The sequence below is a fragment of the Mycoplana rhizolycopersici genome, assembly GCF_013378445.1.
GTDB lineage: Bacteria > Pseudomonadota > Alphaproteobacteria > Rhizobiales > Rhizobiaceae > Mycoplana > Mycoplana rhizolycopersici.
The window spans coordinates 170104-223682 of the sequence record NZ_JABXYK010000010.1 but is presented as its reverse complement, the minus strand read 5'-3'; the positions used below and the strand labels follow the sequence as shown (position 1 = coordinate 223682).

Sequence of the window (53579 nt, the reverse complement as noted above, 5' to 3'; positions counted from 1 at the left end):
GAACGAACCGTCGAAACAACATGGAGGCGCGTCGGCGATCTCCTGCAGCTCTTTACGCCGCAGGAGTGCTCGAACTATCTGCGACATGCAGGCTATGGTGCAGCCTAGCCCTGACAGACTCTAGCGAATATTCGCCGCTCAGTTCCATCCGTTTCAGCGAGATGGTGCACGAGGCGGGATTCCCGCCGGTCGTCTACAACTATCTCAACGGTGAGGGCCGCATTGTCCGGGAGGCGATGTCCCGCCACCCGGACATCGACATGATGTCGATCACCAATTCGACCCGTGCGGGGGTTGCCGTCGCGAAGGCCGACAAGATCAAGCGCGTGCATCAGGCACTGGGCCGGCCAATCCGCCAACATCTTCGCCAACGACACGATCTATGGCCTCACCGTCTACATCGAGACGAAGGACAATGCCACGGCACGCCGGATCGCTCGCCAATTGCGCGGGCGGACTGGGACGCGGCATCGCCCTTCGGCCGGCTTCAAGCAGTCCGGCAACGGCCGCGAACACGGCGAATTTCGGCCTTCCTCGAAATCAAGGCCACCGGAGCGTATCAATCCGGCATCTACGCGGACGACCCCTACCGCAAGCACGGATTTCAGAACCTGCGTTTCATAGCCAAATACTTCGGCATGGCTCTCCCCGCGAGCTTTTCGCAAAAAGGGCAGGGGCCGCCGCCGAACGTTACGCCGTCACCCACCTGAAGGCGTGATGGGTCTTTCGCAGCAGCGGGCCTGCGAAATCATGTCCGCCAGACAATCTGTACCGGTTCTGGCGTCCACCGGACATCAAGCTTCACGCTAGACTGCGCAAGCTCGCCAACGAGCGATGAACGAACGCGGCATCGTCCTGCCTCTTCCTTTCCGCCGAGAGAAAAGCGGCTCCGATGAGCTGAAAACCCAGCAACCGAAAGTCATCCCACTGCTTTTCCTGCTCCCGTGCGAAGCAGCGCCATCACCATCGGGCCGAGGGAGAACTCCCCGCGCTTGGCCTTTCCGGTCAGGTCGCGCAAATAACCGCCCGCGGAATTGATATGGCCTGCGCGCTCGTAGATACAGGCCACCACCGTCGCCGCGGCCGCTTGCCCCATGATCTCGCACGCCTCCTCATAGGCCGAGGGACTTATGCCCAGCATCGAGCGAATGGTGACGGCGGCCAGCATGAAGTCACGCCAATTGCCGACAACGCCACTCGGACCGAACGGTTTGCTCTCGGGGCAGGCCCGCAACACCATTTCAAGCGGTAGCGGATTGATCGGTCCCGCTTGCCGCATGGGTCGCTTCGATTTTTCGCCCTGCTCTTTTCGAGAGCTAGGTTCAAGTTCATTGCTGGATTCGGTATTTGAATTCTGTATGTGGCAACTGAATACGTTGTCATTGCCATCGCTTTTTTTGAAAAATTCCTGTTTTTCCAGTCGGTTGACAACCTCGTCCCTCAACAGGGCCAGTTCGTCCGCAAGATTTTCCAGATTTTCGGCGGTCGGCCTTCGTGGAATCCGCCCCACGATATCGATGTAGCAGGCCTCGATCGCGTCCCAGTCTCCTGGCGCTCCCTCATCGATTGCAGCGCTGATGAGCTTACGGACGTCCCGGCGGCAGACCGTCAATCTGTCCTTCAGAAGACGGAAGCGGCGCTGTTCGGCGGCAACCTGCTGCGCCATCTCAGCGAGTTCCTCGGAACGGACCAAGAGCGGTGCCAGGCTGAAGCCGAAGGCTTCCTCGACAGCACCATCATCGTTCTTGCGGGCGTAGCGCTTGCCGTTGGGGCTATCCTTGCGGACAATCAGTCCGGCGTTCACAAGTGCGGCGAGATTCTTTCGCAGCGTGGTGCCGGCGATGCCGTTGGCGCGCGCAGTCAGCTGTGCGTTGGACGGGAAGACGACCAGGCCCGCATCGCTGCTCAATTCCTGCCCCGGATAGAACGATATCAGCGCATTGAGGACCGCCAGCGCACGGTCCTGGAGCCCGAGCAGGCTTCTGGCATCAGCCGCATCCCGCAACACGCGCCATTTGTCGACCGCCTTTCCTTCGGGGACTTCCATCGCCTGCTTTTGACGTTGCACCAGGGCAAGCGTCATCGACCGCCGCCCGAAGGGCGTCGTCACATATCCACTATCCATTTTCTTACCTTTCAAAAGGCAAAGAAAAGGCTTCGCCGAAAACGACGTGGACTCTTGACTGTGATTCCGGGAAATGCGATTCTCTTAGCGACCAAACTGAGAGAAGCCTTTCGGAACACCGTTTCGGAGGGCTTTTTCTTTGCGCTGCTGCTCCCTTTTGCGTTCTATCGGTTACTGCTTCGTCTTCTTGAACGCGGCGTACAGGTCCGGAAGCGAGGAAAGGATGAACTCGCCGAAATCGGGAGCCACCTTCTCGTCGAGGACCAGTGTGAAACTGCGCTCATCCTGCTTGTAGCGTGCCGGCTTGCTCCCATCGTCCGCCAACCAGACATGGGCTTTTGCCGTCTTCGGCTTCTTCGGCGCGATCAGATCGAACAGGCGTACGAACCGGTCGTCGGACGACAGACTGGTAAGCCTGCCGCTGACCAGTTCGCTGCGCACGAGTTCCAAAGCGCCGTTGCGCTCCAGCCTTGCGGCAAATTCGATCCAGCGATCACGCCCTGCCTTGGGGGCGGGGCCGATTGCGCGGATAAACTCCGCCGGTACGCTGACGGCCGAAGAGATCAGCCGGGAAAGCCCGGTCTTGTCGACGCCGAGCGCGGCCATAATGATCTGCCGGCTGTATCCATTGACTTCCAGCTCGGCGGCATAGAGGGCACGCTCGATGAATGAGAGATCGTGACGGGCGCTGTTTTCCTGCCCCTGCGCCAGGACCAGCTCTTCGTCACTCAGCGGCTTGACGGCCGCCTTGACAAGCATGCCAGCCGCCTTGACGGCGCGCAGACGCCTGCGACCGTAGGCGATCTGGTATCGGCCATCGATGTCCGGGTGCGGGCGCACCAGGATCGGAACCTGCTGGCCGTGCTCCTTGATCTGCCGGGCAAACTCTTCGAAATGCTCCGGCGCCTCCTCGAGACGATCGGTCACCTTCGGCGTATCGATCAGGTCGGGATCAAGCTCAACCAGCGACTGCGACTTGAGCATTTCGATCGAGCGCGAAACCGCCCCGATCGCGCCGCGCGGCGCATAGTGCGGGGCAGGGGGGGCCTCGCGCGCCTTTTCGCCCTCCACGGGCTCTCCGTCCGGCAGACGCACGCCGACAAGATCCGACAGCAGATGTTTTCTAGCCATTGGTGGCTCCTTTCACCAAAGCGATCGCGTGTTGCGTTACGCCATCACGCGCCAAGTTGCCGGCTGGCAACGCTGCGATCCGGAATCTTGCCCCAACGGTCATTTGCGTCCCCAGGCCGTTTCGATCAGTTGGGCAATCTCGCCGTTGACGGAGTCCAGCGCCTCCATGGCGCGGTCATAGGTGTTGCGGTGGAACTGGTCCCGGCTGACTTCGTAGAGCGTCTGCTTGGTGATCCCCGCATCGGATACGGCCGTGCTTTTCAGCATGGGATGGTTCAGAACGTGCTCGCCGAACATGGTCCGCATGAATGATACCATCTGGTTCTGCGGACCGTCACCCGGCTCGTAGCGGGTGATGAGATATCGCATCCAGTCGTAGTCCATGCTGCCGCCGGCATCGGCCACCACACTGAGCAGTTCCGACGTCATTAGCAGGAACTGGCACATCGACATCACGTCGAGCATCTGCGGATGGACGGTGACGAGAACCGCCGTTGCCGCGCAGAGCGCCGAAATCGTCAGGAAGCCGAGCTGTGGCGGGCAGTCGATCACGACGACATCGTAGTCGTCTGCAACGCCGGCGATCGCGTCGTCCATCCGCGTGAAGAAGATGTTCTTGCGGTCGTTCGACGCCAGAACCCGCGCCGTATCGTGCTCGAACTCCATCAGCTCGAGGTTACCGGGCACCAGGTCGAGGTTTGTGAAATACGTCTTCTTGATGATGTCGCGGAGGTCGCGCCGTTCGCTGTCGTAGCGAACGGCGCCGTAGAGCGTCTCATTCTCCCCGACGTCGAATTCCGGCTGGTATCCGTGCAGCGCAGACATACTGGCTTGCGGATCGAGATCGATCGCAAGCACGCGATAGCCATTGAGGGCGAGGTATTGCGCCAGGTGCGCGGCCGTCGTCGTCTTGCCGCTCCCGCCCTTGAAGTTCACAGCAGCGATGACCTGCAGATGTTCATTGCCGCTCCGGCGGGGCAGGTATCGGCGGTCGTTCTTGCCGTTTGCCTCAAGATATTCGCGAAGCGCCTGGATCGTCTCGACGGAATAGGAACGGCGCCCGTTAGACCCGACCTCCGGCTGCGGGCCCTTGCCCTCTATCGAAAGGTGGCGGAGATAACCGTCGTTGACGCCGATCAGCTTGGCGGCCTCGATCGAAGAGAACGCGCGCAATGATTTCCGGGCTTCCGGCGGATAGAGTTTCAAGCGATGTTCGTGCAGGCGCGCCGAAAGATCGCGCGCATGCGCGCCAATCAGCTTATGGATCGCCTTCTGAAGCTGGCGGGGATTCTCCACGACTTCCTCTCGTACACACGGAAATTTTCGTAAACACAGCATTTCGCCGTGCGGATGGTCAAACGATTCCACGCAGCTTGGCAAGTGATTTAAGGTTAACAGAGGGTTATCTCTCGCCCGCAATAGAACCAAAAGCTGTGAAACAACTCATTTTCAATAACAATTACCGACACTTAAATCATGGCGGTTGCATTCTGCAGGAATGAAAGTCCCTGGAATTTTATCGGTGCACAACCCGCAGGAGTATGCGTTCCGGCGTTACGATTCGCCTGTAAATGTCGGCCATACAAGCATCTGAAGAGAATCACCGCGGATGGCAGAGGCACCACGCCAGGCGCTCGGGACGCCAGCCAAGCGCAGGATTCAATAATGCAAGGCGGTGAGCACGATCCAGATCGGAACGCCCACGGAAACGAGCGTGGCGGCCACGATCGACACGGCTTTCCATATGAAGGTCCGCTTGGCTCGCACTCCATCCCACTCGTAAGTCATACCGGGATCCTCCGCGCGTCAACGAAACATTGCCCGGGGCGAGAGTCGAGTGCATTTAGGCAACAGCATCAGGATCAGTGCCCGACACGCCCATCAATCCGACAACCTTTCAGATATGACTGTCGGAACCATCTGCGGCAAATCCCGTTGGCGTCTCATGAACAAGCTTCAAGCACGCACCGGTCTGCAGGCAATCATGGCAGTTATAATCATTGCGGCCATGCTCATTGCGGTCGTCAACATCGCCAGTGTGCCGGTCAGACAACCTGACGGCACGCTGGACGCACAGGAAGACGTCATCGATCCGTCCTGACGCCTCTCAGCGGCTGGCCCTCCCTCTCCACTCGACAACAGCAGAGCCCACGCTGAACGGCGTTCTATTCAAAGAGCTTCCGTGCGGAGACCTTGATCTGGCCCAGTGCGCGCTCGATCTCCGCCGCAAGACTATCCGCCATCTGCACGAATTCCACGCGGCGCGCAGCGCGAATGATTTCTGGCAATTCATCGACAGACAGAAGCGCGCGCTCGACACAGGCCAAATCCTCGCACATCCCGCGAAAGCTCTCGTTGCGCTCGATCAGCGTGTGGATCTGGGCGGCGTGCGTGGGAAACCGTCGAAGTGCCGAAGCCAGCCCTTGGGCCTTGTCCGTATGGGGTCCCGATCCTGTCACCATCTCACTCCTCCGACCACTCGAGGCCGAGATGTCACTCTCTCACCTAGCATATCGTGCAGCGGTGGCGGGCGGGCGTAAGATACCTGAGAATACAGGTGTGTGCGGCGGCAGGCGGGGGAGGGATAGAAGCCGAATGCACGCAGTTCAACGGGCCTGCACGCTCATCAAACCGTTGCCGGTCACACACCGCTGTTCTTCCTCCTGCCGAAGTGCCGCCGTGTGAAAGACGGCAGCGGCACCGCATCAGGTTCCGCCGATAGAGCCTACGCGATGCTACGGGCATCGATGGAAAATGCGCGTTAGGGTGAACATGAGCTCCAGCTCCCTTCGTGCAGGATTTGGAGCGCCTTGCGGTGGTTCGTGGCGCAGCGGAGGGCTGGACGTGTTCCTTGATTATTTTGCTCTCGGTGTCCTGATCTTCGTTGTCCTCACGCTCTTCTACGGGGTCATTGCGATCCACGATATTCCTCATTTGATAGCCAAGGGGCGCAATCATCCCCACCAGGACGCGATCCACATCGCCGGCTGGGTCAGCCTCTTCACGCTCCATGCGATCTGGCCATTCCTTTTCATCTGGGCGTCCCTTTACCGGGAAGACCGAGGCTGGGGCATTCGGCCTGATGGCAAGTTGCAGACCGAAGCCGAGGCGAATGCGGAGGTCGCCGTGCTCCAGGCTCGTGTCCGGGAACTTGAGGAGCAGCTCAAACTGCAGACGAGGGAGCCCGCCTGATGGATCTGCTGCTCATCCTGACATATGCCGCCATCTGCATAGCCGTCTTCAAGATATTCCGAATTCCGGTGAACCAGTGGACCGTGTCCACGGCTGTGCTTGGCGGCATCTTCCTGATCGCCAGCCTCTTGCTGCTGATGAGCTACAACCACCCCTATTCCAGCGACGGACGCATCTACTTCACCTCCGCGCCGGTGATACCCGCCGTCGGCGGTATCGTGGTCGACGTGCCGGTACAATCGAACGTGCCACTGAAGAAGGGAGACGTGCTGTTCCGCATCGACCCGCGGCCGTACCAATTCACTGTCGACGAGAAGAAGGCGGCACTTGCCGAAGCCATGCAGGCGGTCCGGCAATTGAAGGCTGCCATGGATGCCGCAAACTCCGCCGTCCAAGGCACGCTAGCGGATCGGGACCGGGCGCAACAGAGCTTCGAGCGTTATCAGGAGATCTACCTGACATCGAAGGAGCGCACGGGTGAATCGGCGGTCTCGGAACTGGAAGTCGAGAACAGGCGCGGGCTCTATCTGGCACAGGTTGCCGCTGTCGGCATTGCGGAAGCCCAGGCCATGCAGGCCCGCCTTGCCTATGAATCGCAGATCAACGGCGTAAATCCGGCGGTTGCGCGTTTGACGGCCGAGCTCCGCAATGCGGAATTCGAACTCGACCAGACCACCGTCCGGGCTCCCAGCGACGGATATGTCACGCAGGTCTTCCTTCGTCCCGGCATGATGGCGAACCCGTTGCCGTTGCGCCCCGTACTGGTCTTCATTAACAGCGAGGATCGCATGCTCGCTGCCTCATTCATCCAGAACTCTCTGCAGCGCGTCACTGTCGGCGACGAAGCAGAGGTCTCCTTCAAGGCCGTGCCGGGCAGGATCTTCAAGGCAAAGGTCGGCGCCGTCATCGACGTTATGGCGCAGGGACAGTTGCAGCCAACCGGAGCCCTCCTCGATCCGCAATCGCCCGAACGCCTGCCGGCGGGTCAGACGCTCGCCCGGATCGATATTCTCGATGATACGAGCGCCTTCCAGTTGCCGGGAGGCGTGGTGGCCGAGGTGGCCGTCTACACGCATCACTGGCACCACGTTTCGATCTTGCGCAAGGTATTGCTGCGGATGAGCGCCTGGATGAACTACGTCTTCCTGGAGCACTGAGATGAGCGGGAGGGGGCGCAACACATCGAGCTGCAACGCCGCCACCGTCAAGTCAGGTTGTGATCGCCGGCCACGACTCCTCCAGTGGAAAAGGGGGGCCAGATGAGCGCCAACTTTTCCCTGCCGCTCTTCAGAGGGCTTTCGGGCTATCGGCTCGACTGGCTGCGCAACGACATTTCGGCCGGGCTTTCGGTTGCCGCGGTCGGCCTTCCAAGTGCGATAGCCTATCCTGCAATCGCGGGGCTTCCCCCGCAGACCGGAATCTATGCAAGCATCGTGGCACCGATCGCCTATGCGATCTTCGGCGTCTCGCGCAGACTCGTGGTCGGCCCCGATGCAGGCACGATGACGGTCCTTGCAGCGGCGATGGCGGCGATCATCGCCGAAATGCCAGCAAACACGCAGGTGGATCGCGTGACATTGGCGTCAATCCTCGCACTCGGGGTCGGGATCGCTTGCCTGGGAGCGAGCCTTTTGCGGCTGGGCGTGCTCGCCACATTTCTGTCGCGACCGATCCTGGTCGGCTTCTTCGCAGGCATCTCGATCTCGATCCTCATCGGCCAGCTCGGGCGTCTGACAGGGGTCAAGATAGAGGCGGACGGACTGATCGCACCTTTGGTCGAGCTCGCCGGAAAGGCGGCCCTTATCCATTGGCCGACCGTCTGGCTTGCGGCAGGCATGTTCCTCGTCCTGCAGGCGGCGCGGGCAATGAAGTCGCCGATCCCCGGCCCCGTCATCGTGGTTGTGCTGGCGGTCGTACTGTCGGCGCTGTTCGATCTCCGCTCGCACGGCATCGCCGTCGTCGGCGACATTCCCAGCAGCCTGCCATCGTTCTCGTTGCCCCTGGTCGAAGGGCTGCCGGTGGACCGCATCATCCTGGGCTCCGCCGCCATCTTTCTGGTCAGCTTCGGATCCGGCATCGTCGCCGCCCGCAGCTTCGGCGCGCGAACGGGAGAGACGGTCGACGCCAACAAGGAACTGCTCGGCCTCGGCAGCGCACAGGCGGCGGCTGGCTTCTTCGGTGCCTTTCCGATCAGCTTTTCCGATTCACGCACGGCGATCAACCTGTCGGTCGGCGGCCATACGCAGCTCGTGGGCCTGGTATCGGCCGGTGCACTGCTCACAACCTTGCTGTTCCTCAACGACGCTCTGCGGATCCTTCCGGTGGCGGCGCTGGCCGCCATCCTCGTTTCCGCCGCCCTCAGCCTGATCGATGTGCATGAACTGCGCCAGGTCTGGCGCATCAGCCGGATGGAGTTCGTCTTCGCACTGATTGCGATGTCGGGCGCCATCAGCTTCGGCGTTCTGAACGGCGTCATCATCGCAATCGCGGCAACGCTCGTCTATCTGCTGCGCAACATGATGTATCCGCGTGACGCATTCCTCGGGCGTATTCCGACCCATGACGGTTTCTACAAACTGCACCGTTTTCCGGAGGCGAAGGGTGTACCGGGCCTTGTCGTGTGGATGCTGCAGGGGAACCTGCTGTTCTTCAACACGGATTTCGTCCGCGCACGGCTCAAAGAAATCGCCGAGACGATGCCGGCGGATACGCGCTGGTTCGTTCTCGACGCCGGCGCGATCGCGCAGATGGACAGTACGGCTGCGGCAATGCTGGAGGACGTCCGCAACGACCTGCAGGGCCGCGGCGTTACCCTGTGTTTTGCCCAACTTCATGCCGATGCAAAAGCGCTGCTGGAGCGAGCCGGCCTGATCGGACAAGTGGGCCGATCCTTTGTGTTCGAGGACCTGGACGACGCCCTTCAGTCCTTCCGTGTAATGGAAATCGAGAATGGGGCGCCTCGCGACAAGTAGGCAATGGTTTCACCTTGAGGAGACTTGGAGATGAACAAGAAGCATGAAGAGGCCGCAGGTCCCCATTCGGATGCCAAGGCGGGAGGGAAAGTGCAGGACTACAACAAGCAGATGGAAAAGCTGCAGACCGAGCTCGCCCATCTGCAGGCCTGGGTGAAGAAATCCGGAGCCCGCATCGTGATAATCTTCGAGGGACGCGACGCCGCGGGGAAGGGAGGCGTCATCAAGCGTATCACCGAACGCGTCAGCCCACGCGTCTTTCGGGTCGCCGCGCTGCCGGCGCCGAGCGACCGCGAGAAGACACAGATGTACATGCAGCGCTACATCGCCCACTTGCCGGCCGGCGGAGAAATCGTGATCTTTGACCGCAGCTGGTACAATCGTGCCGGCGTCGACCGCGTAATGGGCTTCTGCAGTGAGAAGAAGGCAAGGCGCTTTCTCGAACTGGCGCCGCGCTTCGAGGCCGCGATTATCGAAAGCGGAACCATTCTTCTCAAGTACTTCATGACAGTCAGCGAGGACGAGCAGGAGCGGCGATTCCGGCGCCGCATCGATGACCCCGTGCGACAGTGGAAGTTGAGCCCCATGGACGTCGAATCCTATCGCAAGTGGTGGGAATACTCGCGCGCTTATGACGAAATGCTGCGGGCCACGGATACCGAGCATGCGCCATGGTGGATCGTGCCGTCCGACGACAAGAAGCGGGCGCGTATCAACTGCATTTCCCACATTCTCAAGTCGATCCCTTACGAGAAGGTAAAGTTCGATGTGCCTGATCTCGGCAAGCGCCAGAAACGGCCGGAAAATTACGAGCCAGACAAGCTTCCTTTGAAGTTCGTGCCGGATGTGGCCTGAGGCGGAGGAGCGGGATCCTGCACCGGTCCCTCCACGTATTCAGGCAGGTGGGCCATCGTCCCGGCGCGCAGGCGCCACCTTAACCCAGGCGATGAGCAGATCGTAGAAGACGCTGAGCACGATCGGCCCGAGGAAAAGCCCGATCAGGCCATAGGAAAGCGTGCCGCCGATGACGCCCATCAGGATGACCAGCATGGGGGTCGAAAGGCCGCGCGAGACAAGGATGGGCTTTATGACGTTGTCGAGCGCTGCCACTGGCACCAGAAGCAGCGTGAGCCCGAGCGCATAGGTGAAATCCTTGGTGATCCAGGCCCATATGACGATTGGCAGCAAAACCGGCGCCGGCCCGATCTGCACGATGCACAGGATCATGACGGCGAATGTCAATCCGCCGGAGGCGGGCACCTGGAAGAGATAGAGCACGACGCCGACAAGAAACGACTGCAGAAGGGCGACGCCGATCACACCCGTTGCGACGCTTCGAATGGTCGCACCCGCCAGGCCCATGAAACCGATGCCGCGGTCTCCACCGACGCGCTCGGCGACGCGACCTACGGACGCAGCCAGTTGCTCCCCGTGTCCGAACATGAAGCCGGCGACAATCACCGACGCCATAAACCCGATAAGGTCGAGCCCGAACCCGGCCGCCTTGCCGATGACGTAGCCTCCTGCCTGCATGAACGTCGGTTCAAATCGCTGGATCATGCCAGCCAGATTGCTCGACGCCAGGTTCCAGGCCTCATACAGCTTTTCACCCATCACCGGCCAGGCGCGGACGCTCTCCGATGGGGCCGGGATCTTGAGCGACCCGCTTTCGATCTTCGCAAGCACCCAGTGCGTCGCTTCGATGAAGTTCAGGGCGATGGCCGCGAGCGGCCCGATGATGATGCCGAGGCTGATGAAGGTGAGCATGATCGCGGCAAGGCGCCTGCTCCCGCCAAGTGCGACGCGCAGAGCGCGATAGCACGGATAGAGCGCGACCGTCAGTATCGCCGCCCAGATCACGATCACGAGGAAGGGCGCCACCAGGGTATAGGACCAATAGGCAAACAGCGCCAGAACGCCGAGCCGCACGAAATCGGTGATGCGCGGTTCGATCGCCGCAGGGCCGCCGCTCTCGGCTTGCGGGGCGGGGTAGGGAGCGTCGTTCATGGCCTTCCCCATGGCAACCGGATCACATGCTATGACGCTTGCGACGAGCCTGAACCTCGACTCCCCCGGCGTCAAATCCGATACCGGGAGATGGCGCGCGCACCGCCCCGGAGCACGCCGGGCCTAGCCGCGGAGCGTGATGCGATCTACGCGGCGGGCGGCTCCCAGTTCAAATAGAAGCCGATATCACCAGGCACGCCGCCGGGAAAGTTGATCACCATGGCCTTCAGCCGGTATCCTTGAGGTTGAGCCACTTCCTTGAAGCGATCGTAGAGTTCCTTGGCCTTGCCTTGAAGGGTCTGCGGCCAATCGGGGTCTGCACTGTTGATGGCGCGGCCGCTGTCGCTGCAGAAGTCGGAGGGAAACGTGTAGACGAGCGCTTCCATCTTTCCATCCTTCACCGCACGCGCCACCACGTTGCGGATCAGGCTCTGTTCCTGAGGGCCGACATGCTTGTTGAAGAAATCATCGGTGAACTTCGCCAGTTCCTCCCGTTTGCGCTCTCTCAGCTTGTCCTCTTTCTCCATGTCGGCAAGTTGTGTTTCGAGCATCTGCCTGCGCAGATCCTCGGCACTGACGACGGCACTGCTCGGATTCGGCTTGTCGGTCATTGGGGTTCTCCACAGCCAGACACCGGGAAAAGCTACGCCTCCTCCTGCATCGATCGCAGTATCATACGGGAGACTATGGGTAATATACCGATCCGCACGGTATTGCGCCAGCGAGCGGCGGCGCAAACGAACGAGTTCTGTATGCGGAAGGGGAATGCACGCGCCGTGCCGTGCAGTTCACACGCCGCGCAGCGATCAACCAAATACAGGAGCGCAAACGTCAAAATCACGTCCAAGCGGTGGACGAAGTTTCGCCGTCGACAGTGCGGCGGGCATACGGTAGACGCGGCTCGGTCCACGGTACGGCGGACCACGGAAAGCCTCCCAAGGCGACCGCGACAGCCGGCCATGCAAGGGCTGCGCGGCCCATCGGGCCGGCTCTCTTGGCGGGAATGTGGTTGGCATCGATGCGCGGGCGGCGGCGTGAAGCACGCAAGCTTTAGTTCGCACCCTCGGCACGCCAATCCGGGGCTTCACGAGCCTCAATCGGCGACGATCAGTTCGACACCTGCCGATGTCAGCGCGTCCACCATGGCCGCAGGCGGCCGAACATCCGTGACGAGCGTATCGACTTCGGAAAGCGATGCCACTTCGAAGACGGCGCGCCGATCGAACTTGCTGTGATCTGCCAGCACCGTGATCCGCTCGGCCCGCTCGATCATGGCCTTGGCGATTTCCGCTTCCTGCACGTCGAAATCCATGATCGACGTCTCATCAATTGCACCGATCGTCAGAACGACGTGGCGAGCGCGAAACTTGGCGATCTGCTCCAGCGCCAGCGCACCAAGGCTTTCCCCCGCATCGGCTCCGTAGGCGCCACCGATGAGAAAGACCTTATGGCTGCCGTTGTCCGCGACCGTCGCGGCAATACGCGGCGAATTCGTGATCACGACCAGTCCCTGCAGCTTGGCCAACGCCTGCGCCATCGCAATCGTCGTGCTGCCGGTATCGATGAAAAGGGAATCGTCGCGCGCGAACAGGCGGCTCGCGGCTTTTCCTATCCTGATCTTCGCCTCGGCGTTTTCGGCCATTCGGTGCGCGAACGGACCTTCCTTTTCGATGGCCGCCCCCGACCGCGCCACCGACCGGGCGCCGCCGTGAAACTTGCGTAGCTTGCCCATCGCGTCGAGCCGTGAAAGATCGCGGCGGATGGTTTCGCGCGATACGCCGAGCCGCTCGGCAAACTCCTCGACCGCCATCTCGCCTGAATGGTCAAGAAGGCGTCCTATTTCCTCGTAGCGCTGTGATGGTTGCAAGTTATCCCCCAGCCGAAGCCCGCCTTCGGTCATTGCACCCTCTGGCACCGTGTTTGCGGCGGGCTTATGGCAAGAAGCTGCCCGACATACAAGCGCTGCATCGACGGAGGCTCGCCGCAGCAGTTACCCGGCATGCGCCCTCCAGGCTCACCTGCCTTGTACGCCACAACACCCGTTCGGTCAATTTCGAGAATGAGAAATGACTGAAACAACAAAACCTGGCGCCTAAAATTACCCGAATGGGCAATTATTATGAAAATTGGACTTTTCTTCTCCGCCGAACCGGCTAGAGTGCGGGGGTGCAGTGAAAAAAACAGACACGCATAGCTGACCAAATGCAGCCGTTGGGGAACGCAATGTTTCAGATCCAGATATCACCCTTTTCGCCTTAGCGCCGCAGGCGTACCAGGTACGAAGAAGGGGGCGGACGCACTCCTTCCCGGGCACCGCTCGCGGCGTACCGAACCTATTTGTTGGAATGACCATTCGGTCCACCGAAGTTCGATCGTATGGCGAAGTCGCGGCTTTGCGCCCGCTTGTACCCTCCTGAAAAATTCCGGCTGCCGCGAAGGCATATCGCGGTCCCGTTGCCAGAAATCGACCGGCAAATGGAGTGAATGCGTGAATTCGAAAGACGCAGCATTGAGGGCGGGGGGCTACCGATGCGTGGTCTGATCGCCAGTTACGTGCGGATGATGGACAGGATTTCCGACTATGTCGGCTACCTGGCCGCTTCGCTGATTTTCCTAATGGGCGGGGCACTTATCTTCGACGCCATCACACGAAACCTGATCAAGATGCCCGTGCACTGGGCCGTGGAACTCACCCAGTTCATACTCGCGGCCTATTACTTCATGGGCGGCCCGATCACGATCAAGAACAATTCGCATGTCCGAATGGACCTCTGGTACTCGACGCTTTCGACACGCGGCAAGGCCCGCATCGATCTCGCGACGATCGGCTGCATGATCTTCTACCTCGCCGTGCTGCTTATCGGCAGCATCTCCAGCCTGATCTATGCGATCGAGACGAATGAGAAGCGTTTCTCCATTTGGAATCCGTCGGTCATTCCGATCAAGTCGCTGCTGGTGGCCTGTCTCATCCTGATGCTGATGCAGTCGATTGCGGAAGTCTTCAAGCATATCGATACGCTGCGCGAAAAGGAGCTCGCATGAGCTATGAAATGATCGCGCTCTTGATGTTCGCGTCGATGATGTTGCTGCTGGCAACCGGCCAACGCGTCTTTGCAGCCATTGGCTTCGTCGCCTCGGCGGCTGCCCTTCTGCTTTATGGGCCTGGCGCTATCGAACTGCCGTTCAACCAGGTCTTCAAGCTCTTCAACTGGTACGCCATGCTGACGCTGCCCATGTTCATCTACATGGGCTACATCCTGGCCGAGGCAGGCATCGCCGAAGATCTCTACAAGATGCTGCATGTGTGGTTCGGCCGGTTCACCGGAGGTCTCGCCGTCGGCACGATCTTCCTCATGGTCATTATATCGGCAATGAACGGGCTTTCGGTTGCCGGCATGGCGATCGGCGCCACCATCGCACTGCCGGAAATGATCCGCCGTGGCTACGACAAGGTGCTTATCTCGGGCGTGGTACAGGGCGGTTCGTCGCTCGGCATCCTCATTCCGCCGTCGGTCGTACTTGTGCTCTACGGCATGATCGCTCGTCAGCCCGTCTCCAAGCTCTGGTTCGCCGGTGTCGTTCCCGGGCTTCTGATGGCGACGCTGTTCATCATCTATATCGTCATCCGCGCGCGGATGAACCCGAAGCTCGCCCCGACCGTGAGCGATGAGGAACTCAATATGCCCCTGCGCGAAAAGCTCGCACTGGCGCGCGCGGGCATCATTCCCTTCGCCATCTTCTTCTTCATGACCGGACTGTTCGTCTTCGGCTACACCAGCCTCGTCGAAAGTTCGGCCGTCGGCGCGACCGCCGCGACAATCGCCGCGATCGCAAAGGGGCGCTTCGACTGGAAGCTCATCCGCAACACGTCCATGCAAACGCTCGGTGTCTCCTGCATGTTCATGTGGCTCATCCTGGCAGCGCTCGCCTTCGGCGCGGTCTTCGACGGGCTCGGAGCAGTAAAAGCGGTCGAGAATCTCTTTATCCGGCAGTGGGATCTGTCGCCTTGGACCGTCATCATCATGATGCAGCTGAGCTTCATCGTCATGGGCATGTTCCTTGACGACACGGCCATGCTGGTCATCGTCGCCCCGCTCTATATCCCACTGGTGAAGGTGCTCGACCTCGGCTTCGACAACCAGCTCATCTGGTACGGCGTGCTCTACACGATCACCTGCCAGATCGCCTACATCACCCCGCCATTCGGCTACAACCTCTTCCTGATGCGCTCGCTGGCGCCGAAGGAAATCACGCTGATCGACATCTACCGTTCGATCTGGCCGTTCGCCGCCATCATGGTGCTGACCATCGCGCTGGTGATGATCTTCCCAGGTCTCGCGCTCTGGCTTCCCGAACAGATGAATGTGAAGGGTTGATCCATCCGGGATCAGCCACCCGTTTCAACCTCAGAGGAGAACAAAAATGACAAAAGAAAAGGCCGATCAAAGCCCATCCGAAAAAATTCTTTCGACGCGCCGTCATTTCCTGACGAAATCGGGGCTCGGTGCCGGGGCGGTCGTGGCAGGCTCGACGCTTGCAGCACCCTATGTCAACGCCCAGAGCGGGCCGATCAAGTGGCGTCTCCAGACCTATTCCGGCGCGCCGCTCGGCGCCCACGTGATCAAGCCGCAGATCGAAGCCTTCAACAAGGCTGCAAACGGCGAGATGGAAATCGAACTTTACTACGCCGATCAGCTCGTGCCGACCGCCGACCTCTTCCGCGCCCTGCAGAGCGGCACGATCGATGCCGTGCAGTCGGACGAGGCGACCATGGCCTCGCCGGTCGATATCGCCGTCTTCGGCGGCTACTTCCCCTTCGCAACCCGCTACAGCCTCGATGTGCCGGCGCTGTTCAAGTACTACGGATTGAAGGAAATCTGGGAAGAAGCCTATGCGGAAGTCGACAACGTCACCTGGCTTTCCACCGGCGCCTGGGATCCGCTGCACATCTTCACCGTCGACAAGCCGATCCGCAGCCTTGCCGACATGAACGGCCTGCGCGTGTTCGGCGTGCCGACCGCCGGCCGCTTCCTGTCGCGTTACGGCCTGGTTCCGGTGACGATTCCATGGGACAACGTCGAAGTCGCCCTGCAGACGGGCGAACTCGACGGCGTTGCCTGGTGCGGCTTCACCGAAGCCTATGAAGTGGGCTGGGCGGATGTCTGCAAATATGCGCTGACGAACTCCGTCACCGGCGCCTGGTTCGGCAGCTATTTCGCCAACACCGCAAGCTGGGAGAAGGTCCCGCCTCAGCTGCAGGAACTCTTCCGCATCACCATCGACCAGTCGCACTACTACCGCGACATCTGGTACTGGGGGGGCGAAGCGAAGCTGCGCGTCGAGGGAGAGAAGATGGAACTGACGGCGCTGCCGCCAGAAGAATGGGACCAGGTCGTCAAGGACAGCGAAGGCTTCTGGGACGAAGTGGCGTCCTCCAGCCCCCGCTCCGGCAAGGTCGTGGAAGCGTTCAAGAAATACTCCACCATCATGCAGAAGGCGGGTTACCCGTACCGCTAAGACCGGCGCAGTTCGGCCCGCCCCAACCGGCGGGCCGTTCGCGGACCTGGCGGCCGGAACGGAACCGACAACTGTTTCCGATGGGGCACCGCCCCCGCACAGAAAAACAATCGACTTCGTAAGACCACGAATACGCCTCAGATAATGAGGCGTGGCCACCAAGCTAAAGGAAAATCCAGATCCCTAATGCTTGTCCTGGCGCAGGTAGATCCGCCCGAGAAATGCGGGTTCGCCAGAACGCCGCCCACTGATCGAACCGATGACAAGCACGAGCAGGGTCAGCAGATAGGGCAGGGTCATCATCAGATAGACCGGAATGTCGGCGCCAACCGCCTGCAGCCGGGGAACCAGCGCGTCGGCGCTGCCGAAGACGAGCGCACCAACGAGGGCACGGGCCGGATTCCAGCGCGCGAAGATGACGAGCGCGACGGCCACCCAGCCGCGCGAGGCGACCATGCCCTCCACCCACACATGGCTGGTCGCCACCGAGAGGTAGGCTCCGGCGAGACCGCAAAGCAGGCCAGAGGCGAGCACCGCGCCAAGCTGAACGATCTGCACATCCACGCCGGCGACGTCCGCGGCCGCCGGATTCTCGCCGACGGCACGCAGTCGCAGGCCGCTGCGACTGCGCATGAGCCACCACCACAGGAGGCCCACCGTGACCGGCAGTGCCAGGGTAATCGGATCCTGAACCGCCACAATTCTTCCCAAGGTGGTATCGCGCTCCAGGGCGAAGATGTCGCCGAGATTGGGGATGCCGACGAAGGTCTTCTGGACATAGGGCCGACCGACGACACCGGTCAGCCCGAGGCCGATTGCGACGACGGCGAGACCCGAGAGCGTCTGGTCGGCGCGCAGCACGACCGTCGCCACGCCGAAAAGGAATGCGAGCGCCATTGCCGCGGTCGCCCCCACGGCCAGGGCCGCCCAGGGATCGTTGCCGAAGAGAACGGCGATTGCCGCGCTCATCGCGCCGACAGCCATGAGGCCTTCCGCGCCGAGATTGAGGATGCCCGCACGTTCGCAGATGATGAGCCCGAGGCTCGCAAGCACCAGCGGCGTTGCATAATTCGGAATGATGGCAATCCAGCCGATCAGAAAATCCATGGGATGCGAACCTTCCTGTCAGCTTGGCCGGTTGAGGGAATAGGTGCTGAAGAACTGCGCCATCAGGATCGAAATCAGCACGGTGCCCTGCACCAGCACGATCATTCCTTCGGAGATGCCGTAGAACACCTTGAGGACATTGCCAGCGGTGAATACGGCCCCGAGCGCCAGCGCCACGACAACCACCCAGAACGGCTTGGCGCGGGCCAGATAGGCAATGACGATGGCACTGAACAGGTAACCGTTGCCGACGGCCTGGTTCAGCCGGTGCTCCGTGCCCGAGACAACGACCATGCCCGCCAGCCCGGACAGCGCACCAGACAAAAGAACAAGTCCCGCAAGCGTGCGGCGCACCGGCAGGCCGGTAGCCAGCGCCGCCTGCCGGTTGAGGCCGACGGCGTCAGCGTAGAAGCCGGCGCGCGTGCGCTCCAGCAGGAACCAGACCGCAAGGGCGATCAGGGCGACGACGAACAGTCCGGCATGGAGCTGTCCCCAACCGAGTGCCGAGAAGCGGCTTGCCTGCGGAAATGCGGCGGTGACCGGAAAGCTGTTGGCCGGATCGCGCCAAATGCCGAACAGCAGATGTTGCACAAGCAGAAACGCGACGCTTCCGAGCAGCAGCGAAGAAATGACTTCGTTGACGCCCCATCTTTGTTTCAGAACGAGGGAGATGGCGATCCATCCGGAACCCGCCAGCGCCGCAAGCACGAAGGCAAGCGGGAGGCGCAGGCTCTCCGGTCCGATTTCGTGCAGCGCGACCCACGTCGCCGCCACTGCGCCGAGCCAGAGCTGGCCCTCGACGCCGATGTTCCAGAAGCGGACGCGCATCGCGACCGCCGAAGCCAGACCGACGAGGATCAGCGGCAACGCCGCCGTCACAGTTTGCGACAGGCCGTCGGATGTGAGGAAGGCGGCCACCAGGAATTCGTCGATAAGGGCGCTCGCGGGTACGCCCGCCTGCACCAGCAGCATCGCCGAAATCGCAAGACCGAATGCGAGCCCGCCCGCATAGGAGAGCGCGCTCAGAAATAAACCCGGCTGCTGCCGGCGTACGAGAAATGCTGCATCAAGCATGGCCGGCCAGAAGCGCTCCGATCCATTCCGGGGTGACATCGTCCGCCGCGCGACAGCCGACGATCGTTCCCCTGTTCATAACGGCCACCCTGTGGGAAAGCGAAAGGACCTCCTGCAGATCCTCGCTGATGAGTAGGCAGGCGGCACCGCTTTCCACCGCCTGGCGGATCGCAGTGCGCACGAACTGCGTGGCCTTCATGTCCAGCCCGCGCGACGGCGAGTGAGCCACCAGCACCTTCATGCCCGGACCCAGCTCGCGCGAAAGCAGCACCTTCTGCGCATTGCCCCCGGAAAGAAGTGCGGCTGAACGCTCAGGCGTCGCCCCTCGGATATCGAAAGCATCGATCATCATTTCCGCCTTCCTTCGCATCCCGTCGCGGCGCAGGAAAAGCGGTCCGCCGAATGCCCCTTCGGACACACTGGTCAGTGCCATGTTGTCGGCGATCGATAGCTCGCGGATCATGCCGGTCGCGAAGCGATCGGACGGGATCACCCGCAAGCCCGCGCGACGGCGCTCATGTGGCGTGCCGGCGACGATATCCAGCCCGCCGAGAATGATCTCGCCCGAGGCGGGCCGCAGGAGGCCTCCGAGGCAGGCGACCAGCTCTTCCTGGCCGTTGCCGCCGACGCCGGCGATGCCGAGCACCTCGGCTTCCCGCAGTTCCAGCTCAAGGTTGTGCAGCCCCTGCCCATGCGCCCGCGCGGAAAGAGACAGCGCCTTGATGCTCAGGCGCAACGCGCCGGGCTGCGAATCCGGCCGGCCGCCAGTCGCCAGCGTCTCGCCGACGATGAGCCGCGCCACCTCTTCTTCGGAAATTCCCTCGACCTGCGCGCCGGAAAGCACGGTTTTTCCATGTCGCATGATCGTGATGCGATCACAGAAGGCCGCAACCTCACGGAACTTGTGCGTGATCAGCACCACTGCGTTGCCCTGACGCGCGAGCCGCCGGACGAAATCGAGCAGCGCCCTGGCCTCATCCTCCGTCAGGACGGCGGTGGGCTCGTCGAGAACCAGTATGCGGGCGCCGAGGAGAAGCACCTTGACGATTTCCGCCCGCTGCCTGTCGGCGATCGAAAGATCGGCGACGATCCGGTGGGGATCGACGGGCAGGCCGATCTCGGCAGACTTTGCCGAAACCAGTGCGGCCGCTTCGCTTGCGGAACGGACGCGGCTTTTCTTGCCGAGGCCCAGCAGTACGTTTTCCGCAACGGTGAAGCTCTCCACCAGGCGGAAGTGCTGGTGCACCATGCCAAGCCCGGCAACTGTCGCCTCGGTGGGGCTGCGGGGGGCGATGGCCGCGCCGTCGATCGACTGGTGGCCGGAATCGGCGGCATAGACACCCGTCGCAACGTTCATCAAGGTGGACTTGCCGGCGCCGTTTTCGCCCACGATCGCATGCACCTCGCCCCATTCCAGGGTGAAGTCGGCATCCTCCAGCGCCGGCTTGCCATCGAAGGCCTTGCCGATGCCCTGCATGTCGAGGGCAGGGGGCGTGCCGGGCAGACTGTCCACCCGGCCTGCAATCGTTTTTTGCGCAGCCGTCATTGCTTGGCCGGCATGGTGCCGGTGATGCCTTCGACGAAATAGTCCATCGACCACAGCGCGGCATCGTCCAGCTTGCCGCCGGCCTCGACGACGACAGTGCCGTCCTGCTTCTTGAGAGGCCCCTGGAAGGGATCGATCGTGCCGGCGATGATCGCCTGCCTTGCCGTCTCGATCTTGGCCTTCGTTTCCTCGGTGACGCCCGGGCCGAAAGGCGCGAGATCCACCACGCCCTTGTCGAGCCCCTCAAACGCCCCGAATTCCTCGGGCTTCCAGCTGCCGTCGATGATTTCCTTGATCGTCGGGACCAGGTATTTCTCCCAGCGGAAGACGACCGAAGTCTGGATTGTCTTCGGTGCGGCATGCGACATGTCGAGCTGGAAGCCGATGGAGGGAACGCCGGCCTTCTCGGCCGCATCCAGCGCCGAGGTTGCACTCAGATTGGTGGCGAGGACATCGGCCTTCTGGTCGAGAATGGCCTGCGCGACCTGCCCCTCCTTGACCGGGTCCCACCAGGAATTGGTGAATACGGCGACCGTTTCGATGGTCGGATCGACCGACCGCGCGCCGAGCGCGAAGCTGTTGATGTCCCAGTTCACGACGCCCACGGGGAAGCCGGCGAGAATGCCGATCTTCTTGGTCTTGGTTGCCTGGCCGGCGGCCACACCCGCGAGATACCAGCCCTGATAGGTGCGGGCATAGAAGCTCTCCATGTTCGGGCCGTTGTTCGTGCCCGAGGCGCTGAGGAAGGCGACGTTCGGATAGGCCTTCGCAGCTTCCGCCATCGGGGCGCTGTAGCCGTAGGTCGTGCCGACGATGATGTTGAAACCGCGCTTGACGTAGAGGTCGATGGCCGCGCGCAGCTTGGTCGCTTCTTCCGGAATGTTTTCCGTGACGGCGACGGGAACCTGCAACTGTTCCTCAACAGCCTTGCGGCCCGCTTCCAGGGCCTCATTCCAGCCGCCGTCCTGCGCCGAGCTTGCGTAGATGAAGGCGACCTTCGGAGGGCCTTCGAGCGTGAAGGCATTAGCGCCCGTCGCAGCCGACGCCAGTAGCGCGGCCGTGATCGCCACGAGACACTTGCGCGTCCGATGCTTGTTTGTGCTGGCAGTCATTTCACTGTTCCCTTGCTGTCGGTTCGGCCCGTCCGTCGACGCATCGGAGGCACGCGAATACGTGCGCGCCGACCGAGGCGGTCGCTGGCGTTCCCTGTTTTTGCAAAAGCGAATGAGCTCTTGTGCGGTGCATAAAAGCCGATTACGGTCGTTCATGCAATAAAAATAGTCATGCCTAAATTATGGTCACTTTGTTCAAGATTATGGACGATCCGACGTGAACACCGATGCGCTGGCGTCCTTCGTGAAAATCGCCGAACTGCGGTCGCTATCGGCCGCAGGTAAACTCTATGGCCTGCCGAAATCGACGCTGAGCCTGCGCCTCAAGCAGTTGGAAACCGATCTGAACGTCCCGCTTTTCGAGCGATCCGGCAGAAATCTGCTGCTGACGGAAGCAGGACAGACCCTGCTCAAGCACGCCCGCCAGATCCTGCAGAGCTGCGACGCCGCTCGCGCCGCCGTCTCCGAAGTCAGCGAGGACGTGGCTGGAACCCTGCGCATCGGCGCCACCGGCGAATTCGGCACCGCGTTCTATGCGCAGATGCTGATCGCCTTCCGCAGGCTTTATCCGAACGTCGAGATCGAGCTGACCTTCTTCTCGCCGAACGTGCTCTATGCCGCCGAAAGCTTCGACACCCTGGACGCGGTGATCTCGTGGGACGAGGGCGATGGGGAAGGGGAAACGCTTTCGACTGCCACCTTCGCGCTGTTTGCCAGCAGCAGCTATGTCGAACGCTTCGGCCAGCCGCAGCGGCCCGCCGATCTCGCCGACCATCAAGGCATCGTCTACCGGACCCCGGCGGGGCTGCAGCACTGGCGCCTGCAAAAAGGCGCTGCGCAGGAAAGCGTCCTGCCGCGCAGCAGCCTGATCGCCAACGATTACTGGACGGTGAAGTACTTCGCCGTCGCCGGCGAGGGCATAGCCTATCTGCCGCGCTTCTTCACCGCAATCGAGTGCGAGCGCGGCCATCTGGTGCCATTGCTCGATGACTGGGCGTCGGCGGAGCGCCGCGTCAGCATCCGGCTGACGCGGCCGCATGCGGCCTCGCGCAAGATGAACGCGTTCATGGATGTCTGCCGCCGTTACTTTTCACCCGGCTTCGTCTTCCAGGGACCGCGCTACTACGTCGAGACAATTTTCGACCCAACCCAACCAACAGAGGGAACAAGAACATGAAAGTAGTGGAGACCGGCAACGGCGCACGCGTGATGAAGAACGGCGGGCTCGACCCGCAGCGCGTCAGCTTCGACAAGATCCCCGTCATCGACCTGGAGCCGATGTTCAGCGGCGATGCGGGCGCCAAGGAGAAACTGGCCGAGGACCTGCGCAAGGCCTGCACGGAAGTGGGCTTTCTCTACATCAAGAACCACCACTTCCCCGCAGAGGTTCTGGCCGCCACGTTCGCCGCCGCCGAATCCTATTTTGCGCTTCCGGACGAGGTGAAGATGAAGAACCACGTCTCGAAATCGAAAAACAATCGCGGCTATGCGGCCATGCTCGAGGAGAACACGGATCCGACGGCACGCGGCGATCTGCACGAGTCCTATGACATCGCCCTCGACGTACCGGCGGATGATCCCGACGTTCTCGCCGGCAAGGTGCTCTACGGCCCCAACCAGTGGCCGGAAGACGCGCCCGCCCTGCGCACCGCGCTTGAGAACTATCACGCCGAGATGCTGACGCTGAGCGGTCACCTGCTGCACGCCTTCGCGCTGGCGCTCGGTCTCGACGAGGCCTATTTCGACCAGATGGTCGACAAGCCGTTGGCCACCCTTCGCGTCCTGCATTATCCGCCACAGTTCGGCGAGATCGACGATCGTCAGATCGGCATCGGGGCGCATTCCGACTACGAATGCTTCACCATCCTGGCCCAGCAGGACGGCATTTCGGCTTTGCAGGTGCTGAACGCATCGGGCGAATGGATTGCCGCCGATCCGGTTCCTGGCTGCTTCGTCGTCAATGTCGGCGACCAGATGGCCCGCTGGACGAACGATCTGTTCGCCTCGACCGTGCACCGCGCGATCAACCGCTCCGGCCGCGAACGCTACTCTATCCCGTTCTTCTTCGGACCGAACTACGACACGCTGGTGGAAGCGCTGCCGAGTTGCGTCGACGAGGATCACCCGGCCAAGTACCCGCCGGTGACCTCGGGCGACTACATCAACGGCCGCTTCGCCGCCACTTTCGCGCACTATGCCGAGGCGCAGAAAAAGGAAGCCGGTGCCTGATCCACAGGCAAATGCAAGTGTTGGCAGGGTCATCCTTGTCAACACTCCCGGCCGCCGGATGGGCGATGATGCCACCCTTGCTTCGGACGCACTGGACCTCTTTGAAAAGCACGTGTTCGGCAGGGGCCAAGGCCGGCTGACGAGAGCGCGATCCGTGTCTGAAAGGCCGGTCGCATGGCCGTCGTTGCGAATGCCGCTTCGCCCTGGATAGCCTCCGCTACCGGCGCAACATATTGCCGCTCGCCACCTCGGATGAATGGCTATCTGGCACGGAAGCTGGTAAGGCACTTGCGACCAAAGAGCGACACCGCCAGAGTGCGCGCAAAGAATCAACCGGGGCAATAGGAACGAATGCCGCAAGTTGCAATGAGGTCTCCGAAGCGGAGCGCCGACCTCCTTCTCAACGACGATCGGGAGCCTGCCCGCAGGCAGGTTTCGCCGCTAAGGGCAGGCAACCGCGCGCAAGCGCTGCAAGGCGTTCTCAATGTCGTGGGCGACCTGCTTGTCGCGCCGAAGGTACCGGTCATGGCCAGCTATCTGGCGGGCAAAATTTATCAGAAGCTCGGCCGTTGCGGCGATCCCGGCCAGCTTGCGCAAGATCACCCCGAAATCATCGAGCATTGGCAGCGGGCGCTGGCCAATCTCGCCGATGGCCACAGCCGGTTGGCGGAACTCTCCGCCCACCTTTCCGCCCTGTCTGAAACGCTTGTCTGGCGGCACGGCCGCACCGGTCCCTTTGCAAGCCTCCGCTTCGAAAAGGCCCATGCCCATACGGTTCTCGTCGGACCCGGCGGCATAGAGCAGCGCAGCGACGTGCGCATCGGCCTGACGCTGATGGCGCCCTACAGCCGCTTTCCGGACCACGTGCAGTTCCACTCCCGCGTCTTCCTGCTTCTGTCCGATGGGGAAGTGTGCCTCGACGACGACATCTGGTTCCGGGCGAACCGCGGCACGATCTTCTTCAACGAGGCCGGTCGAAAGTTCGCCATGCGCTGCACCGGCGAGCCATTCCTTGCGCTGTGGTGCCAAATCGAGGACGCCTCGCTGTAAGCAGCGGTTGCAAGCGTTCGCTGGCGCTTACCGTAGTAACATTCCTCGCGTGCGCCGTGCGATCTTAGATCCGCGCTGGCAGCAACTTTCGGCGAGGCGCGCGAGACGGCAGCCGCTCGCCAAACTATGGCGCGGGCGCGGGGCCCGTGCTTTCGCGCACGACAAGCCGGACCGGAAGAACGGTCTCCGTCGGCAGCCGGTCGGTCTCGGCATCGTTCAGCAGTTGCACGAGCAACCTGGCGGCGGCCTGACCTGCGCCGTGCTGTTCTATGTGGATCGTCGTCAGCCTGGGGCGGATAAGGTTGAGAAACGGCATATCGTTGAAACCGCTGACGGAAACATCAGCGGGACAATTCAGCCCCTTCTCGTGCAGCCGCTCGATCGCGCCCAGCGCGAGGCGGTCGTTGGCGCAGAGAACCGCGGTGAACCTCAGCCCCGACGCCAGCAGTTGCTCCACGCAGCGCGCGCCTTCGGACTCGTCGAAATGGGTGGCCGTCGCGATCAGTCTCTCATCGCAGGCAAGCTTTGTTTCCGCCATGGCATCCCGGAACGCTGCGAGGCGCAATTGCCCGGTCGACAGGTCCTGCGGACCGGCGATATGCGCGATGGACCGATGGCCCAGTTCCATCAGATGGCGGAGCATCTGGCAAATCCCCGACTGTTCGTCGTTGATGACGAAGGGGATGGCGCCGTCCTCGACCCGGCGATTGAGCGTCACGATCGGCATGCCGTCCTCCGCCGCGCGCGCGACCATCGGATCGTCGCGCGTCGCGGCAGCATGGATGATGCCGTCGACACCACGATCGCGCAGGACATTGACGAGCCTGCTCTCGCGCTCCTTCTCGCCATCCGTATTTACGATGATCGAGGCATATCCGAGCGGCTCGAGCACGCTTTCGATGCCGCGCAGGATCGGCGGAAAGATGACGTTGGTGATGTCGGGAATCATCACGCCCACCGTCATCGTTCGGTTCGTCCGCAGGCCCGCGGCAATCCGGTTGGGGCGGTAGCCAAGCCTCTCCGCTGCAGCCTGAATCTTCTCGGCAACCTCGGCCGTGATCGCCTTGCGCGTAACCGGATCGAGCGCGCGGGAAACCGTCGAGACGTGGACACCGGTCTCCCTCGCGATATCCTTCAATGTGACGCGGCGCTTCATGCAGGAATCCACCCCTTTCTGAGGGTAGATATCCCTTCGTAAAAAAATTCGCAATCGTTTGCACGGCGTTCTTGACGGATATCAGGAAATTTGCAAAGCTCCACGCAATCGATTGCACGACAGCTGCACAAAGCCTGCGCATCACGCAGGTCTAGGTGCGCACCGGGAAGAGGAGCCCGGCCGCGCATAACGTCGCCATTGCATTGAGGCGACGTCGAACCGCTGTCACGACGATCGAGATTGCCGAATTATCCGATTTTCCTGGGGAGGAGCAAAAATGAGGATGAAGGCATTTCTGGCGGGAGCGGCGGGTGCCGCCTTCCTGGCCGGTGCGGCTTATGCTGATACGATCAGGATTGGCGCATCGCTGCCGATCACGGGCGGACTTTCGGTCAGCGGGGAAAAGCACAAGCGCGGATATGAACTCTGCAACAAGCTGATCAATGAGAAGGGAGGCCTGCTCGGAAAGCAGGTCGAACTGATCGTCAGCGACAATCGTTCCGATCCCGCGACCGCGATCAACCAGTACGAACGTTTCATCAATGTCGACAAGGTGGATGCGGTCTATGGAACATTCTCCAGCCGCCTGACCTTCCCGGTCGGCAACGTGCTGTCCAAGTACAACATGGTCCACCCGATTCCCTCCGGCGGCGCGTTGCGGATCTACACGCAGGGTCACAAGAACCTGTTCTATTTCCAGGTCAATGCGGCCGAATATACCGGCAAGGACGTGGTCGCCGTCATCAAGGAGCAGATCGCCGCCGACCAGGCGCCCAAGAGTGTAGCGGTCGTCCACGCCGACGACTTCTTCGCCAACGCGATCGCCGCAGGGCTGCTCGGCCAGAAGGTGATCGATCCGGCAAACGACAAGGAAGTCGCCGATCTCGCACCGGGATACCTCGCAGATGCCGGCATCAAGCTCGTCATGGAGGAGAAGTGGCCCGAGGAAGGCTTCAACGACTGGCTCAACCTGGCCAACTCCATCAAGCGCTCTGGTGCGGAAATGATCATCGGGCTCACCGCATCCGCGGAGGAAGCGGTGCAATTGACCCGGGCTCTGAAGACGGTGGGAGCGACGCCGAAGCTGGTCTATCTCAGCCAGGGCGCACAGACGGAGTTCATCGACGGCGTCGGCAAGGATTCCGCAGAAGGCGTGCTGATCCACACCACCTGGCACAAGGACGTGAACTTCGAGGGCACGCTCGCCGGAAAGCCGTTCAACAATGCCGATTTCGTCGCCGCGTTCGAAAAGGAGTACGGGCTGCAACCGGACGAGGACAGCGCGATTCCCTTCGCGGTCTGCCAGGGCATCGAGCAGGCGATTATCGGCGCCGGTTCCACCGACAATGCCAAGATGGGCGAATGGCTGAACGCGCGGACCAAGGACGATCCAGTGCGCACCGTACTCGGTCGCTTCTCCTGGGACGATGTCGGCCTGCCCGAGGACAAGCGCCACATCATGACGCAGTGGCAAGGCGGCGAAATGAAGTTCGTCTATCCCACCGGCGAGTTCGAGGGCGTGGAGGCGCTCGAATATCCGAAGGCCGGCTTCTGAACCCTGCCTGCGGCGGGCACATACACCTTGGCCGCCCGCCGCTTTTACACCTGTCATCTGGACATGGAGGTCGAGCACGTGCTCGAGATCAGGAATCTTTGCAAGTATTTCGGCGGCATCAAGGCCGTGGACGGGGCTTCGTTCGAGGTCGAGCGCGGCTCGATCACGGCCCTGATCGGCCCGAACGGCGCTGGCAAGACCACGGCCTTCAACTGCATCAGCCGTACGCTTGCGCCGACCTCCGGAGAGGTCTGGCTGGACGGGGAGCGGATCGACCATCTGCGTCCACACAAGATTACGGCAAAGGGCCTCAGCCGCACCTTCCAGATCTCGCGCAATCTCGCCGACATGACGGTCATCGAGAACGTGATCGTCCAGTCCAGGGTCGAGGGTCTTGCAGGCCTCTTCCGCCCGGCGATCTCCCCGCAGGAGAAGGACAAGGCCCTGGGCATCCTCGACTTTCTCGGCATCACCCGCATCGCCTACGAAGATGGACACAACCTGTCCTACGGACAGAAGAAGCTGATGGACCTCGCCGCTCTCCTGATGTCGGACCCGAAGATCATCCTGCTCGACGAGCCGGCCGGCGGCGTCAACCCGTCGCTGATGGAGGAGATCGTCGGCCATATCCGTGCGCTGAACGCGGGCGGCCTGACCGTGCTGATCGTCGAGCACAATATGGAACTGATCATGCGCCTTTCGCACAAGGTCGTCGTCATGGCGCAGGGCAGGGTGATCTGCCAGGGAACGCCCGACATCGTCCGCAGGGATCCAGCCGTGCTGGAAGCCTATCTCGGCGGCGTGCTCGAAGCAGAGGCTGCGTGATGACGGCACTTCTCGAAGTCACCAACATCACCGCCGGCTATGGCGACGGCCCCGCCATTCTCGACGGCGCGCATCTCACCGTCGTGCCCGGCAAGGTTCACTGCATCATCGGCCCCAACGGGGCCGGCAAGTCGACGCTCCTGAAGGCGATCTGCGGAATGCTGAAGATCCGCAAGGGCGATGTCGTCCTCAAGGGCGAGCGGCTGAACGGACTGCGCCCGGACCAGATCCTGCGGAAGGGCATCTGTTTCGTGCCGCAGGAGCGAGCGCTGTTTCCGAAGATGACCGTGCGCGAAAACCTGCGGATGGGCGGCTTCATCCTCGGCAATGCAAAAGAACTTGACCGCAGCGTCGATGCCATTCTCGACCGCTTCCCGATTTTGCGCGAGCGCGCCAACCAGCATGCCGGCACCATGTCCGGCGGCCAGCAGCAGACGCTCGCCATGGCCCGAACCCTGATCATCAGGCCGGACATCGTCATGCTCGACGAGCCGTCGCTCGGCCTGGCACCGAAGATCGTCCAGGAGATGTTTTCCATCATGAAGATGATGTCGGAAGAGGGCGTGACAGTTTTGCTCGTCGAGCAGAACGCGTTGATGGGCCTGAAGAATTCCGACATCGGCGTCGTTCTGGACCTCGGCCGCACGCTGATCGAGGGACCGGCGGCCGACGTGCTCGCCGACCCGCGCATCCAGGAACTCTATCTCGGCGGCAGGAAGGCCGCCTGAGGAGAAGACGATGGCACAATTCATTCAGGTTCTGATCCTCGGACTGGCACTCGGCGGTGTGATCGCGCTGATGGGATCGGGTCTTTCGCTGGTCTTCGGCGTGATGCGGATCGTCAATCTGGCGCATCCCTCTCTGATCATCGCCGGCGCCTACGTCGCCTACTGGGCGTTCAAGCTCTGGGGCATCGATCCGATCGTCATGCTGCCCGTTGCCGCCCTCATCCTGGCCGGCATCGGCGTGCTGCTCTACCGGCTGATGTTCGAGAAGGAGGCCAAGAGTGCGCGCTACTCCGAGATGACGGTGCTTCTGACCTTCGCGCTCGCGATGATGGTGGAAGGCCTGCTCGGCGCGTTCTTCACCAACACCCAGCGTGTCACCTCGCCCGACTATGCGACGGACGCATTCTTCCTCGGCGACATCTTCATTCCCAAGGGCCAGCTCTATGCCGGCATCGTCTCGCTCGTCATCATCGGTGCGCTGGCGCTGTTCCTGAAATATTCGCGGATGGGCTATGCGATCCGCGCCACCACACAGAACCGTGACGCGGCCGAGTTGCTGGGCGTCAACGTCAACCTCGTCAGCGTCGTCGCCTTTGCGATCGGCATCGGCCTTGCCGGGGCTGCCGGCGCGCTGGTCAGCTTCGTCTTCAGCTTCTTCCCGGCCAAGCAGTGGGAATGGATCGCCATGCTGATGTCGGTGGTGGTCCTCGGCGGCATGGGCAGCATTCTCGGCACAGTCGTTGCAGCCTTCTCGCTCTCGGTCATCGCCGCCTTCGTCGGCACCTGGGTCGGCGCCACCTGGTCGACCATGACCTTCTTCCTCGCCCTGTTCGTCATCCTGCTGATCCGGCCCGAGGGTCTGTTCGGCGAAAAGCCGGAGATGGCATAATGGCTGCCACACTTCATACCCCCGATGCCGGTGCCGTGCTGGCGGCGCGCAAGGCGCACGATGAGAAACTGGCAAAACGCGCCGATCAGACGCGCGCCACCTGGTTCCCCGTCACCGTCCTCGCCGTCCTGCTGGCGCTGCCACTGCTGCAATTCACCGGCAACTATAATTATCTGCTTCATCTCGTTCTCTTCACCGCATCCTACGTGGTGATGGCGGCTGGCTGGAACATTCTCGGCGGCTTTGCAGGCTACGTCTCGCTCGGTCATGCGGTATTCTTCGCCATCGGCGGTTACTTTTCCGGCGTATTGCTGGCCCGCTTCGGCATATCGACCCTGTTGACGGCACCGCTGGCGGGACTGCTTGCGGCGGTCTGCGGCTACCTCATCGGCCTGATCACGCTGAAGGTGCGTGGGCCGAGCTTCATTATCTCTTCGATCGCACTTTTGATGATCGCCCGCATTCTCTTCGACCACTGGACGTTCATCGGCGGCGCAAACGGTCTGGCGCTGCCGATCAACGACCTGCCGGTGCTCTGGGCGAAGCTGCCCTATTACTACGCCTTCATCCTCATGGCTGCCTTCACCGTCTGGGCCACCTACCGGATCAAGCATTCGAAACTCGGGCTCGGCCTTCGGGCGCTGTCCAAGGACGAAATCAAGGCTGAGAGTGCCGGCATCGACACGCGCTTCTACAAGGTGGTCGCCTTCGCTCTCTCGGCGTTCTTCGTCGGCATGGCGGGTGCAGTCTGGGGCGAATACCTGACCTACCTGCGGCCGAACATCTTCCTGATCATTCTCGTCTCCGCCAACCTCGTGCTGATGTGCATCCTCGGAGGCAAAGGGACGATCGCCGGCCCTGCGATCGGGGCAATCCTGATCGTCGGCATCAACGAGCTGTTCGTCGCGACGATGGGCGCTTCGGAGCTGAACCTCTTCGGCACCGGACTCGTCATGGCGGTGGCGCTGATGTTCTTCCCGCTTGGCGTCGTCGGCACGCTGGCCCGCAAGGGCAAGCTGCCCCGCATCCTCAATTGGGACTGAGGGAGGATCGGGCATGGCCACCTTCAAGCTTTTCAACGCGCCGCAGTCGACCTGCAGCCAGCGCGTGCGCTATGCCCTGCATGCCAAGGCGCTGGCGTTCGAGGAAGAAAAACTCGATCTCTTCCGTGGCGACCAGCTTCGGCCCGAGTATCTGGCGATCAATCCGAACGGCGTAGTTCCGGCGCTCGTGCATGACGGTAATCCGGTGATCGATTCCGCCGTAATCCTCGAATACCTGGAGGACATTCTGCCCGGTGTGGCGCCGATGCGCCCCGCCGACCCGCTGCAGGTCGCGCGGATGCGGGCCATGATGCGCTTCATCGACGAAGTGCCGACGCCCGCAGTTCGCGTGCCGTCCTACAATCTCGCCTTCCTTCCGCATTTTCAGGCGATGAGCGAAGATGAATTCCAGGCACTGTGCGACAGCAAGCCGCTTCGCCGCGAATTTTTGATGAGGATGGGCCGGACCGGCTTTCCGCAAGCCGAGATGGACGAAGCGCTCGGCCGGCTGCAGCGCGGCATCGACCGGATGACGAGCTGGCTCTCTGAAAGCGGCGGGCCCTGGTTGATGGGCGAAGCCCTGACGCTCGCCGACGTTGCGATCATGCCGGTGGTCGTGCGCATGGCCGACATCAACCTCGGCCACATGTGGCATGCGTATCCGGCGATCGCCCGCTGGCTCGAGCGCATCCGGGTGACGGAGGCGTTCCGCAAGACCTATTACGAAGGCTCGCTTCTGACCGAGAAGTACCCGCACCTGAAGCAGGCGCTGGCGCGGGTCGGCAGTGACAAACCCTCAAGACCCGCTGTCGCGGTGGGAGCATGACCATGAATCACATCAGCGTCGAACAGAAGCTCATCTCCAGGGTGGAAGACGTCACGCCGACCGTGCTTCGGGCGATGGCGGCAACCACCGACCCGCGGCTGAAGCAACTGATGACGTCGCTCGTCACGCACCTGCACCAGTTCGTCATCGAGACGCGCCCGACGGAGGCGGAGTTCGAATATGGTCTGCGCTGGATCGCCGAGCTCGGCCACCGCACCAACGAGTTCCACAACGAGGTGGTGCTTGCGGCGGACGCGATCGGCGTTTCCACCCTGATCGACCTGATCAACAATGACGGCATGCAGGGCGAAACGATGTCGGCGCTGCTGGGGCCTTTCTACCGTGGCGAGGCGCCGCAATGCCAATGTGGCGACTGCATCGCGCGCTCCGAAACACCCGGCGCCGAACTCTATTTCAGCGGCCGCGTCGTCGGCGTTGATGGCGCCCCGATCGAAGGGGCCACCCTCGATGTCTGGCAAGCCTCGCCCGTCGGCCTTTACGAGAACCAGGACGAGAGTCAGGACGACTTCAACCTGCGCGGCAAGTTCAGGACGGACGCCGAAGGCCGTTTTCATTTCGTCTCGGTGAAGCCCGCCGGCTATCCGGTCCCCACAGACGGCCCGGTCGGCGACCTGCTGCGCGCCCAGCATCGCACCCCGCTGCGTCCGGCCCATATCCATTTCATTGTCTCCGCGCCGGCCCACAAGACGCTCATCACGCAGATCTTTGCCGACACCCACGAAGCGCTGGTCAACGACGTGGTCTTCGGGGCGAAGCGGCAGATAGTCGGCGCGTTCGTCCGGCATGACGAGCCACACCCGGATTACCCCGGTGCAGCGACGCCCTTCTACACCTGCCACTACGAGTTCAAGCTGGTCGAAGGGACGCCGTGCTTCCCGATGCCGCCGATCAGCGGAAAAAAGGGCTGAGCCGTGGCCGAGCAACCGATCAACCCGCTTGCAGGCAAGGTTGCCGTCGTCGTCGGCGGGTCCGGCGGTATCGGCCGGCAGACCTGCATGGAGATGGCACAGGCCGGCGCGAGCGTCGTCGTCGGCTACCGGAACGGGCGGGAGCGCGCCGAGGAGATCGTCGCGCTTCTTCCGGGCGAGGGGCATTTCGCCTCGCCCGTCCAGATCGAGGAGACACCGAGCATCCTCGCCTTCCGCGACGCCGTGCAGGCACGCGCCGGCGGCACCGACATCCTGATAAACACGGCCGGCATCACCAAGCCGGTGGCCCACGCAGACCTCGACGCGCTGACGGACGAGCTGATCGACGCGATCTTCGTCAATAATTTCCGCGGCGTCTTCGCCACCATCCGCGCCTTTGCGCCGATGTTGAAGGCGAGCGGCGACGGGCTTGTCGTCAACGTCTCCTCGATCGCCGCCTTCACCGGCATTGGCTCCAACGTCGCCTATTGCGGCGCCAAGGCAGCACTCGACATCATGGCCAATTCGCTGGGCCGGGCGCTCGCGCCGGAGATTCGCGTGCTGTCGGTCTCGCCCGGTGCGGTCGACACGCAGTTCGTGCCCGGCCGCGGCAAAGAGTTCAACGACAAGGTCGCGGCAACCACGCCGCTAAAGCGGATCACCAGCCCGACCGATGTCGCCCGTGCCATCCTGGCCTGCGCCACCCACCTGAAGTTCTCGACCGGCGATCGCATCGTCGTCGACGGAGGAAGGCATCTCTGAATGCAGCCGAATGTCATCATAACCTGTGCCGTCACAGGCAATCTCACGACCCGGGAGCACCATCCGGACCTGCCGATCACCCCTGAGGAGATCGCCAATGCCTGTCTGGAGGCCGCCGACGCGGGTGCGGCGATCGCGCATATCCACGTGCGTGACCCGGAGACCGGAAGACCCTCGATGGAGCTGAAATACTATCGCGAGGTGATGGAGCGAATCCGGGCGAAAAACGACGCGCTGATCCTGAACATCACCACCGGGCCGGGCGGCCGCTACCATCCAAGCGACGAGAACCCGGCGGTGGCCGGGCCACGTACGACCCTGATGCGTCCCGAAAAGCGTGTCGAGCATATCCTCGCGCTCAAGCCGGAAATTGCAACGCTCGACCTGAACACCATGACCTTCGGCAACGAGGTTGTCATCAATACCCCCGGCAACGTCAAGATCATGTCGGACATGATCTACGAGGCCGGCGCGAAGCCGGAACTGGAGGTATTCGACACCGGCCATATCCAGCTCGCCCACGACATGCTGAAGGCAGGAACGCTGAAGGCGCCGACGCTCTACAACATTGTCACCGGCGTGAAATACGGCTTCCCCGCCACCCCCGAAGTGATGGCGCTCGCCGCCCGCCTGCTGCCGCAGCCTTGCGTGTGGACCGGCTTCGGCGTCGGCCGCATGTCCTTTCCGATGGCGGTGCAGTCCTACCTGCTCGGTGGCCATGTGCGGGTGGGGTTGGAGGACAATTCGTACTTGTCCAAGGGCGTGCTCGCCAAGGGAAACGGTGAACTGGTCGAGCGGGCGCGAGACCTGATCGAAAAGCTCGGCGCGAAGATCGCCAGCCCGTGGCAGGCCCGCGAACTGCTCGGGCTGCCGGCCTAGGCCCGTCTTCTAGTATTCCAGGGAGGAATGACATGAACATCCAGGTGGACACGAAAATGGGCAAGGCGCTGCGCGTATCGCAAAAATCGCCCGATCTGGACAATCTCCTGATCGATGTCGTCGATATCGCCGTGCCGCGGCCGGGTCCCGGCCAGGTGTTGGTCGAGATCGTCGCCGCCGGCGTCAACCCGAGCGACGTGAAGGCCTCGCTCGGGCATATGCCGCACGCCGTCTGGCCGCGTACGCCCGGCCGCGACTTCGGCGGCGTCGTCCGCGAGGGACCGTCAAACATGATCGGCATGGAGATCTGGGGCGGCGGCGGCGAACTGGGAATCAGCCAGGATGGCAGCCACGGCAAATGGATGGTGCTCGACCAGAAGGCGGTGCGCGCCAAGCCGAAGAACTTCACGATGGAGGAGGCCGGATCGATCGGCGTTCCATTCATCACCGCCTACGAAGGCCTGCGCGAGGCCGGCGGCGTACAGCCGACCGATGTGGTCCTCGTCTGCGGCGGCAACGGCAAGGTGGGGCAGGCCGCCATCCAGCTTGCGACCCTTGCGGGTGCGACCGTTTTCGCCGTCGAGTACAACGAGCAGCCGCTGATGGCGCATAGAAACGGCCCCGTCGAGATGCTCAACAGCGCCACCCAGGACGTGGCCGCCATCGTCAGGGAAAAGACCGGCGGGCACGGCGCCGACATCGTCTTCAATACGGTCGGCAGCCCGTATTTCGAGATTGCCAACAACGCCATGGCCAAGCAGGCGCGGCAGATCTTCATCTCCACCTTCGACCGCGCCGTCCCGTTCGACATCTTCAACTTCTTCCGCGGCCGGCACAAATATATCGGCATCGACACACTGGCGCTGTCGTCGGTCGACGGCGCACGCATCTTCGACAAGTTGCGGCCTAAGTTCGAGGAGGGCAAGCTGAAGCCGTTCCCGATCAATCCGGCCACCTGCTACGACCTGGCCGATGCAGCCAAGGCCTACGCCTCGGTCCTGCGCGGAACGCCGGACCGCGTGCTTCTGAAACCGTGAGGACGGCGGGATGCAGGTGACGCGATATGCGGACGCCAGGCCCTATGAGGCGCCGGAACACTACGACATGCGCTGCCTGCGCCTGCAGGGGAAGGAAGCCACGGAAACGGATAGGATCTGGATCGGGCTGTCGCATCTCCTGCCGGGCGGGCGGACCTCGCTGAAGGACGCAGCGGTGGAGAAGATCTACATCGTCGTCGGCGGCGAGGTGACGGTCGAAACGCCGACAGAAAGCGTCACACTCGGTTTCCTCGACAGTTGCCGGCTGGCCCCGGGCGAGGCGCGTGCGCTCGTGAACCGCACGAACGCACCCGCCTCGATCCTGCTCGCGATGCCGACATGAGCGGACGCGCCGCGGCCGGCTGAGCCGCCAGGGCGATCTGCGCGCGCCGCCGGATCGTCGTTACCCAAGCTTGCAGCCGGCAACTTGCTGCAGCCGGTCGCCCCAGCACTGACTGGAATGGACGCAGCAGGAGATGAAGCGTGGATCAGGTCGAAAACAGGCTGCTCAGCGTCGTGGAGCACTGGCTGCCGCGCATCGAGGTTGCCGGCATTCCCTCCGCCACTGCTCGTGCTGTCATAGAGCAAGCGGGGACATGGGCCAACTGGCTTCCGGCCTGGTGCGCGGAGGGCGACCGGCACGCACAGATCGCCGCCACAGCACTCGCGGACGGGCACCAGGTCACCGCGGGCGAGGCCTATGCGCGCGCCAGCCTCTTCTACCACTTCGGCCAGTTCATGGCCTTCGAGGATGTCGCCGCGAAAGCTGCCGCCGCCGCACGAAAGGCGGAGTTCTACCGCCTTGCCCTGCCGCTCCTCGATCCCCCCGGCGAAATCATCGACATCCCGTTCGAGGACGGCTATCTGCGCGCGGTGCTCCGTACGCCGGCTGGAGCCGATCCCCGCCCGCTTGCCGTCATCCTGCCCGGCTCGGACTCGACCAAGGAAGAATTTCCTGCGTTGGAGCGCCATTTCCACGCGCGCGGCATCGCCACGCTTTCGCTCGACGGCCCGGGGCAAGGCGAGGGACGTTCGCACGGGCCACTGCGGCCGGACGTGGCGCCGGCGATCCATGCGGCGCTCCATGCCGTCAGCGGGCGAAGCGAGCTTTCCGGGCAGGTCGGTCTCGTCGGCATGGCCTTCGGTGGGCACCTGGCGCTTCGCGCCTCGGCGCACCTGCCAGACCTCCAGGGCGTCGTCTCGATCAACGGCTTCTTCGACCTCGGCGGGCTCTGGCCGGAACTGCCGCAGGTCTATCGCGACAACATGCATTTTGCGCTGGGCAGCGATAACGTTCCTGCGCGCGCGGCCGACTTCACGCTGAAGGGCTGCGACGGTCCGAGAGCACCGGCGCTCATTGTCCACGGTGGCCGCGACAGGATATTTCCACCTTCCGAAGCCGAGGCCTGCGCGCGTTTCTGCCGCAATGGTGCTGAACTGCACGTGTTGCCGGGCGGCAACCACGTCTGCAACAACATCCCCTGGCTCTACCGTCCGATGGTCGCTGACTGGCTGGCGGACAGGTTTAAGCGTTCCACCGGACCGCAGCCGCAATGACCGATGGAAGCCACGCCATGAACGGTCAGCCCCGATGCCGGATAAACGGCAGTGACGTTGTGCTGGCGGCAGACGAGCCGCTGCTCTTCACCCTGAGAAACCGCCTCGGCCTCAAGGCCGTCCGTTTCGGCTGCGGCCTGGAGCAGTGCGGCGCCTGCGTGGTGCTGATCGACGGCGAGGCGCGTCCCAGCTGTTCCCTGCCGGCTTCCGCGCTGGACGGCCGGACCGTCGTCACCCCCGAAGCGATCGGCCGCGATCGGGTCGGAGCCGCGCTGTTGAGCGCCTTTGAACTGGAGCAAGCAGGGCAGTGCGGCTACTGCCTCGCCGGGATCGTGATGAGCGCGTTTGCCCTCCTCGCACGTGAGACCAACCCTTCGCGCGCCCGGATCATCGAGGCCCTGGATGGCCATCTCTGCCGTTGCGGTGCGCATACAACGATCCTGCGTGCCGTCGAGCGCGCCGCGGAAATGCTCGGTGAGCCCAGCGCATGACTGTCACGCCGTTGCCCAAAAGCCTGCAGGATACGCCGCAGCTCGGCAGTTGGATATCGTTCGCATCGCCGGGAAAGGTACAGGTTCGCACCGGCAAGGTTGAACTGGGCCAGGGAATTTTGGTCGCGCTGGCGCAGATTGTCGCTGAGGAACTGGAAGTCGCGCTCGAGCGTGTCGAGATCTTGCCGGCTGACACTCTGCTTTCTCCCAACGAGGGCTTCACGGCAGGCAGCCAGTCCGTCGAGGTCAGCGGCGCAGCTCTGCGACTGGTCGCAGCCCAGAGCCGGCAGGCACTGCTTCGAGTTGCCGCGACCCGAACCGGGCACCGGCCGGAAGAGATTTCCTGCCACGACGGTCTGCTGCGCGTGGAAGGGACCGATATCGGGCTGGATTTCTGGACGCTCGCGCCCGAGGTCGACTGGACCCAGGTGGTCGATGTCCGGACGATCGGCCGCGATCGACGGGACTATCGCCTCGCCGGAACGAGTACGCGGCGCGGTGACGTGCTGCAGCGCCTTGCATCTGGCGGCTTCATTCATGACATGGCCTTCGAGGGCATGAGGCACGCCCGGATCGTCCGCCAGCCGTTTCGACTGGCGCGGCTTGCCTCGATCGACCGTACAGGCTTCTCCCGACGCCACCCGACCGTGGTGATCTTTCAGAAAGGCGACTTTCTGGCATTTGTGGGAGCAGACGAATACGCCGTCCATGCCGCTCATGACGAAGCCGAGGTCTTCGTCGAATGGACGCCGGATCCCGGGCGAAAGTGTGCTGCGAAAGCGCCTGCCGAGATGCGCAAGGAGGTCAGAAAGGATCATGCCGGTCACCGCGCGACAAATTCCGCCATCCGCGCGCGCTACTCCCGCGGCTACATCGCGCACGGTTCGATCGGCCCCAGCTGCGCGCTTGCCCATTTCGTCGATGGCGGACTGACGGTCTGGTCCCATTCCCAGGGCGTCTTCGCACTGCGCGACCAGATCGCCGCCTGCCTGGATCTTCGACCATTGCGCGTCCGCGTTATCCATGTGCCAGGTGCCGGATGCTACGGCCACAACGGGGCCGACGATGCGGCCCTCGATGCCGCGATCGTCGCCTGCGAATTGAAGGGAACGCCCGTTCGCGTGCAGTGGTCGCGCGTCGATGAACTCAGCCGTGGCCCGCTTGGAGCTGCAATGGCGACCGAAATCGAAGCAGCACTTGGCAGCGATGGAAGCGTCTCGGCGTGGAAGTTGTCGGTCGTCAGCGCGCCGCAGGCACAGCGGCCGGGAACCGGCGGCTATGCCAATCTGAGTTCGGCGGAGGCGCTGGATCCGGGCCACGCTCCTCGTCACGTGGAAGACGTGCCGGAACTGGCAGGCGGCGGCGCATCGCGCAATGCGACAGCGATCTATGACTTCCCCGACCATGAAGTCAGCGTCTCGCTCGATACCCGTAGTCCGATCCGCACCTCTTCACTCCGCTCGCTCGGCGCGCATCTGAACGTTTTTGCCATCGAATGCGCAATGGACGAGCTGGCAGGGATCGCCGGGATAGACCCAATCGCCCTCCGCCTCCGCCACCTGAAGGATAAACGCTGCCGCGCTGTCTTGAACGAGGTTGCCGCGATGAGTGGCTGGCGGCCAGACGATGCGGGCGGGGAGGGACGCGGACGCGGCGTCGGCGTTTCCCGCTACAAGAACAAGGGCGCATGGCTCGCAGCCGTTGCCGAGGTCACCGTCGACGAGGCCGTACGAGTCGAAAGGCTGTGGCTCTGCGTGGACGCGGGCTTTCTCATAAATCCGCAAGGCGCCCGAGCCCAGATCGAGGGGGGTGCCCTCCAGTCCGCGAGCTGGACACTGCTGGAATCGGTTCCCGTCGCGGATGGTCGCGTTCCGCCGCTCAATTGGTCGAACTATCCGATCTTGCGCTTTTCCGATGTCCCCGAAGTCGAAACGCGGTTCATTGTCAATGAGAACGAGCCGCCGCTCGGTGCAGGCGAGGCCGCCCAGGGGCCTGTCGCCGCGGCAATCGGCAACGCCGTCTCGCACGCCCTTGGAGTGCGCGTCCGCGACCTGCCGCTCACACGCGAAAGATTGATGCAGCTTCTGGTGAGCGACGAGAGATGACAGCAGCTCGTCCCGTCGCGTCCTCCACGCTGAGGTGCGTGGTCGCCTTGCGGCAGTGGGCAATGAAGGAACGGATGGTGGGCGAGGGTTCGACCTTCCTGTAGGCGCCGGCGAGGTGTGAGGTCACGGAGCATGCCGTGATCGGCAGATAGACGATGCCCGGCAGTTGCACGCAATCCAGCGACCGCGGGACCAGCGCGACGCCCAGTCCTACCGCGACCATGCTGGCGATGGTGGTAAAGTCCTTGCCCATGTTGTTGATGCGCGGCTTGAACCCGGCCTCCTCGCAAGCGAGCAGCAGATTGCGGTGAAAGCCGACATCCGGCGGTTGCCGGGGGATGATGAACGTTTCCGTCGACAATATGGAAAGGGCTACGGCGTCGAGCGCCGCGAAACGGTGATTGCGCGGCAGTGCCACCACGAAATCCTCGTTGAGCATCAGCATGGTCGCAACGCCGGCAGGCATCCCTGCAGGGGGGCGGATGAACCCGAAGTCCAGGCTGCCTTCGCTGATTTTCTCAAGCTGCAGGCGCATTTCCATCTCGGTGAGTTGCAATTCGACACCCGGATGCGTCAGGCGGAACTGGGAGAGAACCTCGGTGAGCAGCCCGGTATAGGCGACGGAGGCGACATAGCCGATGGCGATTCTCCCCGCCTCGCCGCGCGCGGCCCGCGTCACCGCTTCCACGGTCGCTTCGCACTGGCGCAGGACGCGGCGCGCTTCTTCCAGCATGACCTGTCCTGCCAATGTCAGGCGTACCGATCGCCGGCTTCGATCCAGCAGGGAGACGCCAAGTATCTCCTCCAGTTTCAGCATCTGTTGGCTGAGACCCGGCTGCGCAATGTTAAGCCGCGCCGCCGCGCGTTCGAAGTTTCCCTCTTCGGCCAGGGCGACGAAGTAGCGAATGTGGCGTAGCTCGAGGCCGGGTCTTTGGGTCATCCAGGCATCTTTCATAAGTTCTGCTTCTGAAACTAACGATGCCTGCTATTGGATCGCGCACATAAACCCGTCTAATAACACGACTGCTTTTGTCAAGATTATTTGCCCGGCGGTTTTACGGCGGGCATAGGCTGAATGAAAGGACCAGTCGTGGCTCTGAAGAAGATATCTTTCTTCGCCTTCACCTCGCTCGTCAGCAGCACTGCGCTTCTGCCTCTCCACAGGTCGCTCGCGCAGGAAGCTTCGACGGCGTTGGCGCCGATCGTCGTGGAATCCGGTAACCTTGAAGATCCCACCGGGCCGGTCGACGGCTATGTGGCAACGACGAGCCTGACTGCGACGAAGACAGGCACGCCGCTTCTCGAAACGCCTCAATCGGTCTCCGTCATCACTGCCGACCAGATCTCGGCACAGGGTGCCACGACCCTCGGGCAGGCGCTTGGCTATACCGCCGGCGTGTCCAGCGAGCCCTATGGAGCCGACTCGCGCTTCGATTCGCCGCGCATTCGCGGCTTCGACGGTCGCCAGTCGCAATACCTGAACGGCCTTCGCCTGATGCGCACCGCCGGTGCGGCCCCTGTCGAACTTTACGGACTCGAGCGCGTGGAGGTCCTGCGCGGCCCCGCTTCGGTCATGTATGGCCAGGCAACGCCGGGCGGAATCATCAATCTCGTCAGCAAGCGGCCGATCTTCGAGCGGTTCGGCGAGGTGGGCGTGCAGGCGGGCAGCTACGATACCTACGGCACCTTCTTCGACATCGGCGACAAGACGGAAAGCGCCGACTTCGCCTACCGGCTTACCGGCGTCGCACGCGTCGGCCATCAGCAGGTCGAACAGCTGCAGAACGACAGGTACTACATCGCCCCTGCCTTCACATGGAAGCCTGACGACGCCACGACGCTCACCGTCCTGACCAGCTTCCAGCACGACAATCCCAGTTCGCCTTCCGGGCTGCCCGTTGCGCTAACGCTCGATTCGGGAAATCCGCTTGGCCGGGAATTCTACGTCGGCGACCAGGGCTTCGACCGGTCAAGCCGCAACCAGACGAACATCGGCTATGAATTCGAGCATCAGTTCGATGCGCAGTGGACCTTCCGCCAGAGCTTCCGCTACAGCAACCTGGACTGGAAATATCAGGCGCTCGGCATGTCGTCGCTGAGCGGCGGCTTGATGCCTGACGGCTTCAGCATCCGCCGCAACGCCACCTTCCAGGACGAACGCCTCAACACCGTCAACGTCGACAACAACCTCCTCGGCGAATTTGCCACCGGAGCCGTCGACCACAAGCTCCTCGTCGGCCTCGACTATCGCTATTTCGACAACAATGTCGGCACGCAATTCTTCCAGGCGACGCCGCTTAATTCGCGCGATCCGCACTATGGCGGCCCGATCGAACTTGCAGCGATCCCTACGGTCAATACGTATGTCGATTCGACGATACGGCAGCTCGGCGTCTATGCGCAGGACGAGATCGCCTATGAGAACTGGAGGGCGACCTTCGGCCTGCGGCATGACTGGGCGCAGACCGACGGCACATCGACGAACCGCAATCTCGACGTCGCCCGCCCGCTCGATCAGGACGACCACAAGCTGACAGGCAGGGCAGGGCTCGGCTATGTCTTCGACAACGGCATCGCGCCCTATATCAGCTACTCGACTTCGTTCGAGCCCGTTGCAGTTCCGGCCACCGGCGGGCCGCTGGAGCCTACCACCGGCAAGCAGGTCGAAGTCGGTGTGAAATATCGCCCGGATGGATGGAACGGCTTCCTCACCGCTGCTGCCTACGATCTGCGCCAGGAAAACGTACCGACGCAGGTGCCGGATGGCACGGGCGGCGTCGTGACGGCCCAGATCGGCGAAGTTCGCGTCAAGGGTATCGAACTGGAAGCCGTGGCAAGCCTCGCCGACGGTCTCGACCTGCGGGCGGCCTACACGTACACGCACACCGAAATCGTCGGCGGATCCGACAACGGCAACCAGCTGGACAACGTACCTCTCAATGCGGCAAGCCTCTGGCTGGACTACCGGTTCCGCGAGGACACCACTCTGGAAGGATTTGGCATCGGTGGCGGCGTGCGTTATATCGGCTCGCGCTACGGCAACACTGCCAACACCTACGAATTGGGCGACGTCGCCTTGCTCGACGCCGCGATCCACTACCAGAAAGACAATGTCAAAGCTTCGCTCAATTTCGCCAACCTGGCCGACAAGGAATACCTCTCCAGTTGCGGCACGTTCGGGTGCACCTATGGCGACGGGCGCACGGTAATGGGCAGGCTCAGCTTCTCATGGTGATCGTAACCCCCTGATATGGCAATCGACCGACCCCACGGATGCGCCGTCAGCCGCCGGCAGCTCTTCGGGCTGCTGGCGGCGCTTGCAGTTCCAGGTCGGGCGGGGGCTGCCAGCGTGACGCGCGTGGCCGCCATCGATTGGGCGATGCTGGAAACGGCGATAGCGCTCGGCGTTACCCCGATCGCTGCGACGGAACTGATCGCTTTTCGCGACAAGGCGGTCGAACCCGCCATACCGCCATCTGTGGCCGATCTCGGCCTGCGTGGTTCACCGAACTACGAATATCTCCATGCGCTGAAACCGGACCTGATCCTCAGTTCGCCCTTCTATGCCAGGCAGGAGGCTGCGCTTGAGGCCATTGCGCCGGTGTACTCGCTGCCGTTCTACGTTCGCGGCGAGCCACCCTACGAAAAGGCTCTCAACGCCGTTTCGGAGCTGGGACGAAAGCTGGAACTTGGAGAACAGGCGGAGCAATTGCTGGCGTGGCAGGCGGCCCGGATCGGCCTGATGCGCGAAAAGCTCGCGACGGCCGCGAAGACGCCGGTCTACATCGTCAACATCGGCGACGCCCGGCATTTCCGCGCATTCGGCGCAGACAGCATGTTCGGCGACATTGCTGCCAGGCTGGGCCTCGTCAATGCCTGGACGGATCGCTCCCGTTTCACCTTTGCAGCTCCCGTCCCGCTGGAAGCACTGGCAGCCCGTCCGGAAGCTGCGATCATCATCGTCTCGGACATCCCGGTAGAGGCGCGGACGAGCCTGCGCGACAGCATGATCTGGCAGTCGCTGGAACCCGTCCGGAAGAGCCGCGTGTTCCAGATCGGCAATGTAAACCCCTATGGCGGGATCTGTGCCGCCATGCGCTTTGCCAGCCTTGTCACCCCCGCCCTCGTCCAGCCGAGGGAACAAAGATGACGGCCATGGCCCGCTACGCGATTGTCGCTGTCGCACTGTTTCTTGCACTGGGATTACAGTTGCACAACGCGACCGCGTTACTCCCCTTCGCCGCCTGGCCGGCCTGGCCGTTCGATCCGGCAGCGATGGACACGAACCAGATCATTCTGGCCTATGCCGTTCTGCCACGCGGTGCGGTTGCCATTCTGGCCGGCGCCGCACTTGGCCTCACCGGATTTCTCTTCCAGCAGGTCCTGCGCAATCCGATTGCCGATGCCTCGACGCTAGGTCTTTCCTCGGGTGCCCAACTTTTTATCGTCGCGGCGACGCTGTTCCTGCCATCGGCAATCGATGGCAGCAGGGAGATGGTCGCCCTGGCAGGGGCGGCCACTGCGACGGCGATCGTCTTCTTTCTCGGCTGGAGACGGAATTTCGAGCCGGTCACCATGGTCGTATCGGGGCTGCTCGTCGGAGTTACCGCGAGCGCAGTTGCCGCGGCACTGACCCTTTCACAGGGCGAATACCTGATGTCGCTCGTCACCTGGAACGGCGGCTCGTTGAGCCAGCAGGACTGGTCGACGGCAGAACGGCTGGCGGTCGAACTTGGGATCGCACTTGTGGCGTCTTTCTTTCTCATGCGGCCGCTTCGGCTGCTGGCGCTGGGCGACACCGCCGCCCGCTCGCTGGGGGTCGGCGTTACCGCGATCCGGCTTGCGGTTGCTGCGATCGGCATCTTCCTTGCGGCCGGCGTGTCGGCAAAACTGGGCCTGATCGGCTTCGTCGGCCTTGCGGCGCCCCACCTTGCCAAAGCAGTCGGCATCCGAAACGAATCGCCCCTGATGGTCGCATCGACAGCTGCGGGCGCGCTTCTTCTTTGGCTTTGCGACGGCCTCGTGCAATTTGCCGCGCAGGCCGCGGCCGAGCAATTCCCGACAGGTGCGGTCACGGCCTTGCTCGGCGGACCACTGCTCCTCTGGCTGCTGCCGAAAATCAGACACGCGAAGAGGCCGGCTCACGCACAGTTGCACCTCGTCCGCAAGTCTTCGCCCGCCGCGGCGGCAACGCTCGTCCTGATCGTCGGTATCGCACTTGCAGCCTCCCTGCTCGTCGGGCGGAGCGAGGGGGTCTGGCACTGGCTCTCTCTCACGGAGTTCGAGCAGTTCCTGCCGATGCGCTGGCCGCGCCTGCTGGCCGCGTGCGCCGCCGGCGGCCTGCTGGCCCTTGCCGGAGCGATGCTGCAGCGGCTGACCTCGAACGAAATGGCAAGCCCCGAGGTCCTGGGCGTCAGCGGTGGTGCGGGGATCGGCTTTGCCATGGCTCTGACCTTTGCCGCCAGCCCGACGCAGTGGCAGATGCTGGCGGGAGCCGGCGCCGGCGCGGTCACCGCGACGCTGCTCGTTCTTGCCTATGCGCAACGGCGTCATCTCGAACCCGACAGGCTGCTTCTTGCCGGTGTCGCGACCAGTTCGCTCGGCACGGCGATCCTCGGAGCACTTTTGGCCATTGGCGACCAGCGGGCATGGCAGATCCTGAACTGGCTCGGCGGCACGGCGTCGACGGCCACCGAAAGTTCCGCCGTGCTGCTGGCCGCACTCGCCGTCGCCACCCTCGCAGTCGCCCTCACCTTCGTTCGCTGGCTGACCCTGCTGCCGCTCGGAAACGCCGCCAACGTCGCCCTCGGCATGCCACAGCGGAGCGCGCGTGTGCTGATCGTCGCCTCAGCCGCAGTTGCCACCGCTGCGGCGTCGCTGCTGGTCGGTCCGCTCAGCTTCGTCGGGTTGATGGGACCGCATCTGGCGCGCCAGTCCGGTTTCGTGCGAACACGCGAACATCTGCTGGCATCGTTTGCGATCGGCGCAGCGCTGATGGTTCTCGCCGATTTCGGCGCGCGCAATCTCGCTTTTCCTTACGAACTTCCCCTGGGTCTGTTTGCCGCCCTCGTCGGCGCCCCCTATCTGATGTGGCAGATCGGATGGCGGCGATGATCTCCCTCGACCTGCCGACGCTGCCGGCCCCGTTTACCGATTGCGCTGCGCTGTTTGGACCGATCGACGACGGACCGACCGTCCCGGCTGTGAGCTTGCTTGAAACGCCCGACATCGTCCGGGCCGGGGTCCACGCAATTGCCGGCAAATGGGGGCCGGGGGACCTCCGCGCGGCTGCCTCGCTTTGGTCCTATGGCTATTTCAGCCGGCTGCTGCGCCCGCTGCTTGCCTATGGCGTCCTGGCGGATCGCTGGTTTTCGACCGGATACGACGATGTCGCAGCAGCGCTTTCACCGATGTCCACCGTCGCCCGCTTCGGCGTCCGCGACAGTTGCGAACCGGAACAGGCGATCGATAGCGTGATTGCACATGTGGAATTCGTTATCGCACGCTGCAGCGCGCACACCGAAACAACAGATCGGCTGCACCGAAGCAATGCGGAATTCGTCTTCTGGCGCACACTTCACCTGCTGTCGATGAGCGAGGAGGCGGCACATCACGACCGCCTGACCCGGATCAATTGCCATACGGCCGAGTTTTTCCCGGCTTTCGGCAAGCTGGTCAGCAGGTCCGCCGGCACAGGACCGACGAGACGCGTCTGCTGCCTGCGCGACCGTCTTTCCTCGCTGAACCGCTGCGCCAACGCCTGCCCGCTGCAGCGCAGGCAGGCGTGATCGAAACGTTCGAGCAACGAGAACTTCGGTTTCGAGCCGTTCGCCGATCAGTCAAAACCGGCGAGGATCCTTGCCCCATGCTCGCAGCCAAGGGCGTAGAATCGATCGGCATCGATGGCGGGCATCATTTCGACGGCGACTACGAGGCAATTGGCGCTCGTATCATCCTGTCGCTAAAGGCGCGGCTTGCAAAGCCGCAATAATGACCGTCAGCGATATCGACCGCGCGGGCTGACATTGGACTGTCCGCCTTCCAGGGCCATGCCGCCAGAAAAGGGCAGGGAAGCGCCTTCTAAGCCGCGCTTTCTGCCCACCGGGGCCGCTACCGCGAAAAGTGCCAACGTACAGGGCGCTACTTTCACTCCGCGAATGCGACCCGCACGGTAAACGTGATTGCACATCGCCGACTACCGCGATAGGTGAACAGCGACCTCGGCCATGTCGATCACGCGCCCGGGCATCCCTTTGCAGCACCTCCCGGAGACAGACATAGATGGCCGCCTTTCGACGCCGCCTCGACATATCTGCGATTGTCAGGAGGCTGACAGGCCTTGCCGTCGTGGCCTTTGCCGCCATCGCCTGTCTCGTCGGCTTGCTGGCACGCCAGTTCTGGCTGGTGGACCTTCTGACCTTTGCCTGGAGCTACTTCCTCGCCATGGGCGTGGCTGTCCTGATTGTCGCGCTGCGGACGCGACGGCCCGTCCTGGTCGCGATCGCGGTCGCGGGGATGGTCGTTGCCGCATGGCCGATCTATGCGCTACCGACTATAGAAACGGCGAGCGGCCCGGCAAATCTGAAGATCGTCACCGCCAATCTCTTCGTGGAGAACGCGCGGTCGCCCGCCGACTTCGTCGCCTTTCTACGCAGCGAAAACCCGGACGTCGTCGTCCTGCAGGAAACGACGGGCGCCTGGCAGGACGCGATCGCGGCATCCGGCCTCTTTCCGTACGAAAGCAGTCGCATCCTGCCTGCCCGGGACCACATGAAGGTTTTCTCGAGACGTCCCATCCTGACCGAAACGCCCCTGACGCAAACTTCGGGCGAGGGCCGCCGCCTCAAGCAGCCGCTTCGCCTGACGATCGACACAGGTGCGCAACCGCTGGTGCTCTACGCCATCCACCCCGACACGCCGCGATCATTGCGGCAGTGGCACGACCGCAACGACTACCTCGCCCTGACCGCCAACTCGATCCGCAACGATCCGAAGACGTCCGACATCATCGTCGCCGGCGACTGGAACACGCCGCTCTGGTCTCCCTACTATCGCGATTTCCTTGGTGACAGCGGCCTCATGTCGACTGCGCACACGCTGCCGCCGGCAATCACGCGCTTCAGTCTCAGGTTGAGACGCTATCTCTTCATCGGCGCTCCCATCGATCATGTCGCCGTCTCACCCGGCGTCTCCCTGCGGTCCTGGCGAACCGCCCCCGAATTCGGTTCGAACCATCTGCCCGTGGTGGTCGAGCTGGAGATCCGGCGGTAGCAGCCTCCTCGGCCTTTCCAGGCAGAACGCCGGATTGGCGGATCCGGGCTGAATCGCACCCCAGTGGCCAGGCTCTACGGAAAAATGCCTATTGCGCTTGATATTGTGTTTTGAAACGGTTGATCCGACTGTTTCATAAAAGTATTTCTTTTGTCGACAAGAGGATTGCCGATGACTGATACCGATACTGCCACCGCTCCCGAACGCAAACGCGGCTCCGGCGTGAAGATGGTTTACGACCTTCTGCGCGACGAAATTCTGGATCTCGTCCTGCCTCCGGGCAGCCCGATTGACGAGGTTCAACTGGCGGAAAGGTTCGGAATGTCGCGCACTCCTATCCGCGAAGCGCTGGTCCGGCTTTCAGGCGAGGGGCTGATCGAGACCCTGCCGAACCGTTCGACCATGGTGGCCAACATCGACTTCCTGAACCTCAACACGCTCTTCGATGCGCTGGTGCTGATGTATCGCGTCACCACGCGTCTGGCCGCGCAGTACCATCGTCCCGAGGATCTGTTGATTATTCGCGGCTTCCACGAGGACTATGCGGCAGCAGTCCAGTCGCGCGACACGCTCGCGATGATCGCCACGAACGCCGCCTTCCATGCCGCAATCGCCGATGCAGGCCGCAATCCCTATTTTACCGGCCTCTTCCGCCGTCTCCTCGACGAGGCCCGGCGCATTCTGCGTCTCTACTACCAGTCCTACGAAGAACAGTTCCCGCAGCGTTTCGTGGAAGAGCATGCCGAAATCATCGCCGCAATCGAGGCCCGGGACGTCGAGGCAGCGGACCGGATCGGCAAGGCGCATGCGGAGCAGATCGTGCTGCAGGTCCAGAAGCTTTTCAGCCGGAACGACAGGCTCGATATCAGCCTGTAACAGTCTTGTATTTTTCTTGTCGACAAATAAAATACAGAATGGTAAAACCGTTATCGAGATAGTGGGGAGGCTTCGCGCACCGTGCCGGCCGCCTGCCCGACTTAGAACGGCCGAAAGGAGACAGACGTGAAGGCCAAGATTTTTTCCGGTGTCATTCCCGCCCTCATGACCCCCTGCAAGGACGACCGCACGCCGGACTTCGACGCGCTGGTACGCAAGGGCAAGGAACTGATCGAGAAGGGCATGTCCGCCGTCGTCTACTGTGGCTCGATGGGTGACTGGCCGCTTCTGACCGACGCGCAGCGCATGGAAGGCGTGGAACGCCTGGTGAAGGCCGGCGTTCCGGTCATTGTCGGCACTGGCGCCGTCAACACCGCCTCCGCCGTCGCCCATGCCGCCCACGCCCAGAAGGTCGGCGCGCAGGGCCTGATGGTCATTCCGCGCGTTCTCTCCCGCGGCTCGGTCGTCGCCGCCCAGAAAAACCACTTCAAGGCGATCCTCTCGGCCGCTCCGGACCTGCCGGCTGTCATCTACAACAGCCCCTATTATGGTTTCGCCACCCGTGCCGATCTCTTCTTCGCGCTGCGCGCGGAACATCCGAACCTTGTCGGCTTCAAGGAATTCGGCGGCGCGGCCGACATGCGCTATGCCGCTGAAAACATCACCAGCCGCGACGACGGCGTCTCGCTGATGATCGGCGTCGACACGTGCGTTTTCCAGGGCTTCGTCAACTGCGGCGCCACGGGTGCCATCACCGGCATTGGCTGCGTGCTTCCGAGGGAAGTACTGCACATGTGCAACCTCGCTCAGGCCGCAGCCACCGGCGATGCGGACGCCCGCCAGCGCGCACTGGAGCTGGAATCGGCGCTCGCCGTCCTCTCCTCCTTCGACGAAGGACCGGACCTGGTGCTCTACTTCAAGCACATGATGGTCCTGAAGGGCGACAAGGAATACACGCTGCACTTCAACGAGACTGACGAGTTGTCCGAAAGCCAGCGCGGCTATGTCGAGTCCCAGCTCAGGCTGTTCGACACCTGGTACGCCGAGTGGAGCAAACTGCCGGGCGCCGTACAGACGTACAAGGCCTGAGCGCCGTCAAGGCTTTGATCACCCGACGAGGCCCTCCTTCGCGAGGGCCTTTTCTTTTGTTTGGCGCGCGTCAAAGGGGAGGGGCGTTGCCGCCCCTCCTTTTGTTCAGGCGACCGCGTCAAGCCCGAGCGCCTCCAGGCGTTCGAGCTGCGCAACTTCCGCTGCCGCCAGTTCGATGCCGTTGCTCTCGGATTTCGCGCGTGCGAGGTAGCGGCGCTGGGAGGGTAGCCGCGCACCCTGGCCGACAATGGCCTCGAACAGCACTTCGGCGCGCCCGAACGGGTCACCCGGCCGGCCGGCGGCAAAGGCTTCCGGCGAGAAGGCCAGGATCAGTTCGCCATGGAACGGTGCAAGCGTCGTGGTGCCGAGATAGTCGAGCACTTCGGGGCTTGTGAGGTCGCCGATCATGATGCCTGCAAGAAGTTCGATCATGGTGCCGATCGCAGACCCCTTGTGGCCCCCGAAAGGCAGCATGGCACCGGCAAGCGCTGCCTCCGGCTCGGTCGTCGGATTGCCCTCGGCGTCGATCGCCCAGCCCTCCGGCAGCTGCTTGCCGGCGCGACGATGCAGCTCGATCTCGCCGCGCGCGGCAACCGAGGTCGCAAAATCGAACACGTAGGGCGACTTGCCCGGCCGTGGCCAGCCGAACGCAAAGGGATTGGTGCCGAGCAGCGGCTTGTTGCCGCCCGTGGGTGCCACCGTCGCGTAGCTCGGGCACATCACGAGCCCGGCCAGGCCCTGGTCCGTCAACGCCTCCACCTCGGGCCAGAGTGCGGAGAAATGCGTGCAGTCGTTGATCACAAGCGCCGCCAGGCCGCAGTTGCGCGCCCGCTCCGCAAGGACGGGAACGCCGAGTTCGAAGGCGGGGTTCGCAAAGCCGCCGTTCGCATTGACCCGGACGATGGCCGACGCCGCCTGCTCGACAAGCTCGGGAATGGCATCCGCCTTCACCTTGCCCGCCTTCACGGTGCGCAATGCACCCTCGATCCGATAGACGCCGTGCGACTTGCAGGCATCGCGCTCGCCAGCAACGATCACCCTGGCGAGTGCCCCGGCTTGCACGGCATTCAGGCCGGCCTTGCGGAAGATCGCTTCGACGCGCTCCTGCAGCGCCGTGATCGTCATTTTGGTTGTCTCGCTCATCATTTGCCTCTACTGGCTGGAGCCTGACCGGGGAGGGCAGGATGGTTGATGTTCTGCATACATAGAGTATACAAACTTCTGACGCGTGCAATTCGGCTTTGATCCGATTCTCGCTGAAGTGCACCCGGGTACCCAAGAAAGGATCGGCATAATGGTCTTCACCCCCAAAGGAAAACACCTCGTCGCTGGCGAATGGCTCGACGGCGCGGGAACCTTCGATTCCGCGCCCGCGCACGGCCCCTCCCATCCGTTCGCCGTCGGCACCGTTGACCTCGTGAACCGCGCCTGCGAAGCGGCCGAGGAAGCCTTCTGGAGCTATGGCAATTCCACGCGCGCCGAGCGCGCCGCCTTCCTGCGCGCGATCGCCGACGAGATCGAGGCACGCGCGGCGGAAATCACCGAAATCGGCAGCCAGGAGACCGGCCTTCCGGAAGCGCGCCTTCAGGGCGAGCGTGGCCGCACGACCGGGCAATTGCGCCTGTTCGCCGACCACATCGAGAAGGGCGACTACCTCGACCGTCGCTTCGATGCGGCACTCCCCGATCGCCAGCCGGCACCGCGCCCGGAAATCCGTCTGGTCCAGCGCCCGATCGGTCCCGTGGCCGTCTTCGGCGCGTCGAACTTCCCGCTCGCGTTCTCGACCGCCGGCGGCGATACCGCCGCGGCCCTGGCCGCCGGCTGCCCCGTCGTTGTGAAGGGCCACTCCGCCCATCCCGGTACCGGCGAGATCGTTGCCCAGGCCATCGAGGCCGCCATCCGCAAGACGGGCGTACACCCGGGCGTCTTTTCGCTCATCCAGGGCGGCAAGCGTGACGTCGGTCACGCCGTCGTCCAGCACCCGCTGATCAAGGCGGTCGGCTTCACCGGCTCGCTCGCCGGCGGGCGCGCCCTCTTCGACCTTTGCGCCGCGCGCCCGGAGCCAATCCCCTTCTTCGGCGAACTCGGATCCGTCAATCCGATGTTCCTTCTGCCTGAGGCAATGAAGGCACGCGCCGAGACGCTGGGACAGGGCTGGGCCGGATCGCTGACCATGGGCGCAGGCCAGTTCTGCACCAATCCTGGCATCGCCGTCGTTCTCGATGGTGCCGATGCGGACCGCTTCACCGCGGCAACCGTCGAAGCGCTGGGCAAGGTCGCCCCGCAGACCATGCTGACCGACGGCATCGCTCAGGCCTACCGTGACGGGCAGGAGAGGTTCTCCACCCGCAACGCCGTGAAGCCGCTGCTGACGACGAAGTCGTCCGATCGGTCGGCCTCGCCGAACCTGTTCGAGACGACGGGCGACCAGTTCCTGGCCGACCATGCGCTCGGCGAAGAGGTGTTCGGGCCGCTGGGTCTCGTCGTTCGCGTTTCCTCGGTAGACGAGATGGAGACGCTCGCCCGCGGCTTCGAAGGCCAGTTGACGGCTACCATTCACATGGACGCGGCCGACCTCGAAGACGCACGTCGTCTGCGCCCGGTTCTGGAGCGCAAGGCGGGCCGCGTGCTTGTCAACGGCTTCCCGACGGGCGTCGAGGTGGTCGATTCCATGGTTCATGGCGGCCCGTATCCGGCATCGACCAATTTCGGCGCCACGAGCGTCGGAACGATGTCGATCCGGCGCTTCCTGCGCCCGGTTTCCTACCAGAACATGCCGGAAGGGCTTCTGCCCGAGGATTTCCTCGCCTGATTCCGGCCTCAGGCATAATATGCGAGGGCTTCCCGCAAGGGGAGCCCTCGTTCATTTTCAGGCAGTTGCACATTTTGTAGAATACTTTTTGTATACTACTTGTATTTTTGAATTGATTTGTGCTCGCCAAAGCGGAATAGTGTGATCGCATGAATTGACAGACCAACTCTGGGAGAGTGAAAAAATGAAAGCCTCGGTGATCGCCCTCGGCCTGCTGGCCGCAACCGCCCTGTCCAGCCAGGCCCACGCCGACAAGCTGGACGACATCATCGCATCGGGTACGCTGCGCTGCGCCGTCGTTCTCGACTTCCCGCCGATGGGATCGCGCGATGATAGCAACAACCCGATCGGCTTCGACGTCGACTACTGCAACGACCTTGCAAAGGCCCTCGGCGTCACCGCCGAAATCGTCGAAACCCCGTTCCCCGAGCGTATTCCGGCGCTGATGTCCGGTCGCGTCGATGTCGGCGTCGCCTCCACCTCCGACACGCTCGAGCGCGCCAAGACCGTGGGCATGTCGGTTCCCTACTTCGCCTTCGAGATGGCGGTGACCGCGAACGACAAGTCCGGCATCAAGTCCTTCGAGGACATGAAGGGCAAGATCGTCGGCGCCACCGCAGGCACCTTCGAGGCCATCGCGCTCGAAAATCAGGTCAAGGAATGGGGCACCGGCGAGTTCCGTCCCTA

General features: G+C 62.8%; 50 protein-coding genes (1 of these 50 running past the window's edge). 35 read left to right on the top strand and 15 right to left on the bottom strand.

All coding sequences use genetic code 11. The features are described 5' to 3' along the window. A partial coding sequence (locus HV823_RS26745) for an aldehyde dehydrogenase family protein (RefSeq protein WP_425487671.1) occupies positions 1-710 on the top strand: 710 nt, incomplete at its 5' end. A gap of 209 nt (positions 711-919) precedes the next feature. Here the strand turns inward: HV823_RS26745 and repC are convergent. The 5 genes from repC to HV823_RS17465 form a co-directional block, all read right to left on the bottom strand. Continuing rightward, on the bottom strand, positions 920-2125 hold the full coding sequence (repC, locus tag HV823_RS17480) for a plasmid replication protein RepC (RefSeq protein WP_176951008.1): 1206 nt from the start codon (positions 2123-2125) through the stop codon (positions 920-922). A gap of 171 nt (positions 2126-2296) precedes the next feature. After that, positions 2297-3256 (bottom strand): plasmid partitioning protein RepB, encoded by a 960-nt coding sequence (repB, locus tag HV823_RS17475; protein WP_176951007.1) that lies wholly within the window; start codon positions 3254-3256, stop codon positions 2297-2299. A gap of 99 nt (positions 3257-3355) precedes the next feature. After that, the gene (gene repA, locus HV823_RS17470) at positions 3356-4552 is read right to left on the bottom strand and encodes a plasmid partitioning protein RepA (protein ID WP_343051890.1); all 1197 of its coding nucleotides are present in this window, start codon (positions 4550-4552) and stop codon (positions 3356-3358) included. Between the two features lie 363 nt (positions 4553-4915). Beyond that, positions 4916-5044 carry a hypothetical protein gene (locus HV823_RS27075; protein ID WP_281374103.1) on the bottom strand — a complete coding sequence of 43 codons (129 nt, stop codon included), beginning with the start codon at positions 5042-5044 and terminating at the stop codon, positions 4916-4918. Between the two features lie 377 nt (positions 5045-5421). Next, positions 5422-5718: a hypothetical protein gene (locus HV823_RS17465; protein WP_176951006.1), complete on the bottom strand. Its 297-nt coding sequence runs from the start codon at positions 5716-5718 to the stop codon at positions 5422-5424. Between the two features lie 382 nt (positions 5719-6100). Between HV823_RS17465 and HV823_RS17460 the strand changes: the two genes are divergently transcribed. The 4 genes from HV823_RS17460 to ppk2 all read left to right on the top strand — a co-directional run bounded on the left by HV823_RS17460 (position 6101) and on the right by ppk2 (position 10275). After that, complete coding sequence (locus tag HV823_RS17460) at positions 6101-6448, top strand: DUF3302 domain-containing protein (protein ID WP_176951029.1); 348 nt, start codon at positions 6101-6103, stop codon at positions 6446-6448. Continuing rightward, entirely contained in the window at positions 6448-7605 is a 1158-nt protein-coding gene (locus tag HV823_RS17455) for an HlyD family secretion protein (RefSeq protein ID WP_176951005.1), read from the top strand. Before HV823_RS17460 ends, HV823_RS17455 begins: the two co-directional genes overlap by 1 nt. Positions 7606-7707: 102 nt before the next feature. Continuing rightward, entirely contained in the window at positions 7708-9420 is a 1713-nt protein-coding gene (locus HV823_RS17450) for a SulP family inorganic anion transporter (protein WP_176951004.1), read from the top strand. 30 nt (positions 9421-9450) lie between these two features. Beyond that, a complete protein-coding gene (gene ppk2 / locus HV823_RS17445; protein WP_176951003.1) occupies positions 9451-10275 on the top strand; it encodes a polyphosphate kinase 2 in 825 nt (274 codons plus the stop codon). A 39-nt stretch (positions 10276-10314) separates the two neighbouring features. Here the strand turns inward: ppk2 and HV823_RS17440 are convergent, their stop codons facing one another. The 3 genes from HV823_RS17440 to HV823_RS17430 form a co-directional block, all read right to left on the bottom strand. Beyond that, positions 10315-11427, bottom strand: a complete 1113-nt coding sequence (locus tag HV823_RS17440; protein ID WP_176951002.1) for an AI-2E family transporter — start codon at positions 11425-11427, stop codon at positions 10315-10317. A 146-nt stretch (positions 11428-11573) separates the two neighbouring features. After that, positions 11574-12038 carry a hypothetical protein gene (locus HV823_RS17435; RefSeq protein ID WP_176951001.1) on the bottom strand — a complete coding sequence of 155 codons (465 nt, stop codon included), beginning with the start codon at positions 12036-12038 and terminating at the stop codon, positions 11574-11576. A 482-nt stretch (positions 12039-12520) separates the two neighbouring features. After that, positions 12521-13294: a DeoR/GlpR family DNA-binding transcription regulator gene (locus HV823_RS17430; RefSeq protein WP_176951000.1), complete on the bottom strand. Its 774-nt coding sequence runs from the start codon at positions 13292-13294 to the stop codon at positions 12521-12523. A gap of 662 nt (positions 13295-13956) precedes the next feature. Between HV823_RS17430 and HV823_RS17425 the strand changes: the two genes are divergently transcribed. From HV823_RS17425 to dctP, 3 genes are read left to right on the top strand one after another with little or no spacing between them, the layout of a single operon-like run. Next, positions 13957-14469, top strand: coding sequence for a TRAP transporter small permease subunit (locus HV823_RS17425; protein WP_176950999.1), 513 nt, complete (start codon positions 13957-13959; stop codon positions 14467-14469). Continuing rightward, entirely contained in the window at positions 14466-15803 is a 1338-nt protein-coding gene (locus HV823_RS17420) for a TRAP transporter large permease (protein ID WP_176950998.1), read from the top strand. Before HV823_RS17425 ends, HV823_RS17420 begins: the two co-directional genes overlap by 4 nt. 46 nt (positions 15804-15849) lie before the next feature. Beyond that, positions 15850-16944 (top strand): TRAP transporter substrate-binding protein DctP, encoded by a 1095-nt coding sequence (gene dctP, locus HV823_RS17415; protein WP_176950997.1) that lies wholly within the window; start codon positions 15850-15852, stop codon positions 16942-16944. Positions 16945-17127: 183 nt separating this feature from the next. On the opposite strand, the gene HV823_RS17410 is transcribed toward dctP, so the two are convergent. Genes HV823_RS17410 through HV823_RS17395 form a run of 4 tightly spaced genes read right to left on the bottom strand, consistent with a single transcriptional unit; the run spans position 17128 to position 21783 of the window. Further along, positions 17128-18051, bottom strand: coding sequence for an ABC transporter permease (locus tag HV823_RS17410; RefSeq protein ID WP_176950996.1), 924 nt, complete (start codon positions 18049-18051; stop codon positions 17128-17130). Between the two features lie 18 nt (positions 18052-18069). Continuing rightward, entirely contained in the window at positions 18070-19125 is a 1056-nt protein-coding gene (locus tag HV823_RS17405) for an ABC transporter permease (RefSeq protein ID WP_176950995.1), read from the bottom strand. Further along, positions 19118-20638: an ATP-binding cassette domain-containing protein gene (locus tag HV823_RS17400; protein WP_176950994.1), complete on the bottom strand. Its 1521-nt coding sequence runs from the start codon at positions 20636-20638 to the stop codon at positions 19118-19120. Before HV823_RS17400 ends, HV823_RS17405 begins: the two co-directional genes overlap by 8 nt. A 29-nt stretch (positions 20639-20667) precedes the next feature. Continuing rightward, the gene (locus tag HV823_RS17395; RefSeq protein ID WP_176950993.1) at positions 20668-21783 is read right to left on the bottom strand and encodes a BMP family ABC transporter substrate-binding protein; all 1116 of its coding nucleotides are present in this window, start codon (positions 21781-21783) and stop codon (positions 20668-20670) included. 217 nt (positions 21784-22000) lie between these two features. On the opposite strand from HV823_RS17395, the gene HV823_RS17390 reads away from it, so the two are divergent. The 3 genes from HV823_RS17390 to HV823_RS17380 all read left to right on the top strand — a co-directional run bounded on the left by HV823_RS17390 (position 22001) and on the right by HV823_RS17380 (position 25062). Beyond that, a complete protein-coding gene (locus HV823_RS17390) occupies positions 22001-22960 on the top strand; it encodes a LysR substrate-binding domain-containing protein (RefSeq protein WP_176950992.1) in 960 nt (319 codons plus the stop codon). Next, positions 22957-24012: an isopenicillin N synthase family dioxygenase gene (locus tag HV823_RS17385; RefSeq protein ID WP_246301509.1), complete on the top strand. Its 1056-nt coding sequence runs from the start codon at positions 22957-22959 to the stop codon at positions 24010-24012. Before HV823_RS17390 ends, HV823_RS17385 begins: the two co-directional genes overlap by 4 nt. Before the next feature lie 366 nt (positions 24013-24378). Continuing rightward, positions 24379-25062 carry a dimethylsulfonioproprionate lyase family protein gene (locus HV823_RS17380; RefSeq protein WP_176950991.1) on the top strand — a complete coding sequence of 228 codons (684 nt, stop codon included), beginning with the start codon at positions 24379-24381 and terminating at the stop codon, positions 25060-25062. 124 nt (positions 25063-25186) lie between these two features. Here the strand turns inward: HV823_RS17380 and HV823_RS17375 are convergent, their stop codons facing one another. Further along, complete coding sequence (locus tag HV823_RS17375) at positions 25187-26218, bottom strand: LacI family DNA-binding transcriptional regulator (protein WP_176950990.1); 1032 nt, start codon at positions 26216-26218, stop codon at positions 25187-25189. Positions 26219-26495: 277 nt separating this feature from the next. Here HV823_RS17375 and HV823_RS17370 point away from each other — a divergent pair, with 277 nt between their 5' ends. From HV823_RS17370 to HV823_RS17305, 14 genes are all read left to right on the top strand, one after another. Beyond that, positions 26496-27773, top strand: coding sequence for an amino acid ABC transporter substrate-binding protein (locus HV823_RS17370; protein ID WP_176950989.1), 1278 nt, complete (start codon positions 26496-26498; stop codon positions 27771-27773). Between the two features lie 78 nt (positions 27774-27851). Then, positions 27852-28598, top strand: coding sequence for an ATP-binding cassette domain-containing protein (locus HV823_RS17365; RefSeq protein WP_176950988.1), 747 nt, complete (start codon positions 27852-27854; stop codon positions 28596-28598). Beyond that, entirely contained in the window at positions 28598-29326 is a 729-nt protein-coding gene (locus HV823_RS17360) for an ABC transporter ATP-binding protein (RefSeq protein ID WP_176950987.1), read from the top strand. The genes HV823_RS17365 and HV823_RS17360 overlap by 1 nt, the downstream gene beginning before the upstream one ends. Before the next feature lie 10 nt (positions 29327-29336). After that, positions 29337-30215 carry a branched-chain amino acid ABC transporter permease gene (locus tag HV823_RS17355; protein ID WP_176950986.1) on the top strand — a complete coding sequence of 293 codons (879 nt, stop codon included), beginning with the start codon at positions 29337-29339 and terminating at the stop codon, positions 30213-30215. Continuing rightward, positions 30215-31258: a branched-chain amino acid ABC transporter permease gene (locus tag HV823_RS17350; protein ID WP_176950985.1), complete on the top strand. Its 1044-nt coding sequence runs from the start codon at positions 30215-30217 to the stop codon at positions 31256-31258. Before HV823_RS17355 ends, HV823_RS17350 begins: the two co-directional genes overlap by 1 nt. Positions 31259-31271: 13 nt before the next feature. Further along, positions 31272-32084: a glutathione S-transferase family protein gene (locus HV823_RS17345; protein ID WP_176950984.1), complete on the top strand. Its 813-nt coding sequence runs from the start codon at positions 31272-31274 to the stop codon at positions 32082-32084. Positions 32085-32086: 2 nt separating this feature from the next. Further along, entirely contained in the window at positions 32087-33013 is a 927-nt protein-coding gene (locus HV823_RS17340) for a dioxygenase family protein (protein WP_210270835.1), read from the top strand. 3 nt (positions 33014-33016) lie between these two features. After that, positions 33017-33775 carry an SDR family oxidoreductase gene (locus HV823_RS17335; RefSeq protein WP_176950982.1) on the top strand — a complete coding sequence of 253 codons (759 nt, stop codon included), beginning with the start codon at positions 33017-33019 and terminating at the stop codon, positions 33773-33775. Next, positions 33776-34654 carry a beta-keto acid cleavage family enzyme gene (locus tag HV823_RS17330; RefSeq protein WP_176950981.1) on the top strand — a complete coding sequence of 293 codons (879 nt, stop codon included), beginning with the start codon at positions 33776-33778 and terminating at the stop codon, positions 34652-34654. 32 nt (positions 34655-34686) lie between these two features. Next, positions 34687-35691, top strand: coding sequence for a quinone oxidoreductase family protein (locus tag HV823_RS17325; protein ID WP_176950980.1), 1005 nt, complete (start codon positions 34687-34689; stop codon positions 35689-35691). Positions 35692-35701: 10 nt separating this feature from the next. Continuing rightward, positions 35702-36034: a cupin domain-containing protein gene (locus HV823_RS17320; RefSeq protein ID WP_176950979.1), complete on the top strand. Its 333-nt coding sequence runs from the start codon at positions 35702-35704 to the stop codon at positions 36032-36034. 140 nt (positions 36035-36174) lie between these two features. Next, positions 36175-37248 carry an alpha/beta hydrolase gene (locus HV823_RS17315; RefSeq protein ID WP_176950978.1) on the top strand — a complete coding sequence of 358 codons (1074 nt, stop codon included), beginning with the start codon at positions 36175-36177 and terminating at the stop codon, positions 37246-37248. Between the two features lie 17 nt (positions 37249-37265). Then, positions 37266-37739, top strand: a complete 474-nt coding sequence (locus tag HV823_RS17310) for a (2Fe-2S)-binding protein (RefSeq protein ID WP_176950977.1) — start codon at positions 37266-37268, stop codon at positions 37737-37739. Next, positions 37736-39844, top strand: coding sequence for a xanthine dehydrogenase family protein molybdopterin-binding subunit (locus HV823_RS17305; RefSeq protein ID WP_176950976.1), 2109 nt, complete (start codon positions 37736-37738; stop codon positions 39842-39844). The genes HV823_RS17310 and HV823_RS17305 overlap by 4 nt, the downstream gene beginning before the upstream one ends. On the opposite strand, the gene HV823_RS17300 is transcribed toward HV823_RS17305, so the two are convergent. Continuing rightward, complete coding sequence (locus tag HV823_RS17300; RefSeq protein ID WP_246301508.1) at positions 39798-40784, bottom strand: LysR substrate-binding domain-containing protein; 987 nt, start codon at positions 40782-40784, stop codon at positions 39798-39800. The two genes, HV823_RS17305 and HV823_RS17300, sit on opposite strands and share 47 nt — an antisense overlap. A 135-nt stretch (positions 40785-40919) precedes the next feature. On the opposite strand from HV823_RS17300, the gene HV823_RS17295 reads away from it, so the two are divergent. From HV823_RS17295 to HV823_RS17260, 8 genes are all read left to right on the top strand, one after another. Further along, positions 40920-43079 (top strand): TonB-dependent siderophore receptor, encoded by a 2160-nt coding sequence (locus HV823_RS17295; RefSeq protein WP_176950974.1) that lies wholly within the window; start codon positions 40920-40922, stop codon positions 43077-43079. A 15-nt stretch (positions 43080-43094) separates the two neighbouring features. Then, positions 43095-43994, top strand: coding sequence for an iron-siderophore ABC transporter substrate-binding protein (locus HV823_RS17290; RefSeq protein ID WP_176950973.1), 900 nt, complete (start codon positions 43095-43097; stop codon positions 43992-43994). Further along, positions 43991-45958: a Fe(3+)-hydroxamate ABC transporter permease FhuB gene (gene fhuB / locus HV823_RS17285; RefSeq protein WP_176950972.1), complete on the top strand. Its 1968-nt coding sequence runs from the start codon at positions 43991-43993 to the stop codon at positions 45956-45958. Before HV823_RS17290 ends, fhuB begins: the two co-directional genes overlap by 4 nt. Further along, complete coding sequence (locus HV823_RS17280) at positions 45955-46632, top strand: hypothetical protein (RefSeq protein WP_176950971.1); 678 nt, start codon at positions 45955-45957, stop codon at positions 46630-46632. Before fhuB ends, HV823_RS17280 begins: the two co-directional genes overlap by 4 nt. Continuing rightward, positions 46629-46835, top strand: a complete 207-nt coding sequence (locus HV823_RS27070) for an AcvB/VirJ family lysyl-phosphatidylglycerol hydrolase (RefSeq protein WP_343051885.1) — start codon at positions 46629-46631, stop codon at positions 46833-46835. Before HV823_RS17280 ends, HV823_RS27070 begins: the two co-directional genes overlap by 4 nt. 290 nt (positions 46836-47125) lie before the next feature. Next, the gene (locus HV823_RS17270; protein ID WP_176950969.1) at positions 47126-48115 is read left to right on the top strand and encodes an endonuclease/exonuclease/phosphatase family protein; all 990 of its coding nucleotides are present in this window, start codon (positions 47126-47128) and stop codon (positions 48113-48115) included. 171 nt (positions 48116-48286) lie between these two features. Continuing rightward, the gene (locus tag HV823_RS17265; protein ID WP_176950968.1) at positions 48287-48991 is read left to right on the top strand and encodes a GntR family transcriptional regulator; all 705 of its coding nucleotides are present in this window, start codon (positions 48287-48289) and stop codon (positions 48989-48991) included. A gap of 126 nt (positions 48992-49117) precedes the next feature. After that, the gene (locus tag HV823_RS17260) at positions 49118-50080 is read left to right on the top strand and encodes a dihydrodipicolinate synthase family protein (RefSeq protein ID WP_176950967.1); all 963 of its coding nucleotides are present in this window, start codon (positions 49118-49120) and stop codon (positions 50078-50080) included. Positions 50081-50185: 105 nt separating this feature from the next. Here HV823_RS17260 and HV823_RS17255 read toward each other — a convergent pair whose 3' ends face one another. Then, complete coding sequence (locus HV823_RS17255; protein ID WP_176950966.1) at positions 50186-51223, bottom strand: Ldh family oxidoreductase; 1038 nt, start codon at positions 51221-51223, stop codon at positions 50186-50188. A gap of 151 nt (positions 51224-51374) precedes the next feature. Here HV823_RS17255 and HV823_RS17250 point away from each other — a divergent pair, with 151 nt between their 5' ends. Together HV823_RS17250 and HV823_RS17245 are read left to right on the top strand one after the other, a co-directional pair. After that, on the top strand, positions 51375-52892 hold the full coding sequence (locus HV823_RS17250; RefSeq protein ID WP_176950965.1) for an aldehyde dehydrogenase (NADP(+)): 1518 nt from the start codon (positions 51375-51377) through the stop codon (positions 52890-52892). A 184-nt stretch (positions 52893-53076) separates the two neighbouring features. Further along, positions 53077-53579, top strand: partial view of an ABC transporter substrate-binding protein gene (locus HV823_RS17245; RefSeq protein WP_176950964.1) — the 5' portion only. It continues 304 nt past the right edge of the window; the window shows 503 of its 807 coding nt (coding positions 1-503); its start codon is at positions 53077-53079; the stop codon falls past the right edge of the window.

What these genes read in the sequence shown, in the direction of transcription:
- repC (WP_176951008.1), bottom strand. Translation starts at nt 2,125, where the DNA reads ATGGATAGTGGATATGTGACGACGCCCTTCGGGCGGCGGTCGATGACG.
- repB (WP_176951007.1), bottom strand. Translation starts at nt 3,256, where the DNA reads ATGGCTAGAAAACATCTGCTGTCGGATCTTGTCGGCGTGCGTCTGCCG.
- HV823_RS27075 (WP_281374103.1), bottom strand. Translation starts at nt 5,044, where the DNA reads ATGACTTACGAGTGGGATGGAGTGCGAGCCAAGCGGACCTTCATATGG.
- HV823_RS17465 (WP_176951006.1), bottom strand. Translation starts at nt 5,718, where the DNA reads ATGGTGACAGGATCGGGACCCCATACGGACAAGGCCCAAGGGCTGGCT.
- HV823_RS17455 (WP_176951005.1), top strand. Translation starts at nt 6,448, where the DNA reads ATGGATCTGCTGCTCATCCTGACATATGCCGCCATCTGCATAGCCGTC.
- HV823_RS17450 (WP_176951004.1), top strand. Translation starts at nt 7,708, where the DNA reads ATGAGCGCCAACTTTTCCCTGCCGCTCTTCAGAGGGCTTTCGGGCTAT.
- ppk2 (WP_176951003.1), top strand. Translation starts at nt 9,451, where the DNA reads ATGAACAAGAAGCATGAAGAGGCCGCAGGTCCCCATTCGGATGCCAAG.
- HV823_RS17440 (WP_176951002.1), bottom strand. Translation starts at nt 11,427, where the DNA reads ATGAACGACGCTCCCTACCCCGCCCCGCAAGCCGAGAGCGGCGGCCCT.
- HV823_RS17435 (WP_176951001.1), bottom strand. Translation starts at nt 12,038, where the DNA reads ATGACCGACAAGCCGAATCCGAGCAGTGCCGTCGTCAGTGCCGAGGAT.
- HV823_RS17425 (WP_176950999.1), top strand. Translation starts at nt 13,957, where the DNA reads ATGCGTGGTCTGATCGCCAGTTACGTGCGGATGATGGACAGGATTTCC.
- HV823_RS17420 (WP_176950998.1), top strand. Translation starts at nt 14,466, where the DNA reads ATGAGCTATGAAATGATCGCGCTCTTGATGTTCGCGTCGATGATGTTG.
- dctP (WP_176950997.1), top strand. Translation starts at nt 15,850, where the DNA reads ATGACAAAAGAAAAGGCCGATCAAAGCCCATCCGAAAAAATTCTTTCG.
- HV823_RS17410 (WP_176950996.1), bottom strand. Translation starts at nt 18,051, where the DNA reads ATGGATTTTCTGATCGGCTGGATTGCCATCATTCCGAATTATGCAACG.
- HV823_RS17405 (WP_176950995.1), bottom strand. Translation starts at nt 19,125, where the DNA reads ATGCTTGATGCAGCATTTCTCGTACGCCGGCAGCAGCCGGGTTTATTT.
- HV823_RS17395 (WP_176950993.1), bottom strand. Translation starts at nt 21,783, where the DNA reads ATGACTGCCAGCACAAACAAGCATCGGACGCGCAAGTGTCTCGTGGCG.
- HV823_RS17385 (WP_246301509.1), top strand. Translation starts at nt 22,957, where the DNA reads ATGAAAGTAGTGGAGACCGGCAACGGCGCACGCGTGATGAAGAACGGC.
- HV823_RS17380 (WP_176950991.1), top strand. Translation starts at nt 24,379, where the DNA reads ATGAGGTCTCCGAAGCGGAGCGCCGACCTCCTTCTCAACGACGATCGG.
- HV823_RS17375 (WP_176950990.1), bottom strand. Translation starts at nt 26,218, where the DNA reads ATGAAGCGCCGCGTCACATTGAAGGATATCGCGAGGGAGACCGGTGTC.
- HV823_RS17370 (WP_176950989.1), top strand. Translation starts at nt 26,496, where the DNA reads ATGAGGATGAAGGCATTTCTGGCGGGAGCGGCGGGTGCCGCCTTCCTG.
- HV823_RS17360 (WP_176950987.1), top strand. Translation starts at nt 28,598, where the DNA reads ATGACGGCACTTCTCGAAGTCACCAACATCACCGCCGGCTATGGCGAC.
- HV823_RS17355 (WP_176950986.1), top strand. Translation starts at nt 29,337, where the DNA reads ATGGCACAATTCATTCAGGTTCTGATCCTCGGACTGGCACTCGGCGGT.
- HV823_RS17350 (WP_176950985.1), top strand. Translation starts at nt 30,215, where the DNA reads ATGGCTGCCACACTTCATACCCCCGATGCCGGTGCCGTGCTGGCGGCG.
- HV823_RS17345 (WP_176950984.1), top strand. Translation starts at nt 31,272, where the DNA reads ATGGCCACCTTCAAGCTTTTCAACGCGCCGCAGTCGACCTGCAGCCAG.
- HV823_RS17340 (WP_210270835.1), top strand. Translation starts at nt 32,087, where the DNA reads ATGAATCACATCAGCGTCGAACAGAAGCTCATCTCCAGGGTGGAAGAC.
- HV823_RS17330 (WP_176950981.1), top strand. Translation starts at nt 33,776, where the DNA reads ATGCAGCCGAATGTCATCATAACCTGTGCCGTCACAGGCAATCTCACG.
- HV823_RS17325 (WP_176950980.1), top strand. Translation starts at nt 34,687, where the DNA reads ATGAACATCCAGGTGGACACGAAAATGGGCAAGGCGCTGCGCGTATCG.
- HV823_RS17320 (WP_176950979.1), top strand. Translation starts at nt 35,702, where the DNA reads ATGCAGGTGACGCGATATGCGGACGCCAGGCCCTATGAGGCGCCGGAA.
- HV823_RS17310 (WP_176950977.1), top strand. Translation starts at nt 37,266, where the DNA reads ATGAACGGTCAGCCCCGATGCCGGATAAACGGCAGTGACGTTGTGCTG.
- HV823_RS17305 (WP_176950976.1), top strand. Translation starts at nt 37,736, where the DNA reads ATGACTGTCACGCCGTTGCCCAAAAGCCTGCAGGATACGCCGCAGCTC.
- HV823_RS17300 (WP_246301508.1), bottom strand. Translation starts at nt 40,784, where the DNA reads ATGACCCAAAGACCCGGCCTCGAGCTACGCCACATTCGCTACTTCGTC.
- HV823_RS17295 (WP_176950974.1), top strand. Translation starts at nt 40,920, where the DNA reads ATGAAAGGACCAGTCGTGGCTCTGAAGAAGATATCTTTCTTCGCCTTC.
- HV823_RS17290 (WP_176950973.1), top strand. Translation starts at nt 43,095, where the DNA reads ATGGCAATCGACCGACCCCACGGATGCGCCGTCAGCCGCCGGCAGCTC.
- fhuB (WP_176950972.1), top strand. Translation starts at nt 43,991, where the DNA reads ATGACGGCCATGGCCCGCTACGCGATTGTCGCTGTCGCACTGTTTCTT.
- HV823_RS17280 (WP_176950971.1), top strand. Translation starts at nt 45,955, where the DNA reads ATGATCTCCCTCGACCTGCCGACGCTGCCGGCCCCGTTTACCGATTGC.
- HV823_RS17270 (WP_176950969.1), top strand. Translation starts at nt 47,126, where the DNA reads ATGGCCGCCTTTCGACGCCGCCTCGACATATCTGCGATTGTCAGGAGG.
- HV823_RS17265 (WP_176950968.1), top strand. Translation starts at nt 48,287, where the DNA reads ATGACTGATACCGATACTGCCACCGCTCCCGAACGCAAACGCGGCTCC.
- HV823_RS17255 (WP_176950966.1), bottom strand. Translation starts at nt 51,223, where the DNA reads ATGAGCGAGACAACCAAAATGACGATCACGGCGCTGCAGGAGCGCGTC.
- HV823_RS17250 (WP_176950965.1), top strand. Translation starts at nt 51,375, where the DNA reads ATGGTCTTCACCCCCAAAGGAAAACACCTCGTCGCTGGCGAATGGCTC.